The sequence below is a fragment of the Frigidibacter albus genome (genome assembly GCF_009908165.1).
In the GTDB taxonomy this organism is placed as follows: Bacteria; Pseudomonadota; Alphaproteobacteria; order Rhodobacterales; family Rhodobacteraceae; genus Frigidibacter; species Frigidibacter albus.
This window is the reverse complement of the sequence record NZ_JAAAUC010000005.1, coordinates 55,892-111,104: the sequence shown is the minus strand read 5'-3', so window position 1 is coordinate 111,104 and position 55,213 is coordinate 55,892. Positions and strand designations below refer to the sequence as shown.

Annotated in this window: 56 protein-coding genes, 1 tRNA gene and 3 pseudogenes (1 of these 60 only partly in view); 41 read left to right on the top strand and 19 right to left on the bottom strand. The window is 66.0% G+C overall.

Annotated features, from left to right (window positions below; translation table 11 throughout):
* The 10 genes from GVY41_RS09370 to GVY41_RS09325 all read left to right on the top strand — a co-directional run.
* Positions 1–385, top strand: partial view of an SDR family NAD(P)-dependent oxidoreductase gene (locus GVY41_RS09370; protein WP_161345752.1) — the final stretch only. Its footprint begins 389 nt before the window's first position; the window shows 385 of its 774 coding nt (coding positions 390–774); the start codon falls outside the window, past its left edge; the stop codon is at positions 383–385.
* Positions 386–389: 4 nt separating this feature from the next.
* On the top strand, positions 390–833 hold the full coding sequence (locus GVY41_RS09365; RefSeq protein ID WP_161345750.1) for a VOC family protein: 444 nt from the start codon (positions 390–392) through the stop codon (positions 831–833).
* A gap of 15 nt (positions 834–848) precedes the next feature.
* A complete protein-coding gene (locus tag GVY41_RS09360; RefSeq protein WP_161345748.1) occupies positions 849–1,607 on the top strand; it encodes a LamB/YcsF family protein in 759 nt (252 codons plus the stop codon).
* Positions 1,608–1,656: 49 nt separating this feature from the next.
* The gene (locus tag GVY41_RS09355; RefSeq protein ID WP_268234502.1) at positions 1,657–2,364 is read left to right on the top strand and encodes a 5-oxoprolinase subunit B family protein; all 708 of its coding nucleotides are present in this window, start codon (positions 1,657–1,659) and stop codon (positions 2,362–2,364) included.
* Positions 2,361–3,371, top strand: a complete 1,011-nt coding sequence (locus GVY41_RS09350) for a 5-oxoprolinase subunit C family protein (RefSeq protein ID WP_161345746.1) — start codon at positions 2,361–2,363, stop codon at positions 3,369–3,371. The genes GVY41_RS09355 and GVY41_RS09350 overlap by 4 nt, the downstream gene beginning before the upstream one ends.
* Before the next feature lie 483 nt (positions 3,372–3,854).
* Positions 3,855–4,952 (top strand): ABC transporter substrate-binding protein, encoded by a 1,098-nt coding sequence (locus tag GVY41_RS09345; protein ID WP_161345744.1) that lies wholly within the window; start codon positions 3,855–3,857, stop codon positions 4,950–4,952.
* Positions 4,953–5,009: 57 nt separating this feature from the next.
* The gene (locus GVY41_RS09340; RefSeq protein ID WP_161345742.1) at positions 5,010–5,903 is read left to right on the top strand and encodes a branched-chain amino acid ABC transporter permease; all 894 of its coding nucleotides are present in this window, start codon (positions 5,010–5,012) and stop codon (positions 5,901–5,903) included.
* Positions 5,896–6,786: a branched-chain amino acid ABC transporter permease gene (locus GVY41_RS09335; protein ID WP_161345740.1), complete on the top strand. Its 891-nt coding sequence runs from the start codon at positions 5,896–5,898 to the stop codon at positions 6,784–6,786. The genes GVY41_RS09340 and GVY41_RS09335 overlap by 8 nt, the downstream gene beginning before the upstream one ends.
* Positions 6,761–7,525 carry an ABC transporter ATP-binding protein gene (locus GVY41_RS09330; protein ID WP_202456097.1) on the top strand — a complete coding sequence of 255 codons (765 nt, stop codon included), beginning with the start codon at positions 6,761–6,763 and terminating at the stop codon, positions 7,523–7,525. The genes GVY41_RS09335 and GVY41_RS09330 overlap by 26 nt, the downstream gene beginning before the upstream one ends.
* Entirely contained in the window at positions 7,522–8,241 is a 720-nt protein-coding gene (locus GVY41_RS09325) for an ABC transporter ATP-binding protein (protein ID WP_161345738.1), read from the top strand. Before GVY41_RS09330 ends, GVY41_RS09325 begins: the two co-directional genes overlap by 4 nt.
* Positions 8,242–8,336: 95 nt before the next feature.
* Here GVY41_RS09325 and GVY41_RS09320 read toward each other — a convergent pair.
* Positions 8,337–8,600: pseudogene (locus tag GVY41_RS09320) on the bottom strand (transposase domain-containing protein); the annotation flags it as partial.
* Between the two features lie 122 nt (positions 8,601–8,722).
* Entirely contained in the window at positions 8,723–9,934 is a 1,212-nt protein-coding gene (locus GVY41_RS09315) for an MFS transporter (protein ID WP_161345736.1), read from the bottom strand.
* 104 nt (positions 9,935–10,038) lie between these two features.
* Between GVY41_RS09315 and GVY41_RS09310 the strand changes: the two genes are divergently transcribed.
* Complete coding sequence (locus tag GVY41_RS09310; RefSeq protein WP_161345734.1) at positions 10,039–10,638, top strand: TetR/AcrR family transcriptional regulator; 600 nt, start codon at positions 10,039–10,041, stop codon at positions 10,636–10,638.
* Between the two features lie 157 nt (positions 10,639–10,795).
* Here GVY41_RS09310 and GVY41_RS09305 read toward each other — a convergent pair.
* Positions 10,796–10,954: pseudogene (locus GVY41_RS09305) on the bottom strand (transposase); the annotation flags it as partial.
* Between the two features lie 59 nt (positions 10,955–11,013).
* Positions 11,014–11,496: an Lrp/AsnC family transcriptional regulator gene (locus tag GVY41_RS09300; RefSeq protein ID WP_161345732.1), complete on the bottom strand. Its 483-nt coding sequence runs from the start codon at positions 11,494–11,496 to the stop codon at positions 11,014–11,016.
* Between the two features lie 111 nt (positions 11,497–11,607).
* On the opposite strand from GVY41_RS09300, the gene GVY41_RS09295 reads away from it, so the two are divergent.
* Genes GVY41_RS09295 through lpdA form a run of 5 tightly spaced genes read left to right on the top strand, consistent with a single transcriptional unit; the run spans position 11,608 to position 16,746 of the window.
* Positions 11,608–11,853: an ACT domain-containing protein gene (locus GVY41_RS09295; protein ID WP_161345730.1), complete on the top strand. Its 246-nt coding sequence runs from the start codon at positions 11,608–11,610 to the stop codon at positions 11,851–11,853.
* 2 nt (positions 11,854–11,855) lie between these two features.
* A complete protein-coding gene (locus GVY41_RS09290) occupies positions 11,856–13,097 on the top strand; it encodes a thiamine pyrophosphate-dependent enzyme (protein WP_161345728.1) in 1,242 nt (413 codons plus the stop codon).
* A gap of 4 nt (positions 13,098–13,101) precedes the next feature.
* Positions 13,102–14,118: an alpha-ketoacid dehydrogenase subunit beta gene (locus tag GVY41_RS09285; protein WP_161345726.1), complete on the top strand. Its 1,017-nt coding sequence runs from the start codon at positions 13,102–13,104 to the stop codon at positions 14,116–14,118.
* On the top strand, positions 14,118–15,377 hold the full coding sequence (locus GVY41_RS09280) for a dihydrolipoamide acetyltransferase family protein (RefSeq protein ID WP_161345724.1): 1,260 nt from the start codon (positions 14,118–14,120) through the stop codon (positions 15,375–15,377). Before GVY41_RS09285 ends, GVY41_RS09280 begins: the two co-directional genes overlap by 1 nt.
* Position 15,378: 1 nt before the next feature.
* Positions 15,379–16,746 (top strand): dihydrolipoyl dehydrogenase, encoded by a 1,368-nt coding sequence (lpdA, locus tag GVY41_RS09275; RefSeq protein ID WP_161345722.1) that lies wholly within the window; start codon positions 15,379–15,381, stop codon positions 16,744–16,746.
* Between the two features lie 21 nt (positions 16,747–16,767).
* Here lpdA and GVY41_RS09270 read toward each other — a convergent pair whose 3' ends face one another.
* The 6 genes from GVY41_RS09270 to GVY41_RS09245 are packed head-to-tail and all read right to left on the bottom strand — an operon-like array spanning position 16,768 to position 23,804.
* Positions 16,768–18,147 carry a M20/M25/M40 family metallo-hydrolase gene (locus GVY41_RS09270; protein WP_161345720.1) on the bottom strand — a complete coding sequence of 460 codons (1,380 nt, stop codon included), beginning with the start codon at positions 18,145–18,147 and terminating at the stop codon, positions 16,768–16,770.
* A gap of 5 nt (positions 18,148–18,152) precedes the next feature.
* Entirely contained in the window at positions 18,153–19,127 is a 975-nt protein-coding gene (locus tag GVY41_RS09265) for an ABC transporter ATP-binding protein (protein ID WP_161345718.1), read from the bottom strand.
* Positions 19,124–20,122 (bottom strand): ABC transporter ATP-binding protein, encoded by a 999-nt coding sequence (locus GVY41_RS09260; RefSeq protein WP_161345717.1) that lies wholly within the window; start codon positions 20,120–20,122, stop codon positions 19,124–19,126. The genes GVY41_RS09265 and GVY41_RS09260 overlap by 4 nt, the downstream gene beginning before the upstream one ends.
* Positions 20,123–20,125: 3 nt before the next feature.
* Entirely contained in the window at positions 20,126–21,019 is an 894-nt protein-coding gene (locus tag GVY41_RS09255; RefSeq protein ID WP_202456096.1) for an ABC transporter permease, read from the bottom strand.
* Positions 21,016–21,975, bottom strand: a complete 960-nt coding sequence (locus GVY41_RS09250) for an ABC transporter permease (RefSeq protein WP_161345713.1) — start codon at positions 21,973–21,975, stop codon at positions 21,016–21,018. The genes GVY41_RS09255 and GVY41_RS09250 overlap by 4 nt, the downstream gene beginning before the upstream one ends.
* Positions 21,976–22,013: 38 nt before the next feature.
* Positions 22,014–23,804, bottom strand: coding sequence for a peptide ABC transporter substrate-binding protein (locus tag GVY41_RS09245; RefSeq protein WP_161345711.1), 1,791 nt, complete (start codon positions 23,802–23,804; stop codon positions 22,014–22,016).
* Positions 23,805–23,996: 192 nt separating this feature from the next.
* On the opposite strand from GVY41_RS09245, the gene GVY41_RS09240 reads away from it, so the two are divergent.
* The 8 genes from GVY41_RS09240 to GVY41_RS09205 all read left to right on the top strand — a co-directional run bounded on the left by GVY41_RS09240 (position 23,997) and on the right by GVY41_RS09205 (position 32,421).
* On the top strand, positions 23,997–25,148 hold the full coding sequence (locus GVY41_RS09240; protein ID WP_161345709.1) for an aminotransferase class V-fold PLP-dependent enzyme: 1,152 nt from the start codon (positions 23,997–23,999) through the stop codon (positions 25,146–25,148).
* Positions 25,145–26,323 (top strand): M20 aminoacylase family protein, encoded by a 1,179-nt coding sequence (locus GVY41_RS09235; protein ID WP_161345707.1) that lies wholly within the window; start codon positions 25,145–25,147, stop codon positions 26,321–26,323. The genes GVY41_RS09240 and GVY41_RS09235 overlap by 4 nt, the downstream gene beginning before the upstream one ends.
* Before the next feature lie 153 nt (positions 26,324–26,476).
* Positions 26,477–27,103 (top strand): GntR family transcriptional regulator, encoded by a 627-nt coding sequence (locus GVY41_RS09230; RefSeq protein ID WP_161345705.1) that lies wholly within the window; start codon positions 26,477–26,479, stop codon positions 27,101–27,103.
* Positions 27,104–27,198: 95 nt separating this feature from the next.
* Entirely contained in the window at positions 27,199–28,734 is a 1,536-nt protein-coding gene (locus GVY41_RS09225; RefSeq protein ID WP_161345703.1) for a M81 family metallopeptidase, read from the top strand.
* Between the two features lie 72 nt (positions 28,735–28,806).
* Positions 28,807–30,240: a hypothetical protein gene (locus GVY41_RS09220; protein ID WP_202456095.1), complete on the top strand. Its 1,434-nt coding sequence runs from the start codon at positions 28,807–28,809 to the stop codon at positions 30,238–30,240.
* A gap of 28 nt (positions 30,241–30,268) precedes the next feature.
* On the top strand, positions 30,269–31,318 hold the full coding sequence (locus tag GVY41_RS09215) for a threonine aldolase family protein (protein ID WP_161345699.1): 1,050 nt from the start codon (positions 30,269–30,271) through the stop codon (positions 31,316–31,318).
* The gene (locus GVY41_RS09210; protein WP_161345697.1) at positions 31,315–32,007 is read left to right on the top strand and encodes an L-2-amino-thiazoline-4-carboxylic acid hydrolase; all 693 of its coding nucleotides are present in this window, start codon (positions 31,315–31,317) and stop codon (positions 32,005–32,007) included. The genes GVY41_RS09215 and GVY41_RS09210 overlap by 4 nt, the downstream gene beginning before the upstream one ends.
* 15 nt (positions 32,008–32,022) lie before the next feature.
* Positions 32,023–32,421, top strand: coding sequence for a Rid family detoxifying hydrolase (locus tag GVY41_RS09205; protein WP_161345695.1), 399 nt, complete (start codon positions 32,023–32,025; stop codon positions 32,419–32,421).
* A gap of 11 nt (positions 32,422–32,432) precedes the next feature.
* Here GVY41_RS09205 and GVY41_RS20345 read toward each other — a convergent pair whose 3' ends face one another.
* The 3 genes from GVY41_RS20345 to GVY41_RS09190 all read right to left on the bottom strand — a co-directional run bounded on the left by GVY41_RS20345 (position 32,433) and on the right by GVY41_RS09190 (position 35,451).
* Positions 32,433–32,768 carry a serine hydrolase gene (locus GVY41_RS20345; RefSeq protein ID WP_229726007.1) on the bottom strand — a complete coding sequence of 112 codons (336 nt, stop codon included), beginning with the start codon at positions 32,766–32,768 and terminating at the stop codon, positions 32,433–32,435.
* A 423-nt stretch (positions 32,769–33,191) separates the two neighbouring features.
* The gene (locus GVY41_RS09195) at positions 33,192–34,376 is read right to left on the bottom strand and encodes an MFS transporter (protein WP_161345693.1); all 1,185 of its coding nucleotides are present in this window, start codon (positions 34,374–34,376) and stop codon (positions 33,192–33,194) included.
* 64 nt (positions 34,377–34,440) lie between these two features.
* On the bottom strand, positions 34,441–35,451 hold the full coding sequence (locus GVY41_RS09190; protein WP_161345691.1) for an LLM class oxidoreductase: 1,011 nt from the start codon (positions 35,449–35,451) through the stop codon (positions 34,441–34,443).
* Between the two features lie 106 nt (positions 35,452–35,557).
* Between GVY41_RS09190 and GVY41_RS09185 the strand changes: the two genes are divergently transcribed.
* Positions 35,558–36,481, top strand: a complete 924-nt coding sequence (locus GVY41_RS09185; protein ID WP_161345689.1) for a LysR substrate-binding domain-containing protein — start codon at positions 35,558–35,560, stop codon at positions 36,479–36,481.
* A gap of 411 nt (positions 36,482–36,892) precedes the next feature.
* On the opposite strand, the gene GVY41_RS09175 is transcribed toward GVY41_RS09185, so the two are convergent.
* The 3 genes from GVY41_RS09175 to GVY41_RS09165 form a co-directional block, all read right to left on the bottom strand.
* A complete protein-coding gene (locus GVY41_RS09175; protein ID WP_161345687.1) occupies positions 36,893–38,953 on the bottom strand; it encodes a prolyl oligopeptidase family serine peptidase in 2,061 nt (686 codons plus the stop codon).
* Positions 38,954–39,173: 220 nt separating this feature from the next.
* Entirely contained in the window at positions 39,174–39,773 is a 600-nt protein-coding gene (locus GVY41_RS09170; protein ID WP_161345685.1) for a TetR/AcrR family transcriptional regulator, read from the bottom strand.
* A 129-nt stretch (positions 39,774–39,902) separates the two neighbouring features.
* On the bottom strand, positions 39,903–40,130 hold the full coding sequence (locus GVY41_RS09165) for a hypothetical protein (RefSeq protein WP_161345683.1): 228 nt from the start codon (positions 40,128–40,130) through the stop codon (positions 39,903–39,905).
* A gap of 386 nt (positions 40,131–40,516) precedes the next feature.
* Here GVY41_RS09165 and ampC point away from each other — a divergent pair, with 386 nt between their 5' ends.
* The 3 genes from ampC (at position 40,517) to GVY41_RS20600 (ending at position 43,553) form a co-directional block, all read left to right on the top strand.
* Entirely contained in the window at positions 40,517–41,665 is a 1,149-nt protein-coding gene (gene ampC, locus GVY41_RS09160; RefSeq protein ID WP_161345681.1) for a class C beta-lactamase, read from the top strand.
* Between the two features lie 347 nt (positions 41,666–42,012).
* Positions 42,013–42,654 carry a response regulator transcription factor gene (locus GVY41_RS09155; protein WP_308421082.1) on the top strand — a complete coding sequence of 214 codons (642 nt, stop codon included), beginning with the start codon at positions 42,013–42,015 and terminating at the stop codon, positions 42,652–42,654.
* Positions 42,655–42,689: 35 nt separating this feature from the next.
* The gene (locus GVY41_RS20600; RefSeq protein ID WP_229726006.1) at positions 42,690–43,553 is read left to right on the top strand and encodes a histidine kinase dimerization/phospho-acceptor domain-containing protein; all 864 of its coding nucleotides are present in this window, start codon (positions 42,690–42,692) and stop codon (positions 43,551–43,553) included.
* Positions 43,554–43,611: 58 nt separating this feature from the next.
* Here GVY41_RS20600 and GVY41_RS20530 read toward each other — a convergent pair.
* Positions 43,612–44,715, bottom strand: a pseudogene (locus GVY41_RS20530) (efflux RND transporter permease subunit); the annotation flags it as partial.
* A complete protein-coding gene (locus GVY41_RS20525) occupies positions 44,627–46,225 on the bottom strand; it encodes an efflux RND transporter permease subunit (protein WP_161345677.1) in 1,599 nt (532 codons plus the stop codon). The pseudogene GVY41_RS20530 and the gene GVY41_RS20525, both read right to left, overlap by 89 nt.
* Positions 46,226–46,397: 172 nt before the next feature.
* Here GVY41_RS20525 and GVY41_RS20520 point away from each other — a divergent pair, with 172 nt between their 5' ends.
* Positions 46,398–46,529: a hypothetical protein gene (locus GVY41_RS20520; protein ID WP_268234501.1), complete on the top strand. Its 132-nt coding sequence runs from the start codon at positions 46,398–46,400 to the stop codon at positions 46,527–46,529.
* A 288-nt stretch (positions 46,530–46,817) separates the two neighbouring features.
* Here the strand turns inward: GVY41_RS20520 and GVY41_RS09140 are convergent.
* Positions 46,818–46,890, bottom strand: a tRNA-Cys gene (locus GVY41_RS09140).
* Positions 46,891–47,002: 112 nt separating this feature from the next.
* Here GVY41_RS09140 and GVY41_RS09135 point away from each other — a divergent pair.
* The 12 genes from GVY41_RS09135 to GVY41_RS09080 all read left to right on the top strand — a co-directional run bounded on the left by GVY41_RS09135 (position 47,003) and on the right by GVY41_RS09080 (position 55,076).
* Entirely contained in the window at positions 47,003–47,350 is a 348-nt protein-coding gene (locus tag GVY41_RS09135) for a hypothetical protein (protein WP_161345675.1), read from the top strand.
* Positions 47,347–47,883 (top strand): head-tail connector protein, encoded by a 537-nt coding sequence (locus GVY41_RS09130; RefSeq protein ID WP_161345673.1) that lies wholly within the window; start codon positions 47,347–47,349, stop codon positions 47,881–47,883. Before GVY41_RS09135 ends, GVY41_RS09130 begins: the two co-directional genes overlap by 4 nt.
* Entirely contained in the window at positions 47,880–48,125 is a 246-nt protein-coding gene (locus GVY41_RS09125) for a hypothetical protein (protein WP_161345671.1), read from the top strand. The genes GVY41_RS09130 and GVY41_RS09125 overlap by 4 nt, the downstream gene beginning before the upstream one ends.
* The gene (locus tag GVY41_RS09120; protein ID WP_161345669.1) at positions 48,122–48,565 is read left to right on the top strand and encodes a helix-turn-helix domain-containing protein; all 444 of its coding nucleotides are present in this window, start codon (positions 48,122–48,124) and stop codon (positions 48,563–48,565) included. Before GVY41_RS09125 ends, GVY41_RS09120 begins: the two co-directional genes overlap by 4 nt.
* A 257-nt stretch (positions 48,566–48,822) precedes the next feature.
* Positions 48,823–50,217 carry a terminase TerL endonuclease subunit gene (locus tag GVY41_RS09115; protein WP_229726005.1) on the top strand — a complete coding sequence of 465 codons (1,395 nt, stop codon included), beginning with the start codon at positions 48,823–48,825 and terminating at the stop codon, positions 50,215–50,217.
* Positions 50,208–50,549: a head-tail adaptor protein gene (locus tag GVY41_RS09110; protein ID WP_161345667.1), complete on the top strand. Its 342-nt coding sequence runs from the start codon at positions 50,208–50,210 to the stop codon at positions 50,547–50,549. The genes GVY41_RS09115 and GVY41_RS09110 overlap by 10 nt, the downstream gene beginning before the upstream one ends.
* Positions 50,546–50,902: an HNH endonuclease gene (locus GVY41_RS09105; RefSeq protein ID WP_170301161.1), complete on the top strand. Its 357-nt coding sequence runs from the start codon at positions 50,546–50,548 to the stop codon at positions 50,900–50,902. The genes GVY41_RS09110 and GVY41_RS09105 overlap by 4 nt, the downstream gene beginning before the upstream one ends.
* Complete coding sequence (locus GVY41_RS09100; RefSeq protein ID WP_161345665.1) at positions 50,895–52,169, top strand: phage major capsid protein; 1,275 nt, start codon at positions 50,895–50,897, stop codon at positions 52,167–52,169. Before GVY41_RS09105 ends, GVY41_RS09100 begins: the two co-directional genes overlap by 8 nt.
* Complete coding sequence (locus GVY41_RS09095; protein WP_161345663.1) at positions 52,169–52,717, top strand: HK97 family phage prohead protease; 549 nt, start codon at positions 52,169–52,171, stop codon at positions 52,715–52,717. The genes GVY41_RS09100 and GVY41_RS09095 overlap by 1 nt, the downstream gene beginning before the upstream one ends.
* Before the next feature lies 1 nt (position 52,718).
* A complete protein-coding gene (locus tag GVY41_RS09090) occupies positions 52,719–53,798 on the top strand; it encodes a phage portal protein (RefSeq protein WP_161345662.1) in 1,080 nt (359 codons plus the stop codon).
* Positions 53,799–54,435: 637 nt separating this feature from the next.
* Positions 54,436–54,624 (top strand): hypothetical protein, encoded by a 189-nt coding sequence (locus GVY41_RS09085; RefSeq protein WP_161345661.1) that lies wholly within the window; start codon positions 54,436–54,438, stop codon positions 54,622–54,624.
* Complete coding sequence (locus tag GVY41_RS09080) at positions 54,621–55,076, top strand: hypothetical protein (RefSeq protein ID WP_161345660.1); 456 nt, start codon at positions 54,621–54,623, stop codon at positions 55,074–55,076. Before GVY41_RS09085 ends, GVY41_RS09080 begins: the two co-directional genes overlap by 4 nt.
* Positions 55,077–55,213: the final 137 nt, after the last annotated feature.

Genomic DNA, 55,213 nt, shown 5'->3' with positions numbered 1-55,213 from the left:
AGGCGGGGGCGGCGTGATCATCAACATGTCGTCGATCAACTCGGGCCTCGCGAACCCGGTTTGCGCGCCCTACGCCATTTCCAAGGGTGGCATGAACCAGGTCACCACGACCGCCGCCGTCGCCTTCGCGCCCCACGGCATCCGCGTCTGCGGTGTCGGGCCGGGCACCATTGCGACAGAGATCATCAAGGGCGCCTTCACCGAGCGCGCCGGCATGAACGCCATCTTGTCGCGCACCCCCATAGGCAGGCTTGGCGAGCCCGAGGAGATTGCTGCAGTGGTTGCCTTCCTTGCCAGCGACGACGCCTCGTACATCACGGGCGAGACGATCTATCCCGACGGCGGCCGCCGGATCCTGAACTATACCGTTCCCGTCAAGGAATGATCCGATGAACCCGGTTTTCGACAAACTTCACCATATCTGCATCGTCGTGCACGACATCGACAAGACGCAGGCCTATTACGACTCCATCGGGATCGGCCCGTGGATCGCCTATCCACCGCTTGTTGAGTATGCGGACCTCGAGGTGCCAAACCGCGAGGGGTTTCTTGCGATGCGATACCGCATTTGCAACATGCCCAACGTCCAGCTGCAGCTTTGCCAGCCCGATCATAACCCCAGTCCGCAGCGCATCCATCTGGACAGCAAGGGCGAAGGCGTCTTTCATATCGGGTTCGAGGTGCCGGAGGCAGATGCCGCCGAAGCCGCAGCCGGAATCCCGGTGATGATGAAGGGCCGGCGCGGAAATCGCACGGGCTTCAGCTATTATGACACGGCCGAGGGTGGCGGGGTCGTGCTGCTGACGCGGGCGACCAACACTCCGGGCACCTGACCATGGGATGGCGGCATGAAGATCGACCTGAACTCTGACCTCGGCGAAAGCTTCGGCCCCTGGACCATGGGCGACGATGCCGCGATGCTGGATGTCGTGACTTCGGCCAATATCGCGTGCGGCGGTCATGCCAGCGATCCCGAGACCATGTTCCTGACACTGACGCAGGCGGCAGACCGCGGCGTCGTCATCGGTGCGCATCCGGGCTATGCGGACCGCGAAGGCTTTGGCCGCCGGGTGATCCCGATGCAGCCGGCAGAGATCGGGCGCATGGTCGCGGCGCAGGTCGGCAGCCTTCAGGGCCTGGCTGCGCTGGCGCGCACCAAGGTGCGCTATGTCAAGCCGCATGGCGCGCTTGGCAATCTGGCCGCGGATGATCGCACCGTGGCGGATGCGATCGTGGCGGCGGTGTCGGCCCTGCCCGGCCATCTGGCGGTGCTGGCGATTTCCGGGACAGAACTGGAGCTGTCGGCGCGGGCGGCCGGGGTCGAGGTCTGGTCGGAGATTTTCGCCGACCGGGCCTATCTGTCGAACGGGCGGCTGGTGCCCCGGTCACGTGACGGCGCCGTGCTTCATGATGCGCATCTTGCGGCAGAGCGGCTGGTCCGCTTTCTTGAAACGGGGCATATGCCGGTGATCGACGGCGGCACGATCAAACTGGCGGCGCAATCGGTCTGCGTGCATGGCGATACGGCTGGCGCCACAGACATGGCGCGCGCCATCCGTGCGCGGCTGAAGGGCGCAGGGATCACCGTCGCGCCCTTCCTTGGCTGACGGGAGACAGGCCGTTGGCACAGGATTATCAGGCGGCCGGAGACATCACGTGACGGGAAATCCCCTCCCCGCTCGCCTGTTTCCCGCCTTCAGTCCGGTGGCGGAGCACAGCTTGCTTGTCGAGTTCGGCGAGAGCATCGATCACGGCATCCACCTCCGCGTCCTTCAGCTTGACAAGGCGATGGCAGCGTCGCCGTTCGCGGGCTTTGTGGAGGCTGTCCCCGCCTATGCCGGGATCCTGATCCGCTTCGACCCGCTGGCCTGCGACCATCAGACGGCGGAACGCCACATAAGCCGGTTGATCGCGCAGGAGATGCCGGTCGAGGCTGCCGTTCCGGTCCTGCGCGTGGTCCAGGTCTGCTACGATGGCGATCTTTCGCCCGATCTGGTCGCCGTCGCCACGGCCGCGGGTCTGACACCGGAAGAGGTGATCGCGGCGCATCTGGCGGGGCAATACGACGTTTTCATGTATGGCTTCGCGCCTGGCTACGCCTATCTTGCCGGTGTGCCAGAGCCGATCCGCATGCCGCGGAAACCGGCAGCGGTGCGCGGGGTTCCGGCGGGCAGCGTGTTGATCGCGGGGCCGCAATGCCTCGTTTCGACCATCACCATGCCGACCGGGTGGTGGATCATCGGCCGCTCGCCGACCGCTATCTTGACGGGCCAGGTGGACCGGCCATTCCTGTTTGACGTGGGCGACAGGGTTCGCTTCGAGCGCATCAGCCGCGCCGAGTATGATGCGGGACCCGAGAGATGACACAGGCCATCCTTTCCGTCAGCTTTGCGGGGCCCCATGTTTCGGTGCAGGATGGCGGGCGGCCGGGCCTGATGCGCTATGGCGTTCCGGGCTCGGGTCCGCTGGATCGCAGGTCCTTCAGCGCCGCGAACATCGCGCTTGGAAACCGGGCCGATGCGCCGGGGATAGAGGTTTCGTTGGGCGGCCTGGTCCTCGAATGTCTTTCAGGCGAGGTCGGTTATGCCGTGGCGGGGGGCGGCTTCATCCTCGATCATGCCGGCGTGCGGCGCGGGTCGTGGACAGTCGCGACGCTGCGCGCGGGCGAGAAGCTGGCGATCCGTCCCGGCCCCTGGGGAAGCTGGTGCTATCTGGCGTTTGCCGGCACGCTTCAGGTTCCACGTTGGCTTGGCAGCGCTTCGACTCACGCCATGTCGGGCTTTGGGGGTGGCCGGCTTGGCGCGGGGCAACGGCTGCACATCACGGGCGCCGAGCGGCGCGAAGAGCGCGAGGGGGACATTCCCTGCCCGGTGACGGCCCGGCCGCGCAACGAGCTGCGGGTGACGATGGGCCCGCAGCAGCGCTTCTTCGCCGCAGAAGAGATTGCCGCCTTCAACTCGGGCCCGTGGCGGATGACCGGCGCCTGGGACCGGATGGGTGTGCGGCTTGCGGGGCCGATGATCGCGCCCAACGCCGCGCTTGACATGCCGTCGGAGCCGATCGTGCGGGGCTCGGTTCAGGTGGCAGGCGACGGCGTCGCCACGGTGCTGCTGGCCGATCACCAGACCACCGGCGGCTACCCGAAGATCGCGACCGTGCTCGATTGTGACCTGGACGCCTTTGTCCAGCTCCGGCCGCGCGACAGGGTGGTGTTTCGCGCCGTCACCGCCGTCGAAGCCATCGGCATCGCGCGCACCGCGGCAATGGGCGCTGCCGCCTATCGCCAGGGCCTGGAAAAGGCGCGAGCCACGCTGGAACAGCGGCTGCTGTCGGAGAACCTGATCGGGGGCGTGATCGACGCGGCCGGATAGGGCTCCCTGCAGACGGGCGATCGACGCACGGGACCGCAATGGACAGGATGACATCAGGACATGGCGATCGTGACGCAACCGGCCGGACCTTTGTTCCTGCCGGGACTGCTGTGCGACAGCGAATTGTGGGCCCGTCAGCAGGAGGCATGACCGATGCCTTTCCGGGTTGCGGGCATCTGCCGACTGCGGCCGAGAGATACAATATGGCTATATCGCTTATCGCAGGATTATAGTTTTTCGAACGCGCAATCTGCGAAAGACTAACTCCGATACCAATGCGGCCAAGCCGTGGACGCAACACAGCGGATGATCGCTGGACCCTGGTCCGCGCGGTCCTCTGCACAGTCAGGTGCTTTCGCTTCCAGAAAGCCAGTCAAGCCCTGCAGGCCCGTGCCTTCAGGCGACCCTCGCCTTGCCCGGCGCGGGGTGGCGGCGGCTTGCCTGGCGCCGACCTTACCAAAACGACTGCCAACAGGGAAAACCATGAAAAAAATGATACGCGTTCTTGCCGCCACCTCCGTTCTGGCGACGGCTCTTCCGGCGCAGGCCGATGTCGTGATCGGGGCTGTGCTGCCGCTTTCGGGGGTCAATGCCAATGGCGGCGAAGATCAGCGCCGCGGCATCGAGCTTGCGGTCGCACAGATCAACGAGGCCGGCGGCGTTCTGGGTGAGCCGCTGAAGGTCATCTACGAGGATTCCGGCAACGTGCCGCAGCGTGCCATCGATGCCGCGCGCAAGCTTGTGTCCGTCGATGGCGTGGCGCTGGTGATCGGCGAATATTCGTCGGGCATCACCATTCCGCTGGGACAGTATCTTGTGGCCGAAGGCGTGCCACACCTGAACCCCGCCTCCACCTCGGGCCTGGTCCGCGGCATCGGTGCGACATCCTTCTCGATGGTCGGGCTGGATAACGTGTCGACCGAATTCGCGGCGAAGGATGTGCTCGACCGCGGCTGGAAACGCGTTGCGGTTCTGGCGATGAACAACGCCTTCGGCCAAGGCGTTGCCAATGAATTCGGCGCCCACTTCGCCCAGTTGGGCGGCGAGGTTACGACGACCATCATGTATACGTCGGGGCAGACGACCTATCGCCGCGAATTGCAGCAGGCGGAATCGACCGAGCCCGATGCCTATGTCTTTACCGCCTATGGTGCCGATGGCGGGCTGATGATGCAGGAGGCCTATGAGCTGGGGCTGCAAGAGGATCCCTGGTATTCGATACTGATCACCATGCACAACGCGGATACACCCGCAGAATTCAAGACCGGGCTGATCGGAATGGATGTCGATTATACCGCCGACGATACGAGCTATAAGGCAGCTTATGAGGAGGCATATGGCCAATCGTTCCAATCGGCATGGAGCGGGTATGCCCATGACACCACGCTTTTCGCCGCGGAGACAATCGAACGTGCAGGCTCCACGGATCGCCCGGCCGTTCTGTCCGCGATTGCCGAGCTTGGCGCCGAGGGATTCACCGGCGTCACCGGCGAGATCAAGCTGGATGCCGACGGTCAGCGCATGTGGCAGCCCTACCAGAAGCTGAAGGTCGAAGGCGACGCGCTTGTAAGTCACGAATAGGACCCACTGGCCGGGTAGCGCGCTTCGCGCTCCCGGCCCTTCAGCCTTGGCAGCCAGATGGTTCAATTTATCTTCGACACGCTCTTCCGGGCGGCGGATCTTGCGCTGATCGCGGTCGCGCTGAGCGCCGTCTATTCGCTGATCCGGTTCCCGAACGTCGCGCTGGTGCAATATGCCGTCGTCGGGGCCTTTGTCGGCATGGCGCTGCAACAGCAAGGTGTGCCGATCGTGCCGGCGGTGCTGCTTGCCAGCCTGCTCGTCGGCGGGATTGCGCAGGTGTTCAATGCGGTGATCTTTCAGCGGCTGCTTCGGCTTGACCCTGCGATTGCCCTGATCGGCTCGCTTGCGCTCAGCATGGTGCTGTCGGCCGGTTTCCTGCTGGGCTTTGGTCCGGCGGCACAACGGTTTTCGGTGCAGGTCGCCCCCGCCACGAGGGTCTTTGGCGTGCGGGTGACGGAAATGCAGGTGTTGACCGGGGGCTTGACCGTCGCGATTTTGATTGCCTTCGCGCTTCTGTTGTTCCGGACGCCGCTGGGGCGCGAGATGCGGGCCGTTTCCACAAACCCGGTGCTTGCTGCCGCAACGGGAGTGAACACCGCACGGGTCACCGGGCTGGTGGTATTCCTGTCCGGTGTGATCGCGGCGCTTGGCGGGGCCATGCTGGCGCTGCGCGGGTCGGTCAGCATCGACATGGGCACCAACATGTTGCTTCCGGTGTTTGCGGCCGCGATCCTTGGCGGGCTTGGCAATGCCTTTGGCGCGGTGTTCGGCGCGATCGTCATCGCCGCGGCCGAAACGCTGATCACCAACCTCAACTTCGGGCCGATCGTCGGGCAGGACCATGTGTTCCTTCCAGCGAGCTATGCCCCGGCCGCGTCTTTCGCACTGCTGGTCGCCGTCTTGCTGTTCCGTCCACGAGGGATTTTCGTCAGCGAGGTGACACGTGTCTGACTTCCTTATCCACGTCATCTCCGTCTCTTGCATCTATGGCATTCTCGCGTTGAGCCTGAACCTGCAGGCGGGCTTCACCGGACTGATGAATTTCGGCCTGATCGCCATGTTTGGCTGCGGCGTCTATGGGGCCGGCCTCGTGCATCGGTTCGGCCTTCCCGTTGCGCTTGGGCCTGCGCTTGCATTGATCCTTGCCGTGCTCATGGGCCTGTTCCTGGCGCGGCTGGGGCGCAGGCTGTCAACCGATTACTGGGGCATCGCCACGCTTTCGATTGCCGAGATCGCGCGGATCTTCGCCACCAACCTCGAGCCCCTGACGGGCGGGGCGCAAGGCATCTCGGGCCTGCCGCTGCTGTTCTCGGGGCTGCGCCCCTGGGACGGCGCGGCGCGGCTGGCGCTGTTCGCGGTGATCCTGGGCGTGGCCTGGCTGATCTGCGAACGGCTGGTGCGGTCGAATTTCGGGCTTGGGATGAAGCTGATCCGCGAAGAACCGCAGCTCGCCCGTGCGCTTGGCTATGATATCGACCGCATCCGGTCCACCGTGATGGTGATCGCCTCTGTCATCGCGGCGGTGGCGGGGGTGCTTTACGCCCATTACCTAAGCTTCGTCGGCCCGGAACTGTTGCTGGCACCAGAGACATTCCTGATCTGGGCAATGGTGATCATCGGCGGCATCGCAAACAACCGCGGCGTGATCGCCGGGGCCTTCGCCATGCAGTTCATGATGGCCTATGTGCCCTTCGTGAAAGACTACTTCGCCCTGCCGTCGGATTTTGTGGCCGCGGCGCGGCTGATGCTGTCCGGGGGCGTGATCCTTGGGTTCCTTCTCCTGCGTCCGCAGGGAATCTTCCCCGAACGTGTCGGAGGCCGCCATGACCACTGAACTGCTGGCGGTGCGGGGGCTTGCCAAGGCCTTCGGGCTCTCGAACGTACTGGAAGACGTTTCCTTCTCGGTCATGCCGGGTGAAATCGTCGGACTTCTGGGGCCCAACGGTTCGGGCAAGAGCACCGCGCTGAACGTGATCTCAGGGTTCCTGCCGCGCAGTGCCGGCACGATAACGTTCGCCGGGCGCGATATTTCCGACGCGCCCGTGCATGCCATCACCGATCTGGGGCTGGTGCGGACCTTCCAGCTTCCCTCCATGCCGCACCGGATGACGGTGCGCGAGGTGCTCAAGGCCGGCAAGCGCGACGACGGAGGGCGCTTCGCGCCCGTTGCCTACGGGCCCGAAATCGATGTGCTGCTGCAAGAGTTCAGGCTTGCGCATGTGGCGGGCCACGCGGCCAGCGCGCTGTCCGGCGGCCAGAAAAAGCTGCTATCGGTGGCGACGGCCCTGCGCGCCAACCCCAAACTGCTGTGTCTCGACGAGCCTACGGCAGGCGTCCATGTGTCGCTGCGATCCGACCTTGTCGGCGTGTTGCGCAACTATGTCGCGCAAGGGGGCGCCTGCCTCGTGGTGGAACATGACATGCTGTTCATCCGCGATCTGTGCACCCGCTGCATCGTACTCGACCGCGGCAACATCATTGCCGATTGCCTGCCGGGCGAATTGGAGAACAACCCGAGGGTTGTGGAAGCCTATCTTGGAAAGGCCATCGAAAAAGGGGGAATGGCGCAATGATCGAGGCGCAAGACCTGCGCGCCGGATACGGCGACGGCGCGGACATCCTCAACGGCATTTCGCTGACAGCGGGGCGAAAGGAACTGGTCACGATCCTTGGCCCGAACGGCTGTGGCAAATCCACCCTGCTGAAGACCATCGCCGGCTATCTCAAGCCACGGTCGGGCGGCGTGAAGATGCACGGAAAGGATGTCAGCACCGTGCCGATCCACGAAAAGGTGCGCCATCACCGCGTCGGGTATGTGCCCCAGACCGATAACGTCTTCCGGTCATTGACGGTGGCCGAGAACCTGCGCCTGGGGGCGCGCGGGCTTGACCGCGCAACCACTGCGCGCCGCTACGATGCCCTGATGGAACAATATCCGGTGCTTGCATCCAAGCAAGGCCGCAAGGCCTCGGCTTTGTCTGGTGGAGAACGGCAGATACTGTCGCTGGCCCGTGCGCTGATCGCGGAGCCCGAGATATTGCTGCTGGACGAACCCTCTGCCGGGCTTTCGCCGCTGATGCTGCACGAAGTCTTCGATGCCATCGCCGGGATCAGGGACAGTCAGGGCATGTGCATCGTGATGGTCGAGCAAAACGCCTTCGAGGCATTGGGCGTGGCCGACCGGGCCTATGTGCTGTCGCTCGGCCAGGTGGCGATCCACGCCCCGGCGCGCGACCTGCTGGCCGACCCTGCGATGCGCGCGCTTTATCTCGGTGGCCATGTAGCGTGAGGGTTCCGCCCGCTGCGCGCTCCACCGCGGCAGGGCGTGCCACTGAAGCGGAAATCGCCGCGCGGATTGCCGTAGAAGGGAGCAAGATGGGTTCCCCTGCTGCGGTGTTTGGGCAGCGACCCGCGATTGGCGGCACACGGCTCGGCCGGGCGCTTGGCAGCCCGGTCCTCGGCGTCTTCCTCGGCATGGAGCACTGCCGTGGCCGTTTCCAGATCTTCCAGCGCCAGCTCGAACTGGTCCGGATCGCCCTTCTCCGACCGGAGTCAGAACGCCGCCTGCTTGAAAGCCGTCACCAGCTTTCCCAGCCGCGCGATGCGCTCGTCCTTGCGCTGGTCAAGCGCCTCCGCGGCGATCAACATAGCCTTCGGGAACCGGAAACTCCGGCTCGGTTTGTGCCTGGGCAGACGTGGTTGTCAGGGCAGCTGCCAGCATCGTTGCGAATAGAAGTCGCTTCATCGTCTGAGGTCCCCGTGAATGAGTGTCAGGGTTGGGCGAGCCGCGTGCCTTGCGGGAAGCCAGTGGCGCGCGCGGTGAAGGCGATGCCGAGGCCGATCAGGGTCAGGATCAGGACGACTGGAGGGAAACTTGCTGGACCGACGCTTTCGAGAAGGATGCCGCCAAGAACGCTGCCGCCGGCGATGGCTCCGTTCCAGACGACGACATTCATCGACAGCGCGATATCCGCACCCTGTCCCGCAGCATCAGCCAGCGCCGTCTGGATTTGCGTCGCGGCTCCGCCGAAGGTAAGGCCCCAGATGGCCGTGGAGACGAGCAGCACGACCGGGTTCGTGCCAAAGAGGGTCAGGATCAGGGCGGTCAGCGCAAATGCCGATAACGCGGTCAGGACCGAGCTGCGCAGCGCGTGATCTATCAGTCGCCCGGTGATCCAGATCCCCAGCAACGCAGCCACGCCGAAGATGAGGAGAATGAGACCGACGCGATCGCCAAGGCCTGCCAGCGCGCTGTAAGGGGCGATGTAGGTGTAGAGGAGGTTGTGGGCGAGCATCCAGAACAGGACGACCGCCAGGACGGCGCGCACGCCGGGCATGGCTGCCACCGGGCCAAGGCGCATGGCCTTGCCGTTCTTCTGTCCGGGAAAGTCTGGCACCGCGATGAGGATCCACACGACCAGCCCGACCGAAAGGGCCGACATCACGCCGAAGCCCATGCGCCAGCCGATTGCGGTGCCGAGCCAGGTCCCAAGCGGAACACCGAACGCGAGGGCTATGGGCGTTCCGACCATTGCGAGTGCCATCGCGCGCCCTTGCTGATGCGGTGGGACCATGCGGCGCGCGTAGCCTGCCAACAGGCTCCAGGCCAATCCGGCCGCAGCCCCTGCGAAAAAGCGCGCGGTGATGGTCAGCCAATAGTCCTGCGATACGGCCGTCAACGTATTGAAGGCGATGAATGCGAATACCGTGATCAGGAGAACCAGCCGGCGCGGCCATGTTTGTGTTGCAATCGTCAGCGGGATTGCCGCGAGGAGAGATCCGATTGCATAGGCTGCGACGGACTGGCCTGCGTAGGCTTGCGAAACGCCGAGGCCGTCGGCCATCTGCGGCAGGAGGCCTGCAGGAAGCGTTTCGGTTGCGATGCAGATGAATCCTGTCATTGCGAGGGCGAGAAGGGCGGCAACGGGCAGCCTGTCTCGTTCGGTGGGAACGGAGTTCCCCCGGGGTGGGTAATCGGCCATGACGCTCCTCGATATATGTACCGTATGATACCGAAGTAGGACGGCCGTGGCCCGCTTGTCAATGACTTGTGCATCAAGTAGTGCAGAAGACAGGAGGCAGACCGATGGCACGCACGGGCAGACCACGCGAGTTCGATAAACAGGACGCAGTTCTGAAGGCGCTGACGCTGTTCTGGCGGCAGGGCTATGAGCCGACGTCGCTCAATCAGCTCAAGGAAGCGATGGGAGGGATATCCCCGACCAGCTTTTATGCAGCGTTCGGCTCCAAGGAGGGCTTGTTCCGGGAGGTGCTGACCCTCTACCGCTCCAGTCACGGGCGGGTCACCGACGTGCTGCGCGATGAAAGCCTTTCCCCTCGACAGGCTATCGAGACCTGTCTGCGGCAGTCGGCGCGAATGCAAACCGACCCCTCGCATCCTCCGGGCTGCCTCATCGTCCTTGGCGCCAGCAATTGCGGCCCTTCCAGCGGCGAGGTGGTTCGGGATCTACAGGAGGAGCGCCACAGGAACCGCGAGGCGATTGCCGCTCAGATCCGGCGCGCGATTGCAGAGGGAGAGCTCCCGAAGGACACGGACACCGGGGCACTGGTCGCGCTGTTCAACACCTTCCTCGTCGGCCTGTCGGCGGCGGCGCGCGATGGTGCGAGCCCGGAAGACCTCGAGAAAGCAATCGACCAGATCATGAAAACCTGGCCGCCGCGCTGATCTGCGGCGTCGTCTGCCTGAAGGGTCGATAGCTGCTGCCGGCTTTCTTGGTGAAGCGACCGAAGCTGGATGTCTCACGCCTGGTGCACGTCCGCGCCAGTCTCCAGCCCATCTTCGATGCTGTCGCCAGGGCCGTCTGGGAACATCGGCTGCGGCTGACCTGCTCCCAGAGTGCCGCCAGTGTCCAGCGCCGGAACTGGCAGTAGACGCTGGACCACTTGCCGAGCTTTTCCGGCAGGCCGCGCCAAGGCGACCCGGTGCGCGCGATCCGAAAATCCCGTCCAGAACGATGATTGGTGGGTTTGTGCGTTCCGGGCGCGGACGGCCAAGGGTGTCGTTATGCTACAGAACCCTGTGGTTGCCACGGAGCCGGTATCAGTCCAGCACCGGCACTCCGCCCTGCTTCAGGCATCGCAGGGCGAAGCTGGATCGTGAATGCCGGATTCCGGGTACCCGATACAATTTCTGGCGCAGGAACTCCTCATACCCCCGGGTCCCATTCACCGCGACCTTGATCAGATAGTCGTATTCGCCGGTGATCAGCCACACCTCGATCACCTCGGGCATCGCGGCCATCTGGCTGCCAAAGGTCTCCAGCACGGTATCGTCATGGCGGTCCAGCGTGACCTCGATCAGCACGGTTTCGGGCACCCCCAGTAACGCGCGGTCGAGGATCGCGGTATAGCCCTTGATGTAGCCCTCGCTCTCCAGCCGCCGGGTGCGCTGCCAGCACGGGCTTGGCGACAGGCCGATGCGTTCGGCGAGCTCTGTGTTGGTCAGGCGGCCGTCGCGAGTCAATTCGCGCAGGATGCGCCGGTCGATGGCGTCGATACTGCGATCCGCAGATGATTCCTTCATACGTGCCCTATTCAAAATATTGTTTCTGTTAGTCGCTCAAACGAAGCAATTACGAAAGGACATTTTGTGAGTTTCGAAATATTCCTTTCAAGGATGGAGACGGGGGAGCAGATGCATTTCGCGACATTTCGAACCGACGTGCCCTTGGGAATTCTGATGCGCGCGCTGACCGAGCTGGAGCGGGCTGGCTTTGGCCTGACCGGGGTCAGTCTGGTGGCACGGTCCGACGAGGCCGAGGTGCGGATCGACTATGTCGCGATCGGCACGGTCGCCCCCGAAACGTGGCTTGCTCGGCTGGAACGCATGCCGGGCATCCTCTGCGTGGCCGGCGGCAACTCGTCGGCGGAAAAGGACTGATCATGAAACCGGTGGAGCGCCCCTTGGAACTCTTCTTTGCCGAACCTGCGGTGCGGCCGGGGGCCGAGCCGGATTTCTCGGGGCTGGACCTGCCCGCCGCAGGCAGTCTGCGCCGCCCGCCGGTGGACAGTCCGGCCGAGGAAATGCGTGACATGGCCTTTGGCCTGATACGGCTGCTGGATGATGACGGGCAGGCGGTCGGCCCTTGGGCCGACACTCTGGACCTTGACGATGCTGCGCGCATGTCCGGGTTGCGTCACATGATGACCCTGCGCGCCTATGATGCCCGGATGCTTCTGGCGCAACGGCAGCAGAAGACCAGCTTCTACATGCAGCATCTGGGCGAGGAGGCGATTTCCTGTGCCTTTCACCTGGCACTGCGGTCGGGCGACATGAACTTTCCCACCTATAGGCAAGCCGGGTTGCTGATAGCCTCGGGTTACCCGATGGCCACGATGATGTGCCAGGTTTACGGAAATGACGGCGACCCGGTGCGCGGGCGGCAGCTGCCTGTGTTCTATTCGTCGAAGTCGCATGGGTTCTTTTCGATCTCGGGCAACCTTGGCACGCAATACGTGCAGGCGGTCGGCTGGGCGATGGGGTCCGCGCTGTCGGGCGATGACAAGATCGCGGCCGCCTGGATCGGAGACGGGTCGACCGCGGAAAGCGATTTCCACGCCGCGCTGGTGTTCGCCTCGGGCTACCGGGTGCCGGTGGTGCTGAACATTGTCAATAATCAGTGGGCGATTTCCACCTTTCAAGGATTGGCGCGGGGCGGGGCCGGGACGTTTGCTGCCCGGGGCCTCGGCTTCGGCATTCCGGCGTTGCGCGTGGATGGGAACGACTATCTTGCCGTAGTCGCCGCAGCCCGGTGGGCGAGCGAGCGGGCGCGGCGCAGCCTTGGCCCGACGCTGATAGAATACGTGACCTATCGCGTGGCCGGGCACTCCACATCGGACGATCCCTCCGCCTACCGGCCGTCGGGCGAAAGCGCCTGCTGGCCACTGGGCGATCCGTTGATGCGGCTGAAGCAACACTTGATCGCGCGCGGCCTCTGGTCGGAAGATCGACATGTCCAAGCCGAAGCCGAAATCATGGGCGAGGTGCAGGCGGCGCAGAAGGAGGCCGAGCAGATCGGGACGCTGCACTCCGGCCGCCGTCCCAGCCCGGCAGAGATGTTCAATGATGTCTATGCCGAGATGCCTCCGCATCTGCGGCGGCAACGACAGCTTGCGGGGTACTGACGCCATGCCGGCCACCACCATGATCGACGCGATCCGCGACGCCCTCGATGTCGCCCTGACCGACGACCCGACCGTTACGGTCTTTGGACAGGATGTGGGTTATTTCGGCGGCGTCTTTCGCTGCACGGCGGGACTGCAGAAGAAACACGGGATCGACCGTTGCTTCGACACCCCGATTTCAGAGTTGGGCATCGTCGGCGTGGCGATCGGGATGGCCGCCTATGGCAGGAAGCCGGTCGTCGAGATCCAGTTCGCCGACTACATGTATCCCGCCTATGATCAGATCGTGTCCGAGGCTGCGCGCCTGCGCTACCGCACGGCAGGAGAGTTTACCTGCCCCATCGTGATCCGAATGCCCACGGGCGGGGGCATTTTCGGCGCGCAGACCCACAGCCAGAGCCCCGAGGCGCTGTTCACCCATGTGACGGGGCTGAAGGTCGTCATGCCGTCGAATCCCATCGACGCGAAGGGGCTGCTCCTGTCGGCCATCGACGACCCCGACCCAGTCATCTTTCTGGAGCCGAAGCGGCTCTACAACGGTCCCTTCGACGGCCACCATGACCGCCCCGTCTCGCCTTGGCGGACCCACCCGATGGGCGAGGCGCCGCTGGGCCGCTATCTCGTTCCCCTCGGACAAGCCGCCATCCGCCGCAAGGGCGCCGCGTTGACGGTGCTGGCCTATGGCACGATGGTCCACGTGGCGCTGGCGGCGGTAGAAGAGACCGCGATCGACGCCGAGGTGATCGACCTGCGCACTCTGCTGCCGCTGGATCTGGAAACCATCGTGGCCTCGGTGCGCAAGACCGGGCGCTGCGTGGTGGTGCATGAGGCGACGCTGACCTCGGGCTTTGGCGCGGAGCTGGCGGCGCTGGTGCAGGCCGAATGCTTCTGGCATCTGCACGCGCCGGTAGAGCGTGTGGCGGGCTGGGACACACCCTACCCGCATACCAATGAGTGGGATTATTTCCCAGGCCCGGCTCGCGTCGCTGCCGCCTGCCGCCGTGTGTTGGAGGTGCAGTGATGGGCATCCACGTCATCCGCGTTCCTGACATCGGCGAGGGCATCGCCGAGACTGAAATCGCCGAATGGCTGGTCGCCCCGGGCGATCTGGTGGCAGAGGACCAGCCCCTTGCTGCGGTGATGACCGACAAGGCGACAGTGGAGATCCCCTCGCCGGTGGCGGGCCGCGTTGTGTCGCTGGCCGTAGAAGCTGGGGCGACCCTTGCCGTGGGCGCAGAGCTGATCCGGCTCGAGGTTGCGGACGAGGGCAACCTTGGCGCACAGCCGGAGCGCGCCCAGAGCCCCGAGCCGCCGGTCGCGGCCCATGACGCACCGGCAGAGCCGGCCGCGGCGGTCGACCCGGCGGTCGCGTCCGCGAAACCTCCCAACCCGCCTGCACGCCCGGTCGTCCCGCCTTCAGCAAGCCCACTTGCCGCGCCCTCGGTCCGCGCCTTGGCGCGCGAGCGGGGTATCGACCTGCGCCAGGTTGCCGGCAGCGGCCCCGAAGGCCGCGTCCTGCGCGACGATGTCCTGGGGTTCGATCCCTTCGCCCTGTCCGGCGGCCCGCGACGCGACACCCGCGTCGAAGAGGTCAAGGTGACGGGCCTGCGTAGGCGCATCTCGCAGCGGATGGACGAGGCGACCCGCGTTCCCCACATCACGATCATCGAGGAGGTGGATGCGACCGAGCTGGAAACCCTGCGCCAACGGCTGAACGCGCGGGCAACTGGCAAGGCGGAGGAGGTCAAGCTGACTTTGCTTCCGTTCGTGACCAAGGCCCTTGTGCTGGCGGTAACGGACCAGCCGGCAATGAACGCGCACCACGATGCCGCGGCGGGAATTCTGAGGAAGTTCGGGGGCGTGCATGTCGGCATCGCGGCGCAGACACCTGGCGGCCTTGTGGTGCCCGTGCTGCGCCATGCCGAGGCACGGGGGTTGCGCGACACCGCGCGCGAGATTGCCCGGCTGGCGGAGGCAGCCCGAGATGGCCGTGCCACGCGCGAGGAGCTGACGGGATCGACCATCACCGTCACCTCGCTGGGGGCGCTGGGGGCGCTCGCGACGACTCCGATCCTGAACCTGCCCGAGGTGGCCATCATCGGAATCAACCGCATGGCGATGCGTCCATATTGGAGCGGCACAGCCTTTGTGCCGCGGCGGATGATGAACATCTCGTGCAGTTTCGATCACCGGGTGATCGATGGCTGGGATGCCGCAGTCTTCGTCCAGCGGCTGAAAGAGCTGCTGGAACTTCCTTCCCTGCTGTTTGCCGAGGTCTGACATGCGAGAGATCACCTGTAGATTGCTGATCATCGGCTCGGGTCCCGGGGGTTATGTCTGTGCCCTGCGGGCAGGGCAGCTGGGGATCGATACCGTGCTGGTGGAAGAGGCCCGGCTGGGCGGAACCTGCCTGACGGTCGGCTGCATCCCATCCAAGGCGCTGATCCATGCGGCGGATGAATTCCACCGCACGAGGCATCCCGGCCCGGGCGTCCGCATCACTGGCGCAAGCTTCGATCTGCCCGAGGCGATGGCCTGGAAGGACGGGATCGTCGATCAGCTGTCCTCGGGCGTCGGCACCCTGCTGCGCAAGGCGAAGGTGCGGCTGATCCACGGCCGGGCGGATCTGCGCGATGGCAAGACCGCCGTGGTCGCAGGCGATGATCCGGTGACCATCCGCTGCGAGACGCTGGTGATCGCCACAGGCTCCGAGCCCGCCACGCTGCCCGCCCTGCCGTTCGGCGGCGACATCCTGTCCTCGACAGAGGCCCTGGCGCTGACAGAGGTTCCCGCCAGGCTGGCCGTTGTCGGCGGCGGATATATCGGGCTGGAGCTGGGTATGGCCTATGCCAAGCTGGGCTCGACAGTGACCGTGGTCGAGACCGCGCCGCGCATCCTGCCGGCTTGGGATGCGGACCTGACCACCCCGCTGATGTCGGCGCTGGACCGGCTGGGGGTGCGGGTGCTGACAGGCTCTCTGGCACAGGGGTTTTCGGGCGGGGCGCTGTCCGTGCTCAAGGACGGGGCGGAAGACCGGGTCGGGGCCGACAAGGTTCTGGTCACCGTCGGCCGCCGCCCCCGCAGCACGGCCGCCGGGATTGCGGGGCTGGGGCTGGCCACCGATGGCCCATTCCTGCGGATCGATGGGGCTTGCCGCACATCGATGACCGGCGTCTACGCCATCGGTGACGTGACCGGTGAGCCAATGTTGGCCCACCGCGCCATGGCGCAGGGCGAGATGGTGGCAGAGCTGGTCGCGGGTCACGCCCGCACCTGGGACCATCGGGCGATGCCCGCGGTCTGCTTCACCGACCCGGAAATTGTCTCGGTGGGGCTCTTGCCGGATCAGGCGGCGGCACGCGGGCCGGTCAAGGTCGCCAGTTTTCCCTTTGGTGTCAATGGCAGGGCGCTGACGGAAAATCGGTTCGAAGGCTTCGTGCGCGTGGTGGCCGACGGGGACGGGCGCGAGATTCTGGGCATTCAGGCTGTCGGATCCGGTGTGTCGGAACTTGCCGGGGAATTCTCCCTGGCCTTGGAGATGGGCGCGACGCTGGCCGACATCGCGGCGACCATTCACGCCCACCCCACCCGCGGCGAGGTTCTCCATGAAGCGAGCCTACGTGCCTTGGGCCGCACCTTGCACCTATAGCGCCCGCGCCGGCGAGGCTGATCAGGAGCGCCCTGCGCTGCCGATATCCCAGAACAGCCCTGCCATCAGCTGCAATCCCTGCGCCGCGATCGAAAGGTCGAGGTGCTCGTCCGCGGCATGCTGGCCGCAGCCTCGGTAAGAGTGGGGGATCCAGATCGTCGGAAGGCGCGCGATGTGGGCAAAGACGTGGTTCGGAATCGACCCGCCGATGTTCGGAAGGATTGCCGGGGCTGTGCCAAGCGTCCGCGTGATCGAGGCCGCGGCGAGATGGACCCAGGGGCTGTCGGCCGCAAGCCGGGTGGCGGGCGACAGGCTGCCCGCAACCTCTTGCACCTGCACATCGGCAAGACCCGCCGCCTCCAGATGGCGGCGCAGCGCCGGCACGATGTCCTCCGCGTCGGTGCCGACGACGAAGCGCAGCTGGCATACTGCCCGCGCGCTGGCGGATATTGCCGCGACGGGGGCGGAAATATCGCCTGAGGCCTGCGCCAGGATGGTCAGGCTGTTCCACCCGAAGACGCGTTCGGCAGGGGTTAGCCCCGGTTCTCCCCAGTGCGGGTCGATGAGGTCCTGAACATCACCCACCCCGCAATCCGCGATGGCATGGCGCACTTCGTCCGTCAGACTTTCCGGGCGCCATTCTGGCACCAGCAGGCTGCCCGTGGCGTCGGTCAGGCTGGCGAGCGCATGGGCGAGCCGGATCGCCGGATCGGTCAGCAGCCCTCCCCAGTGCCCGGAATGATGAGGGCGGTCATGCGTTGCGACATGCAGCATGAACCGCAACGATCCGCGCGCGCCGAGGTAGATGGTGGGTCGCCCGATCTCCAGCCTCGGGCCGTCCGAGGCGATGAGCACGTCGGCGGACAGCCGATCCGCCCACTCGTGCAGCAACTGCGCCAACCCTGGGGAACCGCGCTCTTCGCCCGTCTCGATCAGCAGGCGGCAGTTGAACCCCAGCGATCCCCGCACCTCGAGGACTGCCCGCAGCGCCGCGACGTTCACGGAGTGCTGGCCCTTGTTGTCGGCAGTGCCGCGGCCGTAGAGCCGTCCGTGTGCCCGGGCAAGCCTGAACGGTGCCAACCCGTCCGACCAACCCTCGCCGCCGGCCACGACATCGCCGTGGCCATAGATCAGGACCGTCTGGAAACCAGGATCCTCGATCCGTTCGGCCAGCAGGAAGGGCAGATCGGTCGCGGCGGGGTTGTCCAGCACCGTGCAGACAAAGCCGAGGTCGTGAAGATCCGGGGCCAGCAACTCGGCAAGATAATGGCGCATCACCGGGCCGCACGCCGCCGCGGTGCTGACCGTGGGAACGGATACCAGATCGGCGAGTCGCCGCTGGAAAGCGCCGCTCGCCAATGCCTCGGACGCGGTCCGGATGGCTGCATGGCGGTCCGGCATCGGCCTCAGCCCCTCAGGTGGCAGGCCACCATGTGTCCGGCGCTGCAGGGCTTCATCTCGGGCCGTTCCGTCGCGCAGAGGGGCAGCTTGCGGATCGGGCAGCGGGTATGGAAATGACATCCGCCGGGCGGGGTGATCGGGTTCGGCATCTCGCCCTCCAGCTTGCGCCGGGTCTTGCGGCGGCCTGGCTCGGGGATCGGGATGGCCGACAGCAATGCCTCGGTATAGGGATGCTGCGGGCGGGCATACAGATCTGCGGCATCGGCGATTTCGACAACGCGGCCCAGATACATCACGGCAATGCGGTCGCTGACATTTTCCACCACCGACAGGTCGTGGGCGATGAACATGTAGGCGAGGCCCAGTTCGTCTTGTAGATCCTTCAGCAGGTTCAACACCTGGGCCTGCACCGAGACGTCCAGTGCAGACACGGCTTCGTCGCAGACGATCAACTTGGGCTCCACCGCGAGGGCGCGGGCGATGCCAATGCGCTGCCGCTGTCCCCCCGAAAATTCGTGGGGATAGCGCCCCATGTGTTCGGGCTTCAGCCCGACCCTCGCGAGCAGGGTGGCGACCCGGGCGCGGCGGTCCGCCGCATCGGCGCCGAGACCGTGGATGGTCATCGCTTCGGCAACGATCGCGCCCACCGTCATGCGAGGGTTCAGCGAGGCGAACGGGTCCTGAAAGATGATCTGCATGTCGCGCCGCAGCGCCTGTTGCCCTTTGGCATCCAGCGCCAAAACGTCCTTGCCGTCAAAGACGACACTGCCGCCCGACGGCTCAATCAGCCGCAGGATGCAGCGGCCCGTGGTGGATTTTCCGCAGCCGCTCTCGCCCACCACACCCAGCGTCTGGCCCTGGCCGATGTCGAAGCTGACCCCGTCCACCGCGTGAACCGCCAGCTTGTTGCGCGAAAACATGCCGCTGCGGGTGGGGAACGTCTTCGTCAGATCGCGCACGGAAAGGAGCGGGGCTGTCATGGGGCAGGGGCCTCCAAGGGCGAGTGGAAACAGGCGTAGAGATGATCCGGGTCAGGCCCCGACATCGCCGGCTGGGCGGCAAGGCAATCGGCCTGCGCGAGCGGGCAGCGCGGCGCGAAGTGGCAGCCCGCCGGATCGGCGTATTGCGAAGGGATCGACCCAGGAATGGTTTGCAACCGCCCGTGCCGGCCAAGACCGCCGTCCAGGCGCGGAATCGAGCGGATCAGCCCGCGCGTGTAGGGGTGCGCCGGCTCGGTGAACAGCCGGTCCACCGCTCCCTCCTCGATCACGCGGCCCGCATACATCACGACGGCGCGCTGCGCGGCCTCTGCGACGACGCCCATGTCATGGGTGATCAGCAAGATTGCCATTCCCAGGCGCTCCTTCATCTCCTCCAGCAGGTCGAGGATCTGCGCCTGAATGGTCACGTCCAGCGCCGTCGTGGGTTCATCAGCGATCAGAAGCTGCGGCTCGCAGGACAGGGCCATGGCGATCATCACGCGCTGACGCATCCCGCCCGAAAACTGATGCGGAAAATCGCCCACGCGGCGGCGGGCATCGGGGATCCCGACCAGGTCCAGCATCTCGACCGCCCGGTCCATCGCCGCGCGGCGGCCAAGACGCATCTGCAGGCGGACGACCTCGGCAATCTGTTCCCCGACCGAGTAGACCGGGTTGAGCGCGGTCATCGGTTCCTGAAAGATGATGGCGATCTCGCGGGCGCGAATGCGGTTCATCTCGCGCGGGGGCAGGGGGACCAGATCGCGCCCCTGCCACAGGATGCGGCCCGCGGTGATTTCGCCGGGGGGCATCGGGATCAGCTTGAGCACGGAATGCGCGGTAACCGATTTCCCGCAGCCGCTTTCGCCCACCAGGGCGACGGTTTCACCCTTGGCCACGGTCAGGCTGACACCGCGGACAGACCGCACCGTGCCGCCATCGGTACGAAAGCTGGTATGCAGGTCCTGAATCTCGAGAAGGGGGGTTCCGGTCATGGCCTAGCGCACCTTCCGCGGATCCAGCGCGTCTCGCAGACCGTCGCCGATGAAGTTGATGGACAGCACTGTCAGGAAGATCGCCAACCCCGGGAACAGCGCCCAATGCGGGGCGATGCTGAGGAAGTCCTTGGCGTCGAACAGGATGCGGCCCCAGGTCGGCGTATCGGGCGGAAAGCCGAGGCCTAGGAACGACAGCGTGGATTCGGCGATGATAGCCTCGGCCACGCTGATGGTGCCCACCACGATCACCGGGCCGAGCGCGTTGGGCAAGATGTGCTGAACGACCTGCCGCAGGCGCGAGGCGCCAAGCGCGCGGGCCGCCTCGACGAATTCGCGTTCGCGGATCGTCAGGAACTGGGCCCGAACCAGACGGGCCACCGGCATCCAGCGCAACCCGCCGACCACCGCGATGATCAGCACGAACACCCCGACCTCTGGCCCCACAAGGCCTGTCAACGCGTCGCGGAACAGGTAGATGATCAGCAACAGCAGGGGCAGGGTCGGCAGAGCCAGGAACAGGTCGGTCACCCACATCAAGAAGGCATCCAACGGCCCGCGCGACATGCCGGCAATGGCGCCGATCAGCGTGCCGATCACCACCGCGACGAGCATTGCGCACAGCCCCACCGCGAGCGAAACCCGCCCGCCATACAGCAGCCGTGCTAGCAGGTCCTGTCCCAGATCGTCGGTTCCCAGGGGATGCGCGGCCGAAGGCAGCGCCAACCGCGCACGGAAATCGATGGTGTCGATGGGCACGCTCCAGATCAGCGGCCCCAGAAGGACGACTGTTAGCAGAAGGCCCAGAACGACGGTTCCGACCAGCGCCATGCGGTGCTGGCGGAAGCGTTGCCACGTGGTCGGTGCTGCGGGCTCTGCCGCAGGTCCGACGCTCATTGCAGTTTGATGCGAGGGTCCAGCCATCGGTAAAGCAAGTCCGCTATAAGATTGAAAAGGATGACCAGGCAGGCGAAGACGAAGGTCACCGCCATGATGACCGGCGTATCGTTTGCCATGATCGATGAAATCAGCAGTGACCCGATGCCGGGCACGCGGAATATCTGTTCGGTCACGATCGCCCCGCCGAAGATCACCGGCAGCTCCAGGGCGACCATCGTCACGACCGGGATCAACGCGTTGCGCAACACGTGCTTCAGGATCACGACCCGCTCTGGCAGGCCCTTGGACCGCGCGGTGACGACGTAATCCAGCTTGATCACTTCCAGCACCGAAGAGCGGACATAGCGCGTCCAGGATGCTGCCTGAAACAGGGCCAGCACGGTGACCGGCATGATCGACTGACGCAGCTGCGCCCAGATCCATGCCCCGCCGGTCTGTTCAAGATCGGACCGGTAGATGAACGGCAGCCAGTCCAGCGTGATGCTGAACAGCAGGATGAACAGCAGGCCGGTGAAGAAGGTCGGAAGCGAGAAGCCGATGAACGCCAGCGTGCTGGCGATCTGGTCGAAGAGCGAGTAGGGCCGCATTGCCGCCAACACGCCGACCGGCAACGCGATGGCCAAGGCCAGGATCTGCGCCGTGCCTACGACCATCAGCGTGGCCGGGATGCGTTGCACAATCAGCTGGCCGACATCAACCCGGTTGACCAGTGAATAGCCCCAGTCGCCCTGCAGCATTGCCATTGCCCAGTTGACATAGCGGATGTGGATCGGCTGATCGAGGCCCAGCTTCTCGCGCATGTTGGCGATCACGTCGGGCGGGATGCCGGGATTGCTGACCAGTTCGCCGAACACGTCGCCCGGCGCCAGTGCCAGCACTGCATAAAGCACGATGCTGGCCCCGATGATGCTGAGCAGGGCGATCAAGATGCGCCGAAGAAGGAAGCTTGCCATCCTAGTGCTCCGGGTCGGTGTGGCGCATCGGGTGCGCGTCACGCATCGTAGTGCCAATCCGACACGCGCCAAAGATAGCTGGTCCAGGTGCTGAGGGGCGCTTTCAACCCCGTGCGCATCCCGGCTGCCACCTTGCGATAGATCAGCGGGATGACGACCACCTCCCCCACGACCAGATCGTTCATTTCAATGAACATGGCAGCCCGTTTGACCGGATCCATCTCGACCGCCGCTGCGGCCGCAAGCTCATCGAACTCGTCATTGCGCCAGCGCGTGACGTTGCGAAGCTGCCAGTTGTTCGCCTTGGCCGCGATCTCGGACGACAGGAACTGCTGCATGAACAGGCCCGGATCGGGTTCGCGCATGGGCGAGGTGTACATCTGGATGTCGCAGTAGAAATGCGCGAAGGTATCGGGGTTGCCCGGGTCGGCCGAAAAGAAGATGCCCGGCGCGACGGCTTTCAGCTCCATCGCAATCCCGGCCTCCTCGCAGGCCTGCTTCACCACGGTCTGGGTCTTCTGCCGCTGCCCGGCGGTGGGTGACTGGAACACCAGCGACAACTTCACGCCGTCCTTTTCACGGATGCCGCCCCTCCCACGCTCCCAGCCGGCAGCATCAAGGATCTGGTTCGCCTTCTCGATGTCGAATTCCCAGCTCGTGTTCTTCGACGCGAACCTGTCGGGCGTGTTGATGAAGTTGGCCGTCGCCTCTCCGGATCTGCCATAGATGAACTCGGCAATCGCGGCACGGTCGACAAGCAGGGCCAGAGCCTCGCGCACGGCCTTGTCCCTGAAACAGGGATGCTCGGTCGTGATGCTGGAGCGCTCGCCGTCGACATCGGTCCAGGGGTCGGTGAAATTCAGCTGAAGGTGCTCGATATTGGCGCCTGCGATCAGCCGTACCTCGCCCCGCCCTCCGGCAGTCATGCTGTCGAGGATCTCGTCCTCGACGGACAGATTCCAGGCAAAATCGTACTCGCCGGTCTGCAACACCGCACGCGCCGCCGACACCGCATCGCCGCCGCCCTTCATCTCGATCGCGTCGAAATACGGGCGGTTCGCCACGTGGTAGTTCGGGTTGGCCTTGGCCGAGATCAGGTCGCCGGGCACGAAATTCTCGATCACAAACGGACCCGTCCCGACGGGCCGCAGGTTCATCGGCGCGGTCGTCGCCTGGGCCCCGGGATAGTCTTGATAGAGATGCTTGGGCAGGATCAGCCCGCGGGTCCCTACAAAGGCGTCAGGCCAGAACGGGGTCGGCACCCGGAAGTTCAGGCGGATCGTGTGATCGTCGATCTTCTCGACCTCCACGTCACGGTAGGTGCCCATCGTGTAGGCCAGCGTCTCGGGATCGGAGGCGAACTGGGCGGTGAACACGCAGTCGTCAGCCGTGAAGGGCGTGCCGTCATGCCATGTCACTCCGCGCTTCAGCTTCCAGGTGACCGACGTGCCATCCTCTGCCACGCCGCCATTTTCAAGGCTTGGCAGCTCTTCGGCCAAAATCGGAGAAAGGTTGCCGTCCTCGTCCCAGCTGGCGAGAGGTTCGTAGAAGAGATAGATTGCATGCTGGTCCGCCGAGCCCACTGCGAAATGCGGGTTCAGCTGCGATGCGGGTTGCCATTGCAGCAGCTTTACCGTGCCGCCGCCCCCCGCCTTCGTGGGCGTGTAGTCGAAGGCGCTTTGCGCGAAGGCGACGCCGTTATGCGCCAGCATGGTTCCCGCGACAGGTGCGGTCAGGCCGGCAGCCACCATGCGCCGCACGAAGTCGCGCCGCGACATGTCCCCGCGCTTCACCCGGCCGATCAGGCCGCGAATATCCTGTTCTTTCATGGTTTTCTCCCTGTTGGGCGCAGCGCCGTAGGGCGGCGACGGGCTTTATGCGGAATCGCCGTCAGGCTGTTCCGATTGACTTCAGGTTACAGATGAACAGTCATGGGTCAAGATAAAATATCTATTATACTTTGGAGTTGATATTAAAGATAAAAGATACTTGTGACTCGGGCGATGGACGGTTAGCGTTCGATGGCTGCTGACGCCGATGCTTCTTGCGAGAGACCGAGTCACATGATGTCCGCTATCGACCCCGCTCCGATCCCCGACGATCCGCCAAGGATCTGCGCCGAGCTATTTCCGGAGCTACGCGACCGCGTCTATCTCGATACCGGCAGTGCGGGCCTGTCCCCGGTTGGCATGGGCAGGGCGGCAGCGCAATTCTATGATGAGGCGAAGGCGACCGGATATCGTGGGCAGGCGGCCTGGCAGGCGAAGGCCGCCAAGGTCCGCGGTGACCTGGCTGTGATGCTGTCGGTGGACCCCGCCGAGATCGAATTTCTTTCAGGCACAACTGACGCGCTGAACTTCGTGTCCCACAGTTTCCCTTGGCAGCCTGGCGATGAGGTGGTCTTCGCCGAGGACGATTTCCCCTCGGTCCGGCTGGCCTGGCTTTCGGCCGAGCGGGCAGGGGCGGTGCTGAAGCCCGTCCCCATCCCGTCCGAGCCCGAGCGGAGCGCGGCGCTTATCGCCGCTATCACCCCCCGCACACGGTTGGTGGCGACCGCGCAGGTGCAATCAGTCAGCGGCACGCGGGTGGATCTGGACGCGATCGGCAGGGCCTGCCACACACAGGGTGCGCTCTTCGTTGTGGATGGCATCCACGCGCTGGGGGCGACGCCGGTCCCGCTGGACCATGTCGATGTCTTTGCGGCCGGCGTGTTCAAATGGATGCTGGCGGGCTTTGGCCTGTCGGTCTGTATCTTGCGCCCCCGGGCGCGGGCGCTGCTGCAGCCCGCCTACCGCGGCTACCTGAACCAGAGTGAGGGCGACGGCTTTCAGTTCGCCCATGTCAACTATCCCGGCCTGTACGCGCTCGAGGCGTCGATGGAGGTGATGGGCGGCATCGGTTGGGATCTTGTCCATCGCCGCACGCTGGCGCTTGTTGGCTGGCTGGCCGATGGCCTGCAAGATCTCGGCATCGAGCTTCTGGCCCCGCCCGGCCAGCGCGCCGGCGTGGCCACCCTGGCGGTACCTGAATCCGAGAGGGTAGTGCAGGCGCTTGCCGCGCACTCCATTCACGTGGCGCGCAAGGGGCCGCTGTTGCGCGCGACGCCCTTCTTTTACAACTCGCGCGAGGACGTGGCCCAGTTCGTCCATGCCCTGAAAGGAGAGATCCGATGATCCCACAATCCGCGCTGGATGACCTGATCGCGATTCGCCGCGACATCCATGCTCATCCCGAACTGGGCATGGAAGAGCAGCGGACCTCAGCGCTGGTGGCGCAAAGGTTGCGGGACTGGGGCATCGAGACGGTGACGGGCCTCGGCAAGACAGGAGTTGTCGGCGTCATCAAGGGGCACCGGCCGGGGCAGCGGATGATCGGCCTTCGGGCCGACATGGACGCGCTGCCGATCGCCGAGGCGACGGGCTTGCCCTGGGCCTCGCAGACGCCGGGGGTGATGCATGCCTGCGGGCATGACGGGCATACCACGATGCTGCTGGGTGCCGCGCGGTACCTGGCCGAAAACCGGGACTTTGCTGGGACGGCGATCTTGATCTTCCAGCCCGCCGAAGAGGGGCGCGGCGGGGCTCGCGCCATGGTGGCCGATGGACTGTTCGACCGGTACCCCTGTGATGCGATCTACGGGATGCACAATTGGCCTGGTGCCGCAGTCGGGACCCTTGCTGCCCGCTCCGGCCCGGTGGCGGCGGCCGGCGACCGCTGGCGGGTGACCTTTCGCGGGACCGGGGGGCATGGAGGCGCCACGCCGCATCTGGCGACCGATGTCACGGTGGTGGCCGGACATTTCCTGCTGGGAGTGCAGACGATCGTAAGCCGGAACGTCGCGCCGCAGGACACTGCCGTCATCTCCGTCGGGCACATCGCGGCAGGTGCGCTGGACGGGCCGAACATCATGCCGTCCGAGTGTCTGGTGGCAGGCGTGTGCCGCAGCTATCTGCCGCATGTGCGCGAGACGCTGAAGTCCCGCCTGATCGCCCTCGCCGAGACACTGGCAGCCGCGCAGGGTTGCACAGCCGATATCGAGTACTGGCGCAGCGGCTATGCCGTGATCAACGCCGAAGAGCCCGCCGTCGCTGCCCGTGCGGCCGCCATCGCTGCAGTCGGTGAAAACAACTTCGTGCCTGACCGCCCGCCAAGCACGGGGGGCGAAGATTTTGCCGAAATGATGCAGGTAGTGCCGGGCTGCATGGTGCATCTGGGCAATGGCGCAGATGGTGAACAACCCGCTCCGCGCCTGCATCGCCCGGATTATGACTTCAACGATGCGGCTATCCCGCATGGTGTCGCTTTCTGGATCAACCTGGTCCAACAAGAGCTTGGTGGATCGCGATGATCGTTGCGGTTCCGCGAATGTATAATGTATCCTTGGTGCCGGTGCCCGTTGGGCCGACCCAGCAATAAAGGTAGTTCAAGCCCTATGGAAAGCACCCCTCCCAGAACAGTCCGCCCGCCGGTTCGGCTGCAGCGCCAGACCATGGCGGGGCAGGTGGCCGACGAGCTGCGGCGCCGCATCATTTCGGGCGACTATGCCGAAGGTGAGCAACTGTTGCAGGAACAGCTGGCGCAGGATTTCGGGGTGAGCAAGGTGCCGGTGCGTGAGGCGCTTCACCTGCTCGAAGCCGAGGGGCTGATCACCCAGCAGTTCCACCGCGGCGCCGTGGTCGCCGGGATCTCACCGCGCGACCTGATGGAACTGTTCGAGCTGCGCGCCCAGATCGAAGGCTGGCTTCTGGGGCTTGCGATGCCGTTGGCGAGCGAGGCCGATATCGCCGCTGCCCGGGCGCGCAATGCGCAGCTGCTTGTGACCACCGATCCGGTGGAGGGCTGGGACCTGAACTGGCGCTTCCATGAGATGCTGTATGTGCCGGCTGGAAAGCCCTACATCCTCGATCATCTGCGTCAGCTGCACACTTGGACCGCCCGATATGTGCGCGAGGTCTATGCCAGCGCGACCAGCCGACAGCAGATCACGGACGAGCACGAGGCGATCCTGCAGGCCTACGCCCGGCAGGACCCGGCGACCGGACCGATGCTCTCCGACCACATCCTGCGCGGCGCGCGTACGCTGACCGACCGACTGACCGAAATCATGGCCCGATCCGCAACGCGCTGAGCCGACAACGCAACAGACAAGGGGAGGGCTGCCCTTGTACTCCTGCAAAGTATTCTTTATCTTTCCTCTTGTCGGACATATCACATGAGGCTCCCATGACCCCCATCGGCCCGCGCGTGGCGATTGTCGGCCTGCATCTGGAAGCGAACGGATTTGCACCCGTGACGACCAGGCACGACTTCCTGGCCGAATGCTGGGAAGAGGGCGAGGCAATCAGTGAACAAGCCCGCCGTGTCAGCCATCTGCCGCTGGAACTTTCGGGATTCTACGACCGGATGGACGCCACCGGGCCGTGGCAGGAGGTGCCGCTTATCGTGCTGGCCGCGCAGCCGGGCGGGCCCATGGAGCAGGCAGTGTTCGACGACTTTCTCGCCATTGCCGAAAGGCGCCTGCACGCAACCGGGCCGGTGGATGCGGTCTATGTGTGCAGCCATGGGGGGTCGCTGGCGACAGGGGACGATGACAACGACGGCACACTGGTGGTGCGGATGCGCGCCTTGGTCGGGCGCGGGGTGCCCATTGTCGTCACGCACGACCTTCACTGCAATGTTTCGCGCCGGATGATCGACGCAGCGGACGCGCTGGTAGCGTACCGCACCAATCCCCATGTCGATCACCGCGACTGCGGCTCCGAGGCGGCGGACATCCTGCGGCGGATGACCGGGCCAGAGGGGTTGCGCACCGCCAAGGCGCATGTCCGGGTGCCCATAGTCCCTTGGCCGGCGACGACCATGCTGTCGACCGACGGCCCCTATGCCGATCTGCTCCGCATGGCCCGGCAGTTGTCTGTGCCACCGGTGGTCAACATCTCGGTCACTGCCGGGTTCGTGCTTTCGGACCTGCCGAAATGCGGGATCACGGTGAATGTCACGACCGACCGCGATCAGCCGCTTGCCGATGACCTCGCCCGCAGGATCGCCGCTGCCGCTTGGTCCGACCGTGACCGCTACTTCGCCGACCTGATTTCGTCGAAGCAGGCGGTTGCCATGGCATCCGAGGCGGCGGCAGGGGTGCGCGTGCCGCTTATCCTGGCCGATGTGGCCGACAACCCGGGTGGCGGCGGACTCGGAAATACCACGTGGCTGCTGCGCGCATTGCACGAGGCCGGGACAGAGGGCGTGATCCTGGGCCTGTTCTGCGACCCGGCCCTGGCGACACAGGCGCACGCTGCGGGCGTTGGCGCCCGCATCGAGGCAACGTTTGCCCCCGTCGAATCCGAATTCACCCGCAGCTTTGTCTGCCCGGTCACCGTGCAGGGACTGCACCCCGGCTCTGTCGTCGGCCGCCGGGGGCGCGACGCCGGGCGCGAGATCGTCCTCGGCCCTACGGCGCTGGTCGCGCTTGAGGGATCGGGGATCCAGGTCGTCGTGACATCGCTGCGTGAACAACCTGCCGACCCGATGCCGTTCGAGATGTTCGGGATCGACATTGCACAGGCGCGCGTCGCCGTCCTGAAAAGTTGCGCGCATTTTCGCGCCGGGTTCGACGAGTTCTTTCCGCCCGACCGCATCTTCGAGGTCGATGTGCCGGGCCTGACCAGCAACGTCTTGCAGAACTTCACCTTTTGCGGCTTGCAGCGGCCCATCTGGCCCATCGACCGCGACTTCGAATGGGCGCCCCCCGCCCCCTGACCAGAAGGGAGACCTCGCATGGGACGTCCATGGAGCTATCGATACGAACTTTACCGACACCTGCATGCGAACATGCAGCAGATCTTCGGCGACGCGAGGGCGGCCGGGGCCGAACTGGGCATCACCGCCGACATGCGCGGCACCATCGGCCTGACCGGCGCGGTGTCGGCCATGCATGGTGCGTTGCGCCAAGAGGTGGCCGAGGCGATGGACGCGGTCGCCGCCAAGCCCGTCTCCAGCGCCGCGCTGGACGAAGAAATCCGCCACCTGATCAAGCAGACCTATGGCGATGGCTATGATGCGGCGCTTGTCAGCACCTGCGAGGCGGGGCTGATGGTAGCGTTCGACGTGCTGTTCGCACCGCCGACCCTGGGTCGGGGAGCGCCCTATCGGGGCAGGTATCTGGCGCTTTATGAACGGTTCATGCACCACCCCGGGGCTTATGGCCGGCCGTTCCCCCCGAAATACAAGGAATATCTGGCCGAGCAGGGTGAAAGCGCAGGCGAATACGGCATCCAGGGCAAGCGGGTGGCGGATCTGGATGCAGCGATCGTGCGGATGGCGGGGGCGGACTACACTGCCCATGGCATCAAGCATTTCCCGGCGCTCAACCTGCTGAACGTCGATGCCGCGGAGACGGTGGCGCGGATCGAGGCGATGGCGCACCGCCATGGCGCGTCCCTCGTCGGCTTGGCATCGCTCGCCTATGACACGCCGGGCTATGGCTATGGCCAGAAGGGCCCTGATGGCACGCCGCTGATCCAGACCGGGATGGCCCGCATCGCGCGCGAGTTCGACGTGCCCTATATCGTCGACAACGCGTGGTCCGCCCCCATCATCGGGGCCGACATCCGCAAGCTCGGCGCCGACGTCATGGTCTACAGCATGGACAAGGTAACCGGCGCGCCGACATGCGGGCTGATCATCGGCAAGGAAGAACCGATGATCCAGATCCGCCGCGCCCTTGGCATTCACGGCCCGAGGGCTGGGGGCCTGTCGTCGCATGGCAAGGCCGCGTTCAACGCCATCGACCCCGGGAAAGAAGCGCTGGTGGGGGCGCTGGCCGCGATGCGTATCCTGCGGGACCGCCCCCACGTCGTGCTCGGCGCTCTCGACCGGCTGCACGATCTCGTGCTCGAGGAGTTCCAGACCCTGCCCGAGCCCCTGCGGCAGGGCTGGACGATCTACAAGTCGCGCAACTCTCTGGCCGTCGAGCTTGCCTATAACGGCACCTGGGGTAGCCCCGATGCCAGCGGCAACACCGCCATGGGCATCCCGATCTTCACGGTCGAGGATATGTACACCGGCACCAACCTGATCCAGGCGGGACTGCAACATATGGGGCTCGCACCGACCATCACCTTCGACGGCAACATCTGGGTGTCGAACGGGCTTGGCAACGTGGATGGCGACGGAAACCTGCTGGAGGCCCCCACACGCCTTGCCCTGCGCGGCCTCTTCCGCATGATCGAGATCGTCAGCCGCCATGCAGGCTTGTCCGCATGACCCTGTCCCCCAACCGGCGAGCTAGACCATGACCCGCTATGACTGTGACCTCTACAGCGATACGAAAACCCGCCCGTCGGCAGCCATGCTGCAGGCGATGGTCGAGGCAGACATTGGCGACGAGCAACATGGCGAGGACCCGACGGTCGACCGACTGACCGCACGGGTCGCGGCGATGCTGGGCAAGGATGCGGCGGTCTTCGTTCCCTCGGGCACCATGGCGAACGAGATCGCGATGCTGGTCCATTGCCGCGCGGGTGACGAAATTCTGGCGCATCGCGACTCGCATCTGCTGAACTTCGAGGCTGGGGGTGCCGCGGCGCTGGCCGGGGCGATGGTCCGACCGCTGGAAGGCGGGCGCGGCATGTTCGACGCGGCAACGGTCACGGCTGCGCTGCGCAGGGTGGCGCGCCATCTGCCGCGAAGCCGGGTGGTGATATTCGAACAGACGACCAACCTGGGCGGCGGGGCTGTCTGGCCCCTGGAGCAGATGGCCGAAGTCGCGGAAGTGACACGTCAGGCCGGGCTCGCGGTGCATATCGATGGCGCTCGGCTGATGAATGCCTGCGTGGCCAGCGGGGTGGTGCCGGCTGCCTATGCCGCGCTAGCCGACACGGTCTATCTGGATTTCACCAAGGGGCTTGGCGCCCCGTTCGGCGCGGTCCTTGCCGGGGATCGTGCCACGATCGAGGCCGCGTGGCGCTGGAAGCAGCGGTTGGGAGGCGCCATGCGGCAGGCGGGGCTGCTGGCGGCTGCCTGCCTCTATGCGCTGGATCACAACATCGACCGGCTGGCCGAGGATCACGCCAACGCGCGCGCTCTGGCGGATGGACTGGCCGCGCTGCCCGGGGTGGCGGTGCGGGAGCCAGAGACCAACATGGTCTTTGCCGATCTGGCCGCGACGGGAATGACCGCGGTCGAGTTCGACCACGCGCTCTGGTCCAGCGGGGCGCGGGTCAGCATCCAGGGCCCCACGCTCATCCGCGCGGTCACCCATCTGGATGTGGAACGCAGCAAGATCGACCGCTTCGTCGAGACTGCGGGCCGGATACTGGCTGGGCAGGAGCGGCCGGCATGACACATCCCTACTACGCCGCCCGCGCGCCGCAGATCGCCGCCGAGTTCCGCGAGAGCCTGCGCCTTGCCGCCCCCGCCTTTGCGGCGGCCGCCCCGCGGGTGGATCTGGACGCGCTTTGGCCAGAGATTGCGGCGCAACTGACCGACGTGATTTCCGTGCTGCCTTGGGTCGGAGGAGATGGCGGGCGCATGACCGGCTACTTCGAGCAGAACGCTGGGGTGATCGCCCTGGGCCGGGTGCTGATCGCGCAAGGCCTGCCGAAACCCACGGTGGCGCAGCTGCTGCAACGCACGTTTCTTGCGCGGTTGGGCGCGATGGACCGCGGCACCCGCGCCGCGCTTGGGCAGAACTTCATGTCACCGGCGTCGATGGAACAGTTGCGCCGCCTGGCCGAAGAAAGCCGCCAGCGCGCGAACCCGGGAGATTTCGTCTACACCTATGTCGAAGCCGGGCAGGACGAGGCGGGCGAGCCGTTCGAGTTTGGCCTGAACTACCAGGAGTGCGGCTTTTGCAAGCTGTGCGGTCAGACCGGCGATACCGATATCCTCCCGATGATCTGCGGTATGGATGAGGAATCCTATGCCCTGCGAGGGGTTCGGCTGACGCGGACCCAGACGCTTGCAGGCGGCGCCTCGCACTGCAATTTCCGCTACCGGCTGATGACCACGGACGACATGCCCGACCCCTGAACTGAAGAGGCCTCCATGACCGTGATCGCCACCCCCGACGCCCCCCGCGCCCTCGGACCGTATTCGCAAGGGCGCACCTATGGCGAGCTGTTGTTCACCGCAGGCCAGATCGGGCTGATCCCGGCGACGATGGCCCTTGCTGAAGGTCCGGAGGCTCAGATTCGGCAGGTACTTGCCAATATCCGCGCAATCGTCACCGCAGCCGGAGGTAATACGGACAGCATCCTGAAGCTGACAGTCTACCTGCTGGATCTTGCTCATTGGCCGCTGGTCAACGATGCGATTGAGGCAGAGTTCTCCGCCCCTTACCCCGCCCGCACCGCCGTGGGCGTGGCCAGCCTGCCCCTTGGCGGGATGGTCGAAATCGAGGCGGTGGCGGCCATTGCCCGGCCTGAACCCTGCCCCGCGAATTGACCGCAGCAGCCTCAGCGCGCCGTGATCTCGGCCACCATCGCGGCACCGATCCGTGCGACGGCTGTGTTGCGCGCGTCCATGTCTGCGTTGTTGCCGGTCAGGTAGACGGCAGCCAACCACGGATCGCCCGCTGGCGTACGAAGCACAGCAACGATGGACCGCGAGCCAATGTCGCCCGCGCCGGACTTGTCTCCGATGGTCCAGCCCTCGGGCAGGCTTGCGCGGGTACCGCGCAGATGCGGTGACGTCAGTCGCGCAGAGGACCAAGATGAGGCGGAGATGCCGCCATCGACCGCGTCTATGCAGTCGAGGATCTCCCGGGCTTTGCCTTCCCGGACCAGCTGCATGGCTGTCTTGCCGAACCCGGGCAGCGGCGTTGCTCGGTACCATGCCTAGGCCAACAGTTCAGAGCCGAACCGCGGCTGAACCTTTGCCAGACCTCGACGAGGTCATGCAACCGACGCTGGGTTTCGTCCTTCGCGATGTCTTTTTGCCCCTGCAGCGCCCCGGATCCGAGGCCCAGTACCTGCGCCATCTCCACCTCGGAAGTGTGCAGGTCGACGGCGATCCCCTTTGGATCGATGAGTCCGCCCGCGGTGTGTCGGGTGATGTCCAGGACGTGCCCTCAAGCAACATCACCAAGTTGCCAATAGAATCTTCCCCTTTCAAGCACCGAGGCACAGGCCGGTCAAGCATGTCACGGTCGCTGAGGGCAGGCTCGACATGACAATGTCCGCCGAGGCCCCTGTTCCGCAGGGGCCTCGGCATGTTCACGCCGCTCGGCACTCGGCCACCGGCAGATGCCGGCGGTTCCGGCTCAGCCAGCCCGACACCATTGCGAGGACAAGCGCTCCTGCCGACAGGATGGCTCCGGCCCAGTTGGGCGCGGCATAGCCGAAGCCGCCGGCGATCACCGCGCCGCCGGCCCAGGCGCCGATGGCATTGCCGAGGTTGAAGAGGCCGATATTGACCGCCGAGGCGAGGTTGGGCGCGCCGGCTGCCCTTGCATTGTCCGTCACCAGCTTCTGGATCGGCGCGACCGTCGCAAAGCCGAACATCGCCATCAGGAAGATGCAGATCGCCGAGGCGACCTGGTTGCTCGCGAGCAGCGAGAAGGCCAGCAGGACGACGGCCTGCGCGGCGAGCGACACATAGAGCAGCGGCATCAGCGCCCTGTCCGCCAGCCGGCCCCCGAGGATGTTGCCGACGAAGAGGCCAAGCCCGAACAGCGACAGCAGCCAGGTCACGGCACCTTCGCCATAGCCGGCCACCTCGGTCATCATCGGGGCAATGTAGGTGATCGAGGTGAAGAAAGCCGCCGGGCCGAGGATGGTGATCCCCATCGCCAGCAGGACGTGGACATCGGCGAAGGCCGCCAGCTCCTTGCGCAGCCGCGGCGGATCCTGAGGCCGGGCGCGGGGCACCAGACACAGGACTCCGACGATGGCGATGACCCCGATGGCGGTGATCGCGGCGAAGGTTGCGCGCCACGACACTTCCTGTGCCAGCCAGGTCCCGGCCGGCGCTCCGATCAGCGTGGCAAGGGTCAGGCCGGTGAACATGAAGGCGATGGCGCTTGTCCGGCGATGCGGGGCGACAAGGTCGGCTGCCATGATCGAGCCGATCCCGAAGAACGCCCCATGCGTCAACGAGGTGATGACGCGTCCGACGAGAGCGATTGCGTAGGTCGGCGCGGTTGCGGTGACGACGCTTCCGATGATGAACAGCACCAGCAGCCAGGCCAACATGGCCTTCCTGGGAATCCTCGCGCCCAGGATGATGGTGATGGGCGCGCCGAAGAAGACGCCGAGCGCATAGCTGGTCGCCATGTTTCCGGCCATGGGAATGGAGATGCCGAACTCCGCCGCGATCCCGGGCAAAAGCCCGGCAATGACGAACTCGGTCGTCCCGATACCGAACGCCGCGATGGCGAGCGCCCAAAGTGCAACAGGCATGAGATGTCCTAACGTGGGTTGAGGGAGGGTCCGTGGATCACGCCGTGATCAAGGCTGCGCCCGGTCAGTCCGCGAACTCTGGCAGGACATGCTCGGCGAATTCCGCCACGGCCTCCGTGAAGGGCCGTTGCAGCGGCTTCATGTGAAGGGCGACATGATTCACGCCTTCGTCCCGCTGCCGCTTCCAATGCGAGATCAGCGCCTTGCGCCCTCCGCGCGTGGTTGCGTGCCGAAGCTCCAGCGGGGCATCGGGATCGGCCAAGAGGTCGAACATGGTGCCATAGCCGAAGGGGCGGAACCTCTCCCCGCTGCCTCTGCGCCATTCGGCGACGACCGAGGCCAGCTTCGCGGGATCGCTGAGGTGCCACAGCCAGCCATCGGTGTTGTTGCCCAGCCAGTCGAAGCTCTGGCCGGCGCGTCCGATGGCGATGATGGGAAGGCGCGGCGCGACGGGTTTGGGCAGCAGGTCGAGCGCCCCGTCCAGAACGCCGTAGAACCGCGAGGCGTGGCGCGGGAAGGACTGTTCGGTCGCGGCACGGATCATCTCCAGCGCGTCCCGGTAGCGGTCAACCCGGTTGCCGATGTCGCTGCCGAAGGCGGCGAATTCCGAGGGCCGGTCGCCGGTAGCGAGGCCGAGCAGGAAGCGCCCGCCGCTCAGCCGGTCGAGGCTGGCTGCCTGCTTGGCCACGATCAGCGGATCGCGGAGCGGCAGCACGATCCCGGCGGTGCCGATCGCGATGCGCCGCGTCCGTGCGGCCAGCCATCCGGCATAGACCATCGGGTCCAGGACCTGCCCGGTATCGCCGAAGCCCGGATCGTAGAACGGCACGTCGCGCAGCCAGATCGCGGCGAAGTCCATCTCGTCGACCAGACGCACCGCCTCTGCGTGGCCCTCGAGCGTCGGCCATGGGGCGAGCGGGTAAGGCTCCAGCGGCGCGACCAGTCCAAACGTCAGGCGACCGGGCTGGAACACGCGGCGGTAACCCGGATGCTCCTGAAGGGACCGAAGATGAGGCGGGCCGGCGATAGGGTGGGCAGGGCTTGAGACCTGCAGTTGCAGCAGGGGGACAGACATGGGCGCGCTCCTTTGAATGGCCGGGGTGTCAGGATCCTCACCTAATGGCCCCGCGCCGGCGGACATATGATTTGTAATTCCGATCAATACGGCCTATTGCGCTCCAATGACCGAACCTGTGGACAGCCTCGCCGCGCTTCGCGCCTTCGTTGCGGCCGCCGATGCGCGCAGCTTCAAGGCGGCCGGTCAGGGGTTGGGTGTCTCCTCCTCGGCGATCGGCAAGTCGGTTGCCAAGCTGGAGCGCCAGCTTTCGACGACGCTGTTCCACCGGACCACGCGCACCATCTCGCTGACCGAAGCCGGCAGCCTGTTCCTGCTGCGGGCCCGCCGCATCCTGCAGGAGCTTGAGGCCGCGCAAGCGGACCTTGCCGAGGTGTCCGGCAGTCCACGGGGGCGCCTGCGGGTGGGTCTGCCCCTGTCCGGGTCGCTGCTGACGGAGGCTCTGGCGGGCTTCATGGCCGCCTATCCGCTTGTCGAGCTGGACCTCGACTACAGCGACCGGCTTGTGGATGTCATCGACGAGGGCTTCGACGTCGTCATCCGCAGCGGCGATACGGGGGACTCGCGCCTGTTGCGCAAGACGCTGCCGCGCTTCGACTGGCACCTCGTCGCCGCGCCGGCCTATGCCCGGACGCACGGCCTGCCGGCAACGCCCCAGGAGCTGCCGGGGCATGTGTGCCTCAGGCAGAAGCTGTCCTCGGGTCTGGTGCTGCCCTGGCTGTTCCACTCCGCTCCGGGGCTCGAGGTTCCAGTCAGCCTCAGCTCCAGCGTGATCGACCCCTTGCTCGGGTTGGCCCGCGCGGGCGCGGGCATCGCCTCGCTGCCCGACTTTCTGGTGCGCGACGCGCTTGCAGAAGGCGCGCTGCTGCCTGTCCTTGCCTCTGAGATGGAGCAGGGCGGCGTCCTGACCATGCTGTGGCCAGCCAGTCGCTACCGCGTCCCCAATGTGCGCGTCTTCGTGGACTGGATCGCAGCGCAGCTCCAGCCCCGCACGCAGGGTTCGGGCGGGGCCAGCCCCCGGGGTCGCTGATCCCCAGGGGCCTTCCGGCGCGGCGGCCGCGTCGCGCCTGTCGAAGGGCGCCGGCTGACCCACGGCGCCAAGTGCAGCTTCGAAGACCTTCGCGTTGCGGGCAAGATGCGGGTTGCCCGCAAGCAGCGCGTCCGGGAACCGGTGGTAGACGATCGGCCGATCGGCAGCTTCGGTCAGCGCCGCCCGCAGATCCCGCCCGGTAACCTCGTCCCCGCGATCTTGATCGTTCGTCCGGCAAAGGCGGGGCGGTCTGTGAACCCGGATCGCGGGACCGCCCGAGAGATCCCCGCGGAAAAGCTGAACGCCGCGCGCGGCCAGAGCCTTGGCCGCTTCGCCGTCGGGGTCGCGGACCAGCGCCCGCACCTTCCAGGCGACGCCAAGAAAGCAGCAGCCCGCGCCGCGCCCTCTCCCTCAGTCGGGCATTGCCACTTCCAGCCCCGTCCATTCGGCGGCAAAGGCCCAGATGTCGGCGATCTCTTCGATCACCTTGGTCATCGGCTTGCCCGCCCCGTGGCCTGCCCGGGTCTCGACGCGCAGCAGGTGCGGGCGCGGGCCGAGATCTGCGGCCTGCAGGGTCGCCACATACTTGAATGAATGCGCCGGGACGACGCGGTTGTCCGTGTCCGCCGTAGTGGCGAGAATGGCGGGGTATGGCGTCCCCTCGCGGACCGTGTGCAGGGGCGAGTAGGCCAGCAGGGTGCGGAACTCCTCCTCCACCGCGGGGCTGCCATATTCCTGCACCCACATGCTGCCGCTGGTGAAACGGTCGAAGCGCAGCATGTCCATCACACCGACACCCGGCAGCGCCGCCGCGAACAGGTCTGGCCGCTGGTTGACCACCGCGCCGACCAGCAGGCCGCCATTCGACTCGCCGTGGATGGCCAGACCGTCCTGCGAGGTGATGCCTTCGGCCTTCAGGTACTCTCCGGCGGCGATGAAGTCGTCGAAGACGTTCTGCTTGTTGCCCCGCCGCCCGGCATGGTGCCAGGCGCTGCCATATTCGCTGCCGCCCCGGATATTGGCCACGACATAGGCGCCGCCCTGCTCGACCCAGGCCATCGCGGCGGGCGAGTAATAGGGCACCATGCTGATCGCGAAGCCGCCATAGGCATACAGCATGGTCGGCGCGGGCCCGGTCACATCCTTGCGGCGCACGACGAACAGCGGCACCCGCGTTCCGTCCTTCGAAGTATAGAAGTGCGGCTCTACCGCGATCTGGTCCAGATCGAGCGCGACATCGGGTTCGGCCCAGACCGCCGTGCGGTTCCCGGCCACCTCCAGCCGGTGGATCGTCAGCGGCGCGTCATAGCTGGTGAAGGCGAAGAAGGCCTCGTCGTCGCCCGCCTTGCCGTGAAACGCGCCGGTCGTTCCGGGGCCGGGCAGATCCACCAGACCTTCGGGGGTTCCGTCCAGCCGGTAACGCTCCACCCGGGTCCGGGCATCGACCATGTAGGACAGGACGATCCGGTCGCCGAGCACCGCGGCCGAGCCTTCGCGCAGGACGGCGTCCTTCTCGGGGATCAGCTCGACAAAGGCAGGCTCCGACTCCGCCAGATCGATCGTCATCACCTTGCCACGCGGCGCGTCCTTCTGCGTCGACAGGAACAGCTTGCTGCCGACATTGCCAAGGACGGTCCAGCTGTCATCGAAGCTTTCGATGATGGTCCGCGCCGTCCGGTCCTCCGAGGACAGGTCGGTGACCGTCAGCCCGGCCCCCCCGGTCAGCGCCGATGTGTAGACCAGCAGATAGCGCCCGTCCGGCGTGACATCGACGGTATGCACCAGCGACTTGCCCGGGGACGGCGCGTGGATCAGCGCGTCCTCCGCCTGCGGCGTGCCCAGCCGGTGGAAATACACTGCGTGGCCGTCGATCGCGGCGTCGAAGGTGGCACCGGCCTCGGGCTCGGGGAAGCGCGAGTAGAAGAAGCCCGAGCCGTCTGCATTCCAGGCGATGTTGGTGAAACGCGCCCATTCGACGGTGTCCTCAAGGATCTCTCCCGTGGCCGTGTCCATCACCCGCAGCGTCCGCCAGTCCGTGCCGCCCTCCTGCAGCGCGAAGGCCAGATGCGCCCCGTCGGCGGAGGGGGCCCATTCTGCCAGGGCCGTCGTGCCGTCTTCCGCCAGGCTGTTCGGATCGATCAGGACGCGATCTGCGCCCTCTACCCCGTCACGGACGAAAAGCTGCGCCTGATTGTCGAGGCCGCTGTTGCGGGTGAAGAAATAGCTGCTGCCGCGCTTCACCGGCGGCGTCAGGCTTGCATGGTCGAAGAGGGTCGTCAGGCGCTGCCGAAACACGTCGCGCCCCGCCAGCCCCGCAAGATAGGGTGCCGACAGCGCGTTCTGCGCCGTGATCCAGTCGGCAACCTCGGGGTCGCGTCGCGGGTCGTTCTCAAGCCAGCGGAAGGGATCGGCAATCGTCTGGCCGAAATGCGTGTCGGCCGTGTCGGTGGGACGGGTCACGGGATAGGTCATCGGGGTCTCCTCTTGGGCCATTGCGGGGCCGACTGACAGCAGCAGGGCCAGAAGGCCCAGGCGCAGGGTCGGCGTCGGCAGTGCCCGGTGGGCCGGGTTCGGGCTTCGCAGCGCGCGATGAGGGGCCCGCCCGGACAGCCGGGGGTTGGTGAATGCCACTTTTGTCTCTCCGTCTGTGGGGTCTTGCCGGTTCGTGGTCCGGCTGCGGAGGCCGCCGCGGCTAAGCGACGGGATCGCAGATGGGCAGAATGCAGGCGGTTCGGATGGCCGCCGCAATCCGGGTGGTGACCTCGGGAAGGTCCATATGCAGGCCGTTGTTGATGACGGCCACGCTGATGTCTTCATCCACCAGACGCATTGCCGCCATGGCTGCTGCCGCACAAAGCCTGACCTCGAAGTCGCCGGGCGAACGGGACGCCCGCTCGGCGAAGACAGACGCAAGCTGCAGCTCTGCCTCGTGGCACGCCATCAGCCAGGCCGAGCGGAGCGCCGGTTCGCGGTGCAGGATGGCGAGGATCCGAATCGCGGCAATGCCGTCACGGATGTCATCCTCGTCGGCGACGAAAGCTGTCATCGCGCTTGCCAGATAGGCCTCGAGACTGACGGTCCTGGGCCAGTCGCGCAGCAATCCGACGAAGCGCAGTTCGCCGACCATCAGCACCGGCTCGACGCAGGCCTCCTTGGACCGGAAGTACCGCCAGACCGTCCGCTTCGAGATCCCCGCCGCGGCCGCGATATCGTCGCCGCTGGTCGCGTCGAAGCCATTCGTCCAGAACAGCCGGGCCGCATGACGGGACACGGCAAGACGCGCCTCCTCCATCCTGGGTCCGTTGATGGCTGCCTCCCTGCTGACGGGCATCTGCTTCTGTGCTTTCTAAGTACTGAAACCGGCGGGCATGATCCACACCCATTTCAACCCTGCAAGCGCGGGCGGCGGAACGCTTGGGCGTCAGTCGTCGTCCTGCCGGTCCCGGCTCTCGCGCATCTTCTGCGCGTTCAGCGCCAGTTCCGAATTGATGCGGGCCTGCTCCAGAAACAGCAGGTGCTCCTGATCGCGGCGCTCCTGCTGCTGCATCATGCATCTCGTATGCGCCGGCGAGCCGTAGCGCGCGCCCATCGTCGAGCACGCGCCCTGATCCTCTTGCGCGTTGACGGCGGTTTGCTGGGCGGGCGACATGCAGCCAGCCAGTGTCAGGGCAAGGAGGCCAACAACGCTGATCGGAAGGCATGTTCGAAGGCCGTATCGGTGGTGGTGAGCGTTCATCGGGAGAAGTCCTGTTCAGTTGGGGCCGGGTGCGGCCGAGCGGCATTGATGCCGCATGACCGATATGTCACTAAGTGCCATTACCAAGTGACACTTAGTGACAGTCAATTCAAGCCCCAAAAGCCGGCGCGGAGCCGGCGCTTGGGGATATCCGCTCACCCTGCCCGGAAATGCCGATGCTCCGCCGATGCCTGCGTCGCAATGGGGCGTGGGGTTTGCGCAGCGCTGGTCCCGCCACTACTCCAAAGCCCAACACTTGGACGGATGCTTGATCCGAAACGTGAAGAGGCGGAGAAACCATGAAAATCGCGACGGGCCTTGTGGTCACCCTGATGGCCACTGCGGCCCATTCCAACGGCCTGGACGATGCGTCGTTCCAGCGACTTGCCGCAGAGGCCTTCGCCGGTGTCATTGCCGAGCATGACATTCCCGGCCTTGCCATCGGCGTGACGCTGGAGGGGAGGCAGTACATCTACACCCACGGCCTCGCGTCGCGCGAAGGAGAGGTTCCGGTCACCCGGGACACGCTGTTCGAGCTCGGCTCTATCAGCAAGCTGTTCAACGTCACCCTGGCCGCGCTTGCCGAGCAGGAGGGGGCGCTGTCGCTGGAAGATCCCGTCTCGGCCCATGTGCCGCAAACGGCGGGCAGCGCCTTCGACCGCATCACGCTGGCTGACCTTGCCGCGAATGCGACGGGCGGCCTGCCGCTTCAGGTGCCCGAGGAGATCGGCAGCGATGCCGAGCTGATGGACTATCTTGCGGGCTGGAACCCCGCCGGTGATCCGCAAGCCACGCGGTCCTACTCGAATGTCGGCATCGGGCTTCTGGGCAAGATCGTGGGCGAGCGCACGCGCGGCTCCTATGAAACTGCCATGACGGACCATCTTCTGCCCCGGCTCGGGCTGCGCAGCACCTTTGTCACCGTCCCGCAAGAGGCCGAGGACCGCTATGCCTTCGGCTATTCCAAAACCGACAGCCCGGTCCGCGTCACCCCCGGGATGCTGGATGCCGAGGCCTATGGGATCAAGTCCTCGGTCAGCGACATGACGCGGTTTCTGGACGCGCATCTGGGGAATGTCCCGCTCGACGCGCCGCTGTCGCGTGCCCTGGCCCGCACGCAGGTGGCGCAGCATGACACCGCGCATTTCGCCCAGGCGATGATCTGGGAGGCGTATTCCTGGCCGGTGGACGCTGCCGCGCTTGAGGCGGGGAACAGCAGCGACATGGCGCTGAGCCCGCAGCCGATGACCCGCCGCGAGGCACCACCGGAAGGGCCGGTCTACTTCAACAAGACCGGAGCCACGAACGGCTTTGGCGGCTACGTGGCGCTGCTGCCGGAGGCAGACCTCGGCGTTGTCGTTCTCGCAAACCGCAACTACCCCAACGCCGCCCGCGCCGCAGCGACGGTCAAGCTGGTCACCGGGCTGCTCGCCGAAGCCAAGGACTGAGAAGCCAGGGACTGACCGGAGCAGGCCGGGACAGCTGGCCGCGCCGTCAGGACGATTGCCGCTGCGAGTGATCTGCCGCTGCGGCTCTTTCTGGGTGCGCGGGCCGAGCGGCGGCTCTGACTGTCTATCCGCCGCCAGCGCCCGCATATCGCACGCCCTTCGCACGGATCGCCACGCACGGTGTGTGCCGGCGTCTGGCGGATGGGGCCGTCAAGTAACATAACTCCGCGCCTTTTCTTCTCGGTATCTCCTATGCCGTTCCGATCAACGGGGGTGTCATGAGCGATATATGCGAAATACTCATCGTGGAGGACGGCGTGGAGATCGCAGCGTTGCTCGCGCAATAGTTGCGGGACGCCGGGATGCAGGTGCGGATCGCGGGCGACGGGTGGGCGATGGCGGCGGAACTGCGGCGTCAGCCTGCCGATTTGGTCATCCTCGACATCATGCTGCCGGGGGAGGACGGGCTGACCCTGTGCCGCCGCCTGCGGGCCGAGACCACCATGCCCATCATCATGCTGACCGCTATGGGCGACGAAACCGACCGGATCGTCGGGCTGGAAATCGGTGCAGACGACTACATCACCAAGCCGTTCAGCGCCCGCGAGGTGCTGGCGCGGGTGCGCGGCCTGCTGCGCCGCGCCACCTACGCCCCGGGCACCCATGCACCCCGCCCCCTGTTCTTCGAAGGATGGAAGATCGACCCGATCCGGCGGCAGGTCCTCAGTCCCGACAATGCCCGCGTGACGATGACGACGCCAGAGTTCGACCTGCTGCTGGCCTTCTGCCACAACCCGGGCCGCATCCTGACGCGCGAGGAGCTGCTGTCGCTCAGCCATACCGGGCTGGCGGGGCCGGTGGAGCGGACGGTCGATGTCCATGTCAGCCGCCTTCGCCAGAAAGTCGAGGCAGATCCGAAGGAGCCTCGCCTTGTGATGACGGTTCGCCTTGGCGGCTATGTCTTCACACCGGAGGTGACGGAGGCATGATCCGCAGGCTTTGGCCGGAAACGATCCGCGGCCAGATGATGGCCATCGTCCTTGGCGGCATTGTTCTGGTAGCGGTCATCGGCAAGTTCAGCGAGGAGATGCTGAAGCGCCAGCGTGGCGGGATCATGGGGATCGAGGAGTTCAGTTTGTCCGTCTCGACCGCTGCGCGTCTGCTGGCCGCGAAATCGCCGGAGCTGCGCGCGGGCGAACTCGCGGCCTGGCATGCGGCGGGAGTCGATGTCGCGCTGATCGAAAGCCGGACGCTGCAGCTTGACTCCCCCTCCTGGGAAACGGCGTGGGTTCTGACCCCGGGTATGGAGTTCTTGCCGGAGGGCTTCGCGTCGGCCCGGATCAAGGACGATCCGGTCCTGATCTTCAGGCTGGACGAGGATCAGGTGCTGCTTTTCCCTGACATCCCGCAATACCTGCTGGGCATTGAGGTCATCTCCTACATCCTCGCGCTCGTCGTGCTGTTCGCGGCCTTTTCGGCGCTTGCCGTGCGCGGGATCGCAGGTCCGGCGCGGCGCATGGCTGACGCGCTCAGCGGGACCGACAGGTTCCTCGCCAGCGGCCGGCCCTTCCGGGTCGAGGGGCCGCGCGAGTTGCGCGCCCTCGCCCATGTGCTGAACGACTTGCGCGACCTGATCCGGCGGCTGCTGGAATCCCGGAACTCCATGCTGCGCAGCGTCAGCCATGATCTGCGCACCCCGTTGACCCGGCTGCAGCTCCGGACCGAGCGGATCGAGGATGTGGCCCTGCGTGCTTCGGTGCAAAATGACATCGCCCAGATGGATGCGATGATCGAGACCACACTCGACTACCTGCGGGACGGCAACGCGCCCCTGACATTCGAGCGTTGCGATCTGGGAAGCATCCTGACCACGATCTGCGACGACTGATCGAGTTCTTGGTCGTGATCCCCATCAGCATCAGGATGCCGATGACCACCGGAAGCGAGACTGGCACTGCCGCGACCCACAGCACCAGCCCGACACCGCAGAGCGACAGCGGCAGCGCGGCAAGCACGGTCAGGGGGGCGAGGACGCTGCCGAACAGCAAGATCAACACGACGGCGACCGCCGTGATACCCGCGCCCATTGCGACGGCGAAGGCAGTGAAGGTGTCGGACTGGTTCTCGGAATCACCGGTATTCGCCAGCCCGATACCGGAGGGGAAGCCGTCATAGGCTCCAAGCCAGGCCATCCCGTCGCTGGGGGCGAAGCCGGGGGCCATGTCGGTCCCGACCTCGATCTGGCGCATCTGCTGGACGCGCCGGATGCTGGCCGTCTGTTCCCCGGTTTCCACGGACGCCACCGCCGCCAGCGGGATCGTCCCGCCCTCCGGCAGGGGCACGGCCAGACGCTCGATGACGGCCATCTCGCCGCGGGCCTCGGGGGCGAGGCGGGCGCGGATTGGGATGCGGCGCGGTCCGTCAAGAAAGACCGGCAGATCGGCGGAGGGCATGCCGGTGGCAGACAGGCGGATCGTCTCGGCCACGGTGTCGGCCGAGATCCCCAGATCCGCATCGCGGTCGCGGTCCGGCACGATCCGCAGCACCGGCTTCGGGCCCGGCATGTCCGAGCCGGGCGACAGGAACATCGGTTCGGCCTGCATCGCCTCGATCAGGCGCAGCGCCGCGGTCGAGGTTGCCTCGCCATCGCGGCCGCGGATGCCCGCGGACACCTCGCGCCCGCCGCCGTCGCGCAACAGGTCGAACCGGGCGCCGGGGATCGTCAGCGCCGTGGCCAGACTGGCGCGCAACTCGGAGACCGGGGCGCGATGGTGGCGGTCGGTGAAGCCCACGGTCAGCGTCGCATAGCGAGGATCGGCCAGCCCGGTCGGGCTTTGCCCTGCATGGACCAGCACCGCGCGCACCTCCGGCACGGCCTTCAGCGCCGCGGTCGCCGCCAGCGCGACCTGCTCTGTCTCGGCCAATGTCGCGCCCGGCGGCAGCTCCATGGCGACGGTCGTGCTACCGGCGTCCATCTCCGGCAGGAAGATCGCCGGGGCAGAGGCGAGCAACACGAGCCCCGCCACAAAACTTGCCGCTGCCAGCCCCATCGTTGTCCACCGCCAGCGGACGGCCAAGGGCCACGATGCGCCGGAAGGCGGGCAGGTCATGCTCCTCTGCCGGGCTGTCCTTGAGGAAGCGCGCGGCGAGAATCGGCGTAAACAGCCGCGCCACCAGCAGCGAGAAGAACACCGCGATGGCGACGGTCAGGCCGAACTGGCGGAAATACTGGCCGATGGTGCCCTCCATTAGCCCCACCGGCAGGAACACCGCGATGATCGTCGCCGAGATAGCAACCACGGCGAGCCCGATCTCGTCGGAGGCGTCGATGGCGGCCCGCCAGGCGCTTTTGCCCATGTGGCGGTGGCGGGCGATATTCTCGATCTCGACAATCGCATCGTCCACGAGGATGCCGGTCACCAGCGTGATCGCCAGCGTCGACACGATGTTGAGCGAGAAGCCGAGTTGCTGGATGACGAAAAAGGTCGGGATCACCGACAAGGGAAGCGCGAGCGCGACGATCAGCGTCGCCCGCCAGTCACGCAGGAACAGGCAGACCACGATGATCGCCAGGGCCGCGCCTTCGGCCAGGGTATACATCGCGGCGGTGCAATTGCCGGTGGTGAGAGCGACGGTCTCGGCAACCAGAGTGAAATCGCCGTCGAGCCCCGCCAGCACGCGCTCCACCGCGCGCCCGGCCTCGAGGTCCGAGGCGGTCCGCGCGGGGTAGACCGCAATCCCCACTGCCTCGCGCCCGTCGAGCAGCGCAGAGCTGCGCCGGTCCCCGGTGCCGTCCTCGATGCGCGCAACGTCGCGCAGCCGGATATGCGGGGTCACCGCGATGTCGCCGAGGTCCGCAAAACTTGCGGCGGTGTCGATCCGCAAGGCGCTGTCGCGGCCCCCGGCCTGCGACGTGCCGACGGCGCTGTCGATGTGCTGGCTGGCCAGCGCGGCCGCGACTCCGGCAGCGGTCAGGCCGAAGGACTCCAACCGCGCGGGGTCCAGCAGGATCTCGATCTCGCGCTCGGCCCCGCCCATGCGGTCGACCCGGCGAACCTGCGGCAATTCCTGCGGGCGGCGGATCACGGTGTCATCGACATGCCAGGTCAGCTCTACCGTGCTCATGCCGGGAACCTCGACCGCATAGGTCAGGATCGGGGCATCCTCCTGCTCCACCCGCTGGATGACGGGCGTCTCCGCCTCGGGCGGGAGGTCGACCGCCGAGACGGCGTCGCGCACTTCGGCCACTGCGCGGTCCACCGGGACCGAGGTGGCAAATTCCACCTCGATGACGGCGCGACCCTCCTCGATCGCCGTCTCCATCCCGTCGAGACCTGCCAGCGAGGACAGGCCATCCTCGATCGGCATCGCGATCTCGGTCTCGATCTGGTCGGGAGCGGCATCGTCCAGCGTCAACGTGACGCTGACCTTCGGCACGTCCATCCGCGGATAGGTCGTGACCGGCAGCCGCTGGAACCCCCAGAGGCCGACGCCCATGAGGATCGCGAACAGCAAGATCGGTGCCAGCGGCTTGCGGATTGCCCATGCTGAGATCTTCATGGCAGCGACGCCTGCGACTGCGACTGCGGTATCAGGATCTCGCCGCTGGCGAAGGCCCCCGCGACGGCCTCGCCGTCAAGCGAGATGCGAACATGGCCGAGCCGGGTGTCAGGGTCGACGCTTCCCCCGATGCTGTCGACATGGCCCGATCGCGGTGTACATGGGTTGGGACATGCGCCATGCCGCGGCCATTGTCGGCATCTACTCGAAACCCATTCCCGAAGTCGCCGACGATATCCGCGACAAGCTCGAGGCGCGTAGTGCGCGGGCCGCCGCGCGGGCCGCAAAGAAAGCGGCAGAATAGGCGAACGGCGGGAGCAGTGACGCGCAGTCGATCCGCCGCGTCAGCGGCGGCGGATGCCTGTCGCTACCGTCATCACCTCATCCCGATCCATGCCGAGGTGCCAGTGCATGTGAAGAAGCGACTTCCCCTAATGAGGGGAACCGTGACTGCTTCTACGCAGGAAAAAGGCAGGTGGAATGCACCGACTCTCGGTGTGTATCTGACACGCCATAATGCCCGACCGTGTAAACCGATTTGTAAACCGGAGAGGCTGTTCAAGACGGAAACTGCATAACCCCTTGAAAGCCTTGGAGGCGGGTACCGGAATCGAACCGGTCTTCACGGATTTGCAATCCAGTCGATTTTCCGATGAAATCAAGCCTGTAGCCCCGGAAAAGTATCACGACAAACCGGGAACGACTGGCGAACGTGATACCGGCCCCCGCGCCTCGAAATCCATCCTCTCGAAGTGCATGAAGGCCGAGCACAAGCGCATGTCGCGGATGCTGGGCTACTGCCTGACCCTCGGCAATCCCGATGGCTGGCGCGCATTCGGGTTCGTGGCGGAGGCCCGGCTGACCCGAAATGAACGCGCGGCGCTGGCCTTCACGGTGCTGAACACCCTTGAGCCTGACGAAGCCGAGATGACCGCCGCTGCAGCCGTCCAGGCGGCGGGGGCACCGTTGCCGCCGTTCCTCGGCGGGATGGAGGAAGCGCGGGACTGGGCCGCCTGTGCCCGGCGTTCCGAACTCAAGGCATATGTGCTGGCGGCATTCGAGGCGCTGCGGGACACGGATAAGGCCGCCTTCCTCGCCTATGCGCAAGGGGGGCAGTCGGCATGATCATTCAGCGCGCCCCCCTGACCGATGCCCTGCCGTTCGATCTGGCCACTGTGGCCGAACACTGCCGGGCCGAGGCTTCAGAGTATGAGAATGATCTGACCCGCATGGCGTCGGCTGCGGCTTCCGAACTTGAGGTCTATGCACAGCTCGCATTGCTGGAAACGGCAATCACCGTCACGCTGGAACGTGGCCCGGCCCGTTCGGTCTTCGATCTGCCCGTTGCCCCGCTGATCGACGCAATGTCGGTGGCCGTCAAGGTTGACGGGGTTGCCGTCGATACCTTCGCAGTGATCACCGGCCAGCGCCCCGCGATCCGCTTCACCAATGGCCGGCCGTGCGGGCTGGTCGTGATCGAGTATCAGGCCGGGTTCGGCGAGACGGCTGCGGATCTGCCACAAGACATCGCCAACGCGATCTGTGACCAGGCATCGGCCCTCTTCGACCTGCGCGGCGCGGGCGACGGCAAGAGCAATGGCATGTCGCCCCATATGGCGCGGGTGGCAGCCAGGTATCGCCGGGTGACCCTCGCATGACGGCCGAGCGTTCCTATACCGGCGATGCCGAGGTTGACCGCCTGCTGTTCCGCTGGGGGCGCGTGGTGCGCGATGCCGAGGGATGGGCGAGGGGCTTTGCCCTGTCCATCCAGCGCGCGCGCAAGAAGCCCGGCTGGACGCCCACGCCCAAGCAGCTCGCAGTGATGCAGCGGATGGTGGCCGAGCTGCCCCAGACCGAAGGCGACGATCCCGGCCCCGATCTGATCGAGGACGTGGCATGAGCTGGCGCGCGGTCAGGTGGGCGATGGAGGCGGCGCAACAGGTGCGCCTGTCGTCTGTGCAGCGTCTCGTGCTGCTGACGCTGGCCTATCATCATAACGACAAGACCAGCTGCTGCATCCCGTCGAATGAGACGCTGCGGGCAGAGACTGGCTTGTCCCGGCGCGCGGTGCAGCTGGCGGTCCAAGCCCTTGAGGCAAGCGGCCTTGTAACCGTCTCCCCGCGCGCTGTTCACGGCATCCAGACCAGCAATCAGTATGACCTGTTCGGCAAGCCGAAGGGGCGCACCACGTGCACCCGTGGGGGCGCATCAGATGCACCCCGGGGGGGCGCACGAAACGGAACAGCAGGGGCGCACCACGTGCACCCGAACTCTTCTTACCCAGAGGGCAGCACATCCAACGTGACGGCGTTCCCTGTTCAGCGCGAGCGAATGCTATGAAACACGATGCGAGTGCTTCGAGCTTCGGGAAGAGCCACGCAGCCGTTGCCGACCTGTTCGGGGATGGTCCCAATGCCGCGACCTCTGGCGGGACAGGACACCGACGCTCTGACTTTTGCATTTTCGCGCGCGACGGGGCCGAAAATCCGGCAGAAATCGCCGTCAATTTTCTCCAATCCCTGAAAATTCCGCAGGGGCCAAGCGCCGGGAATCCCGTTTTTCTCGCGCCGTTTCAGAAGCAATTCGTGGCCGGCGCTATGGCTGATGGCATCGCTGCGGCGGTTCTCAGCATCGGCCGTGGCAATGCCAAGACCGCGCTGTCCGCGGGCATCGCCCTGGGCGCGCTGCTGGGTGTCTGGGATGACCAGCGGCAACGCGAGATCCTCATCGCAGCCAGAACGCGTGAACAGGGCCAGACGGCGTGGAATTTCTGCGCCGGGTTTGCCGAGAGCCTGCCCCTTGAGATCAAGCGCCGGCTGATCTACCGCCGCGCGCCCCGGCTGGAAATCGAGTATGAGGACCAGAACGGGCGGCACCTGCTGCGCGTTCTGGCCGCTGACGGCAAGTCTGCTCTGGGATCTGCGCCGACGCTCTGCCTGCTGGATGAGCGCGGGCACTGGCCGATTGAGAAGGGCGACGAGCTGGAAGCCGCGCTGCTGTCCGGTCTGGGCAAGCGCGGGGGCCGGGCCCTGATCATCAGCACGTCCGCCGCCGACGACACGCACCCGTTTTCCAAGTGGATCGATGACCCGCTGCCGGGCACCTACGTGCAGGAACACCGTCCCTCGCCGGGCCTGCCCGCCGATGACGTGGAATCGCTGCTGGTGGCCAACCCAGGCGCGCTGCACGGCATCGGCTCTTCGCTGGAATGGCTGCAGGCGACGGCCGGGCGGGCGATTGCGCGCGGCGGTTCCAGCCTCTCAAGCTTCCGGCTTTACAACCGCAATGAGCGGATCAGCGACGAAACCCGGGATAGCCTGATCACCCCGGATGAATGGATGGCCTGCGAGGTGTCCGAGCTGCCGCCGCGCGCCGGCCAGGTCGTGATCGGGATCGACCTTGGCGGCTCTGCCAGCATGACGGCGGCCGCGTTCTACTGGCCCGAAACTGGCCGGCTGGAATGCCTCGGCACCTTCCCGTCGCGCCCGTCGCTCCTTGATCGGGGCCAGGTCGACGCGGTGGGCGATCGGTATGTGCAGATGCACGATCGGGGCGAGCTGACCGTTCTGGGCGACAAGACCGTGCCCGTCTCGCCGTGGCTGGTCGAGGTCATCAAGCACGTGCAGGGCGAGAGCATCGCGGCGATCACGATGGACCGCTACAAGCAATCCGAACTGGGCGAGGCGCTGGACGCGGCCGGCATCCGCGCGCCGATGGCATGGCGGGGGCAGGGCTTCCGCGACGGGGGCGAAGACTGCGAGCGGTTCCGGCGCGCGACCTTTGACGGGAAGGTCAAGGCCCGCCCGTCGCTGCTGCTGCGGTCTGCCTTCGCGGATGCGGTCTGCCTGCGCGACCCGGCGAACAACCTGAAACTGGCAAAGGCCCGGTCAAACGGCCGGATCGACGCTGCGGCGGCAACCGTGCTGGCCGTTGCCGAAGGGGCGCGCATCGCTGGCCGGCCGAGAGCGAAAGCGAGGGTATCATGGGCATGAATGCGAGCCAGCTGGATCGGCGTGTTCAATTTCTGCGGGCAGAGCTGATTGATGACGGCTTCGGGAATGTGACGGGCAGTTTCGAGCCGCTTGGCACCAAAGTCGCGGCATGGCGGCGCGATGTGTCCGATTCCGAGAAGGTCTCGGCGGGCCGCCTGCAGTCCGAGGTCGTGACCCGGTTCCGCGTCCGGTCCACCAGCTTCACGCGCGGGATCACGGCGGCTGACCGCCTGTCCAGCGAGGGTGCGACTTTCGAGATCCTCGGCATCAAGCAGACCGAAGAGCGCCGCACGTTCCTTGAAATCACCGCCGTCGCGGGGGTCTGGGCATGATCGGCGTCCGCAAGCAGCATCACCGGCATTCGCAGAAGATCACCAGGACAAAGCGCTGGAAGGTGCTGCGGATGGCGATCCTTGAGCGCGACGGCTTTCGCTGCAAGCACTGCGGCTGCGGCGGGCGGCTTGAGGTGGACCATATCCACCCGGTCAGGACGCACCCTGACCTGTCCTATGCGCCGGGCAACCTGCAGTCGCTCTGCCCGTCCTGCCACACCAAGAAAACCAGAATCGAATGCGGGCACCCCCCGCTTGCCGATGCCCGCCAGCAGTGGCGGGGCTTCGTCGCGGATCTTGAGCGCGACCACCAGAAACCGAAACCGAGCATCCTAGGAGATACCAATGCTTGAATCCGTGAAGATCACCCGGCGACAGTCGGAAATCCGCCAAGCCCTTGCTGGGCTGGTGGGCAAGGAAAAGCCGACCGAAGACGAGGTGCGCAACATCGAGGCGATGGACCTTGAGTTTCGCCAGAACGAAACCCGCTACCGTGCAGCGCTGATCTGCGAAGACACCGAGCGGCGCGAAGCCGGGGCCGAGCTGGAAACCCGTTCGGGCAAGGAATGGGCCGAGCTGATGGCCGGTTTCGAGATGCGCCAGGTGGCGTTCGCGCTGGACGAGGGCCGCGCGCTGTCGGGCAAGACGGCCGAGATCGTGACCGAGCTGCGCAACGCGGGCGGCTTCCGGGGCATCCCCGTGCCGTGGGCGGCGCTGGAACAGCGCGCGGGCGAGACCATCGCCAGCGGCACCCCGGCGCCCACCCAAACGCGCCCAATTATCGACAGAATCTTCCCAGACTCGGCGGCATCGCGCATGGGGGCGCAGATGATCAGCATCGACGCGGGCGCGGTGGAATGGCCCGTGACGACTTCGGCGGTGTCGGCAGGCTGGGCCGATGGCGAGCTGGCGAACGTGGCCGGCCCGACCACCTATGTCACCACGGACCGCCCCCTGACCCCGGATCACAACCTGGGCGTCCAGATGCGGATCAGCCGCAAGACCCTGAAACAGGCTGGTGATGCGCTGGAACAGGCAGTGCGCCGGGATATGGCCGGCGCAATGGGCGCGGCGATGGACCGGGCGGTGTTCATCGGCACCGGCGCGAACGGCCAGCCCCTCGGCGTCATCACCGGGGCAGCCACCTATGGCATCACCAGCACGGCGGTTGCCGATGAGGTGACTTGGGCGGCGTTCCGCGCGGCGGTCGTGCGCTTCATGGTGGCGAACGCGGCCGGCTCGCCCGATGCCGTGCGCGCCCTGATCCGCCCGGAAATGTGGGCATACCTGGACGGGCTGCTGATCGACGGCACGGCGGTTTCCGAATGGGACCGGCTGCTGAAGAGCATCCCGGCTGGCAACATCGCCATGACGACGAACGGGCTGGCCGCGCCTGCCGGCGATCCGCTGGCGGTGTCTTCGCTGCTGACCACGGCGGCGGGCGGTGTCGCCCCGATCTTCGTGGGCGCGTGGGGCGCGGTGGACGTGATCCGCGACCCCTTCACCGACGCGCAGTCGGGCGGCCTGCGGATCACCGCGCTTGCCACGATGGACCTGACGGTTGCGCGCCCGGCGCAGCTCGAGGTTCTGACCGGCCTGGAACTGGCGGCGGCTGCCTGATGCTCTGGGCCGCGCATGGCAGCGCGCTTGAGCTGCGCACCGAGGGCGGGGCAACCCGCCTTCGGGCAACCTTCCCCTATGGGGCGGAGGCCGAGCTGGCACCGGGGCGGCGCGAGGTCTTCGCCAGCCGGGCATTCGCGGCCCGCATCGAGGCGGGCGAGGACATCCATCTGCTCGCCGGCCACGACTATGAAAAGCCCCTCGCCTCGCGGGCGGCGGGCAACCTGCAAGTGACCGATACCGACGCGGCGCTTGTGATCGAAGCGACCATCGACGGCACCACCACTTGGGCGCGCGACTTTCTGGCGGCGCACGGGGCGGGGCTGATCCGGGGCATGTCGCCGGGATTTCGCGTATCGCCAGGCGGCGAGCGGATCGAGAGCCGGGGCGATGCCTTGCTGCGCACCGTCACGGCGGCAGAGCTGTTCGAGGTCTCGGCAGTGACCCGCCCGGCATATGACGGGGCGCAGATCGAGGCGCGGAGCTGGCAGCCGGTGGCGCAGCCCGCGGCGCGCCTGGTCAATCATCTGAACCGTTGGAGGGTCTGACATGGGCATTCTGAGCCTGTTCCGCCGCAAGCCTGTCGAAACCCGGTCCTCTGGCAGCGGCTACACCGCGCAGATCATGGCCGCCCGCGAATCCTACATCAGCGGCGGTTCCGGCATCGGGGAGCTGACCGCGACCGTGCAGGGCTGCGTGAGCCTCTGGGAAGGGGCCTTCGCGCTGGCCGATGTGCAGGGCACGAACATGCTGACGCGGGCGCACATGGCTCTGCTGGCGCGGGCGGCGGCCCTGCGCGGCGAGGCGGTCATGCAGATCACCGGCGACGGGCTGGTGCCCTGTGCCGACTGGGATCTGTCCACCCGCAACGGCATCCCCCGCGCCTACCGCGTGTCGGTATCCGAAGCGGGCGGCGGCTCCACCAGAACCGTGCTGGCGGCCGAGGTGCTGCATCTGCGCATCGGCTCTGACATGGTGGCCCCTTGGACTGGCATCGCGCCGCTGCGCCGCGCGCCGCTCACCGCCGAGCTGCTGCACCAGGTGGAAAGCGCGCTGCGCGATGTTTACCGGGATGCCCCTCTTGGTTCGCTGATCATCCCGCTGCCCGAAGGCTCTGCCGATGACATGGCGACGATGCGCGCGGCCTTCCGTGGCCGGCGCGGTTCTTCGCTTGTGGTCGAGGGCGTGGCGCAGGCGACGGCAGCCGGCATGAACCCGAACCTTGGCAAGTCGCCCGATCAGCTTTCGCCCGACCTGTCGAAGTCCATGACGCGCGAGACGCTGGAAGCGGCGCGGGATGCAATCTGCATGAGCTTCGGCGTCCTGCCCGGCCTGATGAACAAGGCGACCACGGGGCCGATGGTGCGCGAGGCGCAGCGCCACCTTGCCGGATGGGTGCTGCAGCCGCTGGCCGAGCTGCTGGCCGAAGAGGCAACCGCCAAGCTGGGCGCGGCGGTGATGATCGACGTGGGCCGGCCGCTGCAGGCGTTCGACGCCGGTGGCCGGGCGCGGGCACTGGCGCAGATCATCGAGGCGATGGGCCGCGCGAAGGAGCTGGGGCTGTCACCGAAGGAAATGGAATCGGCGCTGCTGTCGGTCAACTTCGGAGGCGGCGACAACCTGGCATGAGACAGGCAGGATGCGCCCGGATCTAGTCCGTCCAAAGCATCCCCGTTACTCGGCATGTGGGTAAACTCCGAGAGAGCGCGGCCGCCGAAATCCTCAGAAGGGGGCATGGAGCTTGATAGGCCGGGACGCTACTTCGTCCCGGCCTCGTCGTTACTTCCGAAACAGGTTAGCAACGTCAGTTTCAAAGTCATTGCCGCCGCCCCTGACGGCATCCGAGCACAATGATACAAGCTTGAGAAATTTCCCGTCGCTCGCCTTTGGTTTGCCATTGTGTTCGTTTATCCAGAGACTGATCGCCATTTGGTAGGCGACTGCCGCAAAGTCATTTGGCGCTATTTTGACTGTCTGATCTGCCACTTTTAATTCCCTCTAAGACGTTTCTAACAAATTCTGGCCGCGATGGCTCAGGATTGACCTTCGCCCGCTCCGCGTCGACCCAAGCCAAAAGCTCAGGCTGCAGGCGAACGCCGATCAGCATTCCCTTGCCGGTAGGGGCCGGGCCACGCCTGCCTTTTCGGGTTAACACGGTTTTTTCTTGATCGCTCATGCAAACCCGGATAACACAGTAAGCGAGCCGAAGGAAGTTGGCGCTTCACTTCGGCTCTAACCGAAACCCTGATCTATGGAGGATCAGCGCATGGCTGTGCATTGCCATAACACCCCCGGCTTGCCCGGTGAAACCCTTTCCGAAATCCACGACATGCTGACGCTCGCGCTGGACGCGACCGCGCGCCCGAGCGGCTACAGCCAGGGCGAACGCGAGGCGCGCAGCTACATGCGCACCGCCCTGCGCCGCACCCAAACGCTGCTGGAGGGCCGGGTATGAACCGCCGCACCCTTCTGGCAGCGCTGCCCGCGTCCGGGGCAATGCTGATCCTTTCGTCCTCTGCGCCGGCCGTGGCTGCGGAACCCATTTCAACCGCTTCGGCTCCACCCGCCCCTGCGCGTAAGAGCGCGGACGCGCTGCTTTCCCTGCCCTTCGTCCGCAATACCTCCCGGGCAGAACAGCGCGCCGGGCTGCCGCCGCGCCTGTTCTGGTCTGTGAAGCCGAGCGGCGACTATGGCCGGGACTGCGACACCGGCAGCGCCTATGCCATACAAGCGCTTGATTACATGGCCGAGCATCGCATGCCACACCTCATGCAGTGGGCGGTCCTCGACATGATCCGCCATGTTCAGGAGCGAACGGGGATCGAAGTCGGCTTCCTGTCGGTCTTCGGGAATTACGGGATGGCCACACGCATGATCATCAATGGCAACCTGCCGAAGGTGGCCTGATCGGGCGCTCAGGTGATTCGCTTTCGCGCAAGTCATCGCACTGCTTTTGGTGAGCAAAAACGGTGAGTTAAAGGCGCTAACCCTCTTAAACGGGCTTAAAGGGCTATTGAAGGGGGGTTTTAACGTTTTCCTAACAT

Bases quoted from the DNA above. Each gene is read 5' to 3' on its own strand.
- GVY41_RS09365 (WP_161345750.1), top strand. From the start codon at position 390: ATGAACCCGGTTTTCGACAAACTTCACCATATCTGCATCGTCGTGCAC.
- GVY41_RS09360 (WP_161345748.1), top strand. From the start codon at position 849: ATGAAGATCGACCTGAACTCTGACCTCGGCGAAAGCTTCGGCCCCTGG.
- GVY41_RS09350 (WP_161345746.1), top strand. From the start codon at position 2,361: ATGACACAGGCCATCCTTTCCGTCAGCTTTGCGGGGCCCCATGTTTCG.
- GVY41_RS09345 (WP_161345744.1), top strand. From the start codon at position 3,855: ATGAAAAAAATGATACGCGTTCTTGCCGCCACCTCCGTTCTGGCGACG.
- GVY41_RS09340 (WP_161345742.1), top strand. From the start codon at position 5,010: ATGGTTCAATTTATCTTCGACACGCTCTTCCGGGCGGCGGATCTTGCG.
- GVY41_RS09325 (WP_161345738.1), top strand. From the start codon at position 7,522: ATGATCGAGGCGCAAGACCTGCGCGCCGGATACGGCGACGGCGCGGAC.
- GVY41_RS09315 (WP_161345736.1), bottom strand. From the start codon at position 9,934: ATGGCCGATTACCCACCCCGGGGGAACTCCGTTCCCACCGAACGAGAC.
- GVY41_RS09310 (WP_161345734.1), top strand. From the start codon at position 10,039: ATGGCACGCACGGGCAGACCACGCGAGTTCGATAAACAGGACGCAGTT.
- GVY41_RS09300 (WP_161345732.1), bottom strand. From the start codon at position 11,496: ATGAAGGAATCATCTGCGGATCGCAGTATCGACGCCATCGACCGGCGC.
- GVY41_RS09295 (WP_161345730.1), top strand. From the start codon at position 11,608: ATGCATTTCGCGACATTTCGAACCGACGTGCCCTTGGGAATTCTGATG.
- GVY41_RS09290 (WP_161345728.1), top strand. From the start codon at position 11,856: ATGAAACCGGTGGAGCGCCCCTTGGAACTCTTCTTTGCCGAACCTGCG.
- GVY41_RS09285 (WP_161345726.1), top strand. From the start codon at position 13,102: ATGCCGGCCACCACCATGATCGACGCGATCCGCGACGCCCTCGATGTC.
- GVY41_RS09280 (WP_161345724.1), top strand. From the start codon at position 14,118: ATGGGCATCCACGTCATCCGCGTTCCTGACATCGGCGAGGGCATCGCC.
- lpdA (WP_161345722.1), top strand. From the start codon at position 15,379: ATGCGAGAGATCACCTGTAGATTGCTGATCATCGGCTCGGGTCCCGGG.
- GVY41_RS09270 (WP_161345720.1), bottom strand. From the start codon at position 18,147: ATGCCGGACCGCCATGCAGCCATCCGGACCGCGTCCGAGGCATTGGCG.
- GVY41_RS09265 (WP_161345718.1), bottom strand. From the start codon at position 19,127: ATGACAGCCCCGCTCCTTTCCGTGCGCGATCTGACGAAGACGTTCCCC.
- GVY41_RS09260 (WP_161345717.1), bottom strand. From the start codon at position 20,122: ATGACCGGAACCCCCCTTCTCGAGATTCAGGACCTGCATACCAGCTTT.
- GVY41_RS09255 (WP_202456096.1), bottom strand. From the start codon at position 21,019: ATGAGCGTCGGACCTGCGGCAGAGCCCGCAGCACCGACCACGTGGCAA.
- GVY41_RS09250 (WP_161345713.1), bottom strand. From the start codon at position 21,975: ATGGCAAGCTTCCTTCTTCGGCGCATCTTGATCGCCCTGCTCAGCATC.
- GVY41_RS09245 (WP_161345711.1), bottom strand. From the start codon at position 23,804: ATGAAAGAACAGGATATTCGCGGCCTGATCGGCCGGGTGAAGCGCGGG.
- GVY41_RS09240 (WP_161345709.1), top strand. From the start codon at position 23,997: ATGGCTGCTGACGCCGATGCTTCTTGCGAGAGACCGAGTCACATGATG.
- GVY41_RS09235 (WP_161345707.1), top strand. From the start codon at position 25,145: ATGATCCCACAATCCGCGCTGGATGACCTGATCGCGATTCGCCGCGAC.
- GVY41_RS09225 (WP_161345703.1), top strand. From the start codon at position 27,199: ATGACCCCCATCGGCCCGCGCGTGGCGATTGTCGGCCTGCATCTGGAA.
- GVY41_RS09220 (WP_202456095.1), top strand. From the start codon at position 28,807: ATGCAGCAGATCTTCGGCGACGCGAGGGCGGCCGGGGCCGAACTGGGC.
- GVY41_RS09215 (WP_161345699.1), top strand. From the start codon at position 30,269: ATGACCCGCTATGACTGTGACCTCTACAGCGATACGAAAACCCGCCCG.
- GVY41_RS09210 (WP_161345697.1), top strand. From the start codon at position 31,315: ATGACACATCCCTACTACGCCGCCCGCGCGCCGCAGATCGCCGCCGAG.
- GVY41_RS09205 (WP_161345695.1), top strand. From the start codon at position 32,023: ATGACCGTGATCGCCACCCCCGACGCCCCCCGCGCCCTCGGACCGTAT.
- GVY41_RS20345 (WP_229726007.1), bottom strand. From the start codon at position 32,768: ATGCAGCTGGTCCGGGAAGGCAAAGCCCGGGAGATCCTCGACTGCATA.
- GVY41_RS09195 (WP_161345693.1), bottom strand. From the start codon at position 34,376: ATGCCTGTTGCACTTTGGGCGCTCGCCATCGCGGCGTTCGGTATCGGG.
- GVY41_RS09190 (WP_161345691.1), bottom strand. From the start codon at position 35,451: ATGTCTGTCCCCCTGCTGCAACTGCAGGTCTCAAGCCCTGCCCACCCT.
- GVY41_RS09185 (WP_161345689.1), top strand. From the start codon at position 35,558: ATGACCGAACCTGTGGACAGCCTCGCCGCGCTTCGCGCCTTCGTTGCG.
- GVY41_RS09175 (WP_161345687.1), bottom strand. From the start codon at position 38,953: ATGACCTATCCCGTGACCCGTCCCACCGACACGGCCGACACGCATTTC.
- GVY41_RS09170 (WP_161345685.1), bottom strand. From the start codon at position 39,773: ATGGAGGAGGCGCGTCTTGCCGTGTCCCGTCATGCGGCCCGGCTGTTC.
- GVY41_RS09165 (WP_161345683.1), bottom strand. From the start codon at position 40,130: ATGTCGCCCGCCCAGCAAACCGCCGTCAACGCGCAAGAGGATCAGGGC.
- ampC (WP_161345681.1), top strand. From the start codon at position 40,517: ATGAAAATCGCGACGGGCCTTGTGGTCACCCTGATGGCCACTGCGGCC.
- GVY41_RS20600 (WP_229726006.1), top strand. From the start codon at position 42,690: ATGATGGCCATCGTCCTTGGCGGCATTGTTCTGGTAGCGGTCATCGGC.
- GVY41_RS20525 (WP_161345677.1), bottom strand. From the start codon at position 46,225: ATGAAGATCTCAGCATGGGCAATCCGCAAGCCGCTGGCACCGATCTTG.
- GVY41_RS20520 (WP_268234501.1), top strand. From the start codon at position 46,398: ATGCGCCATGCCGCGGCCATTGTCGGCATCTACTCGAAACCCATTCCC.
- GVY41_RS09135 (WP_161345675.1), top strand. From the start codon at position 47,003: ATGTCGCGGATGCTGGGCTACTGCCTGACCCTCGGCAATCCCGATGGC.
- GVY41_RS09130 (WP_161345673.1), top strand. From the start codon at position 47,347: ATGATCATTCAGCGCGCCCCCCTGACCGATGCCCTGCCGTTCGATCTG.
- GVY41_RS09125 (WP_161345671.1), top strand. From the start codon at position 47,880: ATGACGGCCGAGCGTTCCTATACCGGCGATGCCGAGGTTGACCGCCTG.
- GVY41_RS09120 (WP_161345669.1), top strand. From the start codon at position 48,122: ATGAGCTGGCGCGCGGTCAGGTGGGCGATGGAGGCGGCGCAACAGGTG.
- GVY41_RS09115 (WP_229726005.1), top strand. From the start codon at position 48,823: ATGGCTGATGGCATCGCTGCGGCGGTTCTCAGCATCGGCCGTGGCAAT.
- GVY41_RS09110 (WP_161345667.1), top strand. From the start codon at position 50,208: ATGGGCATGAATGCGAGCCAGCTGGATCGGCGTGTTCAATTTCTGCGG.
- GVY41_RS09105 (WP_170301161.1), top strand. From the start codon at position 50,546: ATGATCGGCGTCCGCAAGCAGCATCACCGGCATTCGCAGAAGATCACC.
- GVY41_RS09100 (WP_161345665.1), top strand. From the start codon at position 50,895: ATGCTTGAATCCGTGAAGATCACCCGGCGACAGTCGGAAATCCGCCAA.
- GVY41_RS09095 (WP_161345663.1), top strand. From the start codon at position 52,169: ATGCTCTGGGCCGCGCATGGCAGCGCGCTTGAGCTGCGCACCGAGGGC.
- GVY41_RS09090 (WP_161345662.1), top strand. From the start codon at position 52,719: ATGGGCATTCTGAGCCTGTTCCGCCGCAAGCCTGTCGAAACCCGGTCC.
- GVY41_RS09085 (WP_161345661.1), top strand. From the start codon at position 54,436: ATGGCTGTGCATTGCCATAACACCCCCGGCTTGCCCGGTGAAACCCTT.
- GVY41_RS09080 (WP_161345660.1), top strand. From the start codon at position 54,621: ATGAACCGCCGCACCCTTCTGGCAGCGCTGCCCGCGTCCGGGGCAATG.